This window comes from Streptomyces pluripotens, assembly GCF_000802245.2.
In the GTDB taxonomy this organism is placed as follows: Bacteria; Actinomycetota; Actinomycetes; order Streptomycetales; family Streptomycetaceae; genus Streptomyces; species Streptomyces pluripotens.
This window is the reverse complement of sequence record NZ_CP021080.1, coordinates 7,003,773-7,061,443: the sequence shown is the minus strand read 5'-3', so window position 1 is coordinate 7,061,443 and position 57,671 is coordinate 7,003,773. Positions and strand designations below refer to the sequence as shown.

Sequence of the window (57,671 nt, the reverse complement as noted above, 5' to 3'; positions counted from 1 at the left end):
CGGATGGCCCGCGGATCGGCACCGCCCTGTTCCTCCCAGAGTCGGTTGTAGCGGTTGCCCGGGGTGATCAGGGCGGCCCGGCGGTAGCTCTCCTCGGCAAGCAGCCGGAAGAAGCCGAGCACAAGGGCCTTGACCGGCCAGCGGTAGGGGGCGGTGCGGTAACCGAGGTAGCGCTCGCGCAGGTAGACACCGTGCTCCGTGAGCAGCAGCGGGACCTCGTAGCGTTCCACACCTGCGAGGCCGGGCAGCACGGCGACGCCGCCGCTGACGGCGTGTGCCACGCCGTACCGGGGTGGCGGTGCGGCCAACGGGCGTAGGGCGTGTTCGAGCAGGGCGGTGGCGGTGACCGCGTCGTGCAGGGTGGGCCGGGCCTCGCGGACCGCGAGACCGGGACGGTTCCACACCGCCGCCAGGATGGCGATGGCACGGTCACCGCGCAGGAACGCGCTCAGCGTGCCCTCCACGGCCGCCCGGGCCATGGTGTAGAGCGCGGGTGCGAAGTGCTCCTCGGCGTGCGGGTCGAGCAGCGAGGTCAGGAACCGTTCGTAGGCGGCGGAGAGCCGGTTGCGGGCGCGGCCCCGGGGGAGGCGTCCGGCAGGCGGGGCGCCCCACATGGGGACGCAGAGCACGTCGTGGACATGGGAGGGCAGCTCCCATACGACGGGTTCGCGCCCGGTGCCGGTGACGGCGATGACGTCGAAGTCGAGGTCGGGCATGCCCTGGACGAGTTGGTCGCACCAGACGCTGACACCTCCGTGGCTGTGCGGGTAGGTGCCTTCGGTGAGCAGGGTGACGTGCGCCGCGCCCGGGCGGCGCACAGGGTGAACGTGCATCGATTGTGCTCCACGGCCGAGATGTGGGGTGGTCGTGCGGGCTCCGGCCGCCGATGGGCGGCCGGGAGCTCTGGTCGGTGCGCCGTTCAGTTGTCCGGGGAGTACGGGACCTGCCTGGTCACGCCCGTCGGGACCTTGGTGCGCGGTGCCGGGTGGGTGGCCCTCGTCGTGCTGCCCGCGGTGGAGGCGGGGACGGAGGTGGGCGCCGGCAGGGTGAAGACGAGCGGGCTACCGGAGGAGGGGGTCCAACCGGACACCTCGCCTGCGTAGGCGCCGCCGAAGGCGCCGCCCCCCAGGGTGGTGCCGGTCGGCAGGGTTGCGGTGACGGCGGTCGCATCAGGCGCCTGGACGGTCACCGTGTTGCCGATGCGGTACCCGGTGATCTGCCCGGCGTTCAGCGCGTTCTTCCAGGCTGCGCGACGCTGCAGTTCGATACCGATGTCCTTCATCCGCAGGTTCACCACCGGGGTGTTGTCCGCGAAGAGGGCGTCGTAGCCGTCGAGGACGCCATCGAGGACCGGGTAGGCGATGCGGTCCTCGGTGAGGTTGGACTGGTGGATGAAGTGCGGTTTGGGGTCGTTGGACAGCACATGGCCGAGGTCGATGCGGGTCTCCAGCGGCACGATGTAGTCGGTGTAGCCGGTACTCGTGTCCAGCGGGGTCGACATACAGGTGGTGGTGTCCGGGTGGTCCTCGCAGATGCCACTGCCGCCCTGGGCACGGCTGGTGTAGAGCCAGTTGTACTCGTCGACTTCCTCGACGGTCCGGCCCGCGTTGTAGAAGACGTTCATCGGGTAACGGGCGACCGTGGTGGCGGTGCCGACCTGGCGCTGCTCGGGGTCGCGCGAGTTGTCCGAGGCGAGCCACTTGATGTTTTCTGCGGCGAGGGCGGGCGCCAGGTTGGGGTTGTCCTCGGGCTGCTGCGGGAGGATCCGTAGGCCAGAGTGCTCACCGGTGACCAACTCGCTGCTTTCCAGGGGGAGTCCGACGTTCTCGCCCCAGACGCGGTTGGTAGCGATCTCGTAGTTGATCGTGTTCTCGTCCACCCACTTGGTGCTGCCGTCGGCATTCGTCTGGCACGTCCACGGCACCACGCTGGTGTTCTGCTCGCAGCCGAGGAAGGCGTGCGTGAAGGTGTGGTTGATCCAACGGAACTGGTCGCGGTCGGCGATGAGTTTGTCGGCGAGATGGTCGACGCCGTTGTTGTCCTCACGCTGGTCCACGCTGCCGGAGCCGTTGTAGACCAGGTCGAAGGTGAAGCGGTGGCTGTTCTGCCAGGCGGTGGCGTAGTCGACGTCCGCAGCCGTCATGCGGATCGGGCTCGGCGTGCCCGCGTCGTTGGTGCAGTCGACATCGCCGGGAGTGCAGTTGAGCTCGGTGTCCCACCGGTCGTCGGCGGCGAGCACGTCGTCGACGTGCACGGCGAAGTAGTTGTGGGAAGCGCCGAGGTGCACACCGTCGGTCATCCACTCCACGATGCCGCGGGCCAGCAGTCGAAACTGCTCCTGGTATTGGTTGTAGACGAAGGTGACGACGAGTTCGCGGCGCCCGTCGTGCCGGTATTCGCCGACCAGGGAGCCCTCCTCGGACGTACCCGGGATGGGTGCCTGCACATACGGGGTGAAGTCGGCTCCTGCGACCGGCGCCGAGAGGTAGCCGTAACTCTCGTCCACCGAGCTGGAGTTGTTTTCGAACGGCACCGGGCCGGCCAGATAGCCGAAGGGGCCGGCCAGTCCGGCGGCCGTCACCTGGGCCTTCGCCCCGTCGAGGCTGCCCGAGTAGCCGCTGGAGGCCGCGTACTGCAGGCCGACCTCAGGGCGGGCGTAGGTGTAGGCGTCGACCTGCGGGATCGCGTACGTCTGCTCGTAGTCGTCGAGGGCGGCCATCTCGCTGCTCCCGGCCGCGAACGGGTTGTCGTCGGGCAGGACGACGGCCTGAAACCTGGCCCGGGGCCGGCCGTCGACGGTGTCCGCGAGGAAGGCGGCGTCGATGGTGGGCCGGCCGGGGGCCGTGAGGTCAACCTTGGTGTACGGCGTGCCCGCGGTGTCGAGTTCCGCGGCTATGGCGTCGGTCGCCGGACCACCATCGCTCACCACCAGGACTCTGAGGTCGATGCGTGGTGTGGTGCTGTCGGCGTGCGCCGGACCGGCCTGGAGGCCGAACGCGGCAATGAGCGCACCCACCGTAAGCACGGTGGTGCGAAAAGTCCGCTTCATGCGGTGCAGTCCCCTCCCCGGGCAGGAGTGAGCACGGCTCGCATGGACCGGACGCACCCCCTTGCGCAACGCGGGCATCCCCCTCAGAAGCCGGTCGTCACGCATCCGTCGCGTCACATGGTGATGGCTCTGTGTAGCTTTTGTGGCCGGATTACGGAATCTGATGGAAAGTGCAGGTTTCCATCAGAGTTCTGAACCAACCCGACAGGCCGTTGGTCCGTTGATGCGGCGAGAGGCGTCCCGAGATAGAAGGCGGCCCCGTTCACTGGTCGGGCCGCCGCACAGTGCACCGCGCCAAAGGTCAACGGCTGAACCTGATACTGCGTCTGGTGGCCGGCGGGAACCGTGCCGAGTTCGTCGACGCCTGCGGGCCCACCATCGGCCACGACATGTGCGGAGCGCACCCGCGGGCCGCTGGATGGAACCCCTGCGGCCGGCCTCGCCCGCTGCTCCGGCCCATCTCGACGCAGGGGAGAACAGACCATGGCGCGGGCCGTGCTGCACCGGCTGGAGCGGGGCGCGGACGGCGTTGGGTCCAGGGGGCCCTGGTGACGTGCGGCGGCCTCCACGACCGTGTCGGAGGCCGCCGCACGGTCGGGTCAGCCGCCGAGCGCCCCCAGCACCACCGCCTGGGCCTCCTCCTGCACCTGGGCGAGGTGGTCGGTGCCGAGGAAGGACTCGGCGTACACCTTGTAGACCTCCTCGGTCCCCGAAGGCCGGGCCGCGAACCAGGCGTTGTCAGTCGTGACCTTGATGCCGCCGATGGCGGCACCGTTGCCCGGTGCCTCCGTCAGCACGGCCGTGACCGGTTCCCCGGCCAGCGTGTCGGCGGTGACCTGCGCCGGGGACAACTTGGCCAGCAGTGCCTTCTGTTCGCGGGTCGCGGGCGCGTCGACACGGGCGTAGGCGGGCTCGCCGAAGCGCGCGGTCAGTACGGCGTACTGCTCCGACGGCGTCCGATCCGTGACCGCGGTGATCTCCGAAGCGAGCAGGGCCGAAATGATGCCGTCCTTGTCGGTGGTCCACACCGAACCGTCCTGGCGCAGGAAGGACGCGCCGGTCGACTCCTCGCCGGCGAAACCGACGGTGCCGTCGGCCAGTCCGTCCACGAACCACTTGAACCCGACCGGCACCTCGACGAGCCGGCGGCCGAGGCTGGCGGCGACCCGGTCGATCATCGTGGAGGAGACCAGGGTCTTGCCGACGCCCACGTCGGCCGGCCACTGCTCGCGGTGCCGGAAGAGGTACGAGACAGCGACCGCAAGGTAGTGGTTGGGGTTCATCAAGCCGGTGTCCGGTGTGACGATCCCGTGCCGGTCGGCGTCGGCGTCGTTGCCGGTGGCGATCTGGAAACGGTCGCGTTGCTCGATGAGGGAGGCCATCGCGTACGGCGAAGAGCAGTCCATACGGATCTGGCCGTCCCAATCAAGGGTCATGAACCGCCAGGTGGGATCGGTGTCCGGATGGACCACCGTGAGATCCAGGCGGTGCTGTTCGGCGATCCGGCCCCAGTAGGCGACGGACGCTCCGCCGAGCGGGTCGGCACCGATGCGCACCCCGGCCGCCCGGACGGCATCCAGGTCCAGCACGCTCGGCAGGTCGTCGACGTAGGTGCCGAGGAAGTCGTACCGCCGGGTCGTGTCAACCGCGAGGGCCCGGGTGTACGGCAGCCGACGTACGTCCTTCAGGCCGCTTGCGATGATCTGGTTGGCGCGGTCCTGGATCCAAGAGGTCGCCGCGGAAGGGGCCGGACCCCCGCTGGGCGGGTTGTACTTGAAGCCGCCGTCCGCGGGCGGGTTGTGCGAGGGAGTGACCACCACACCGTCCCCCAGGCCGGAGGTACGGCCCCGGTTGTGGGTGAGGATCGCGTGGGACACCGCAGGGGTGGGGGTGTAGCCGTCCGCGCCGTCGATGAGCACGGTCACACCGTTGGCGGCGAACACCTCCAGCGCGGTGATCCTCGCCGGCTCCGACAAGGCATGGGTGTCGGCTCCCAGGAACAGCGGACCGTCCGTGCCACGCGCCGCGCGGTATTCACAGATCGCCTGGCTGGTGGCTGCGATGTGGTCCTCGTTGAAGGCGTTCGCCAGGGACGAACCCCGGTGCCCCGAGGTGCCGAACGCCACCCGCTGTGCCGGGTCGGCCGGGTCGGGGTGCAGCGCGTAGTACGCCGTGACCAGCCGGGCCACGTCGACAAGGTCCTGCGGACCGGCCGGCCGGCCCGCTCGCTCGTGCGGCATGAGTCCGTTCCTCCGCATCGGTGGGATCGTTCGCTCACCGCTCATCTTTACCTCGTCAGGAGCGCGGCGTGCGAGTGCGCCCCTCCGGCCGGAACACACGGGACCGACCGCCTGATGAGCCGTTCCTGCGGTGATCACCGCAGCACCGCGTACGCTTGTGTCGCCTGATGACAGGTGGGCCTGCGGCCATGCCCGGATCCATCACCAAAGCGGCCCAGTTCCTCTCCCGTTCCGCTCAGTGCACCGGGACCGCGGCCCCGGTCGCGGCCCCGCGGTTCGGCGGGCGGTGCCCGTGCCTGGTGGACTACCGCAGCCCTACTGGCGCCCGCGAGGTCAGCCGATGTGGTAACTGTCCCCGTACACCTGCCAGTCGAGTGGGGTGTCCAGGTCGAAGTTGCCCCTGCGCAAGAAGACCCGCTGCGCGGTGTCGACGCGGCTGGTGTCGCTGTGCGCCTCCTCCTGTTCCATGGCCCACACGCGGGCGTCGAGGAAAGCGTCGAGGTACGTCGTCTCGTCGCCACCCCGGGCCGGCGGCTCGGCACGGCGCAGGGCCCTCTTGCGGATGTTGCGGAAGCCGGTCGGCTCGTCTCCGTCGCCATGCATGACCAGGGCGTCGTAGTAGACGAACTGGCCGAGCGCACGCAGACCGTCGTCCTTGCCCCGGGCGATGGCGGGGTTGAAGTAGACCCGGTCGCGTTCGACGTTCTGGGCCTGCTGGAACGCTGGGTCCCGGGCGGCTTGGCGCCAGTCTCGCGGGAAGTCCGGATCGAGGCCCCGATGGGAGTCGGTGCCTTCGACCCGGTGCAGAGCGGGCAGATAGCGGGCGAGGACGTTGCCGGGCCTGAGATCGGTGTAGAGCCGGACGACGTCGAGCATGTCGCCGGTGCCGGAGCAGAACCCGATGAGACCGCCGGTGTAGCCACGGCCGTCGTCGATGTCCTCGATGTACTTGTACTGGGCCTTCCAGTCGAGCGAGGAGTTCTCCGCGCTCGACACCAGCTTCATCGCCGTCTCCTTCTTCGCTGGGTCGTCCAGGCCCGGTGCAGCCGCCGGCACCGTTCCGTCCCGCCGGATCGCCAGCAGGGAGCCGGAAGCGATGACGCCCAGCGCGACGACGGTCCGCCGGGAGACCCGTGCGCGGGCACGTGTTTCAGGGACTGGGTGCACGAGGGACTCCAACGAAAGGAAGGCGAGGCTGAAGATAGTAAAGTTTCCTATCGAAAGTCACCCCACATAGCGTGAGTCTGCACGATCACACAACCGCCCGTCATCCCCTCCACCACACAGCACACCGGCGCTCCGGGCAGCGAAGCCGATTGAGAAACGGGGCCGCTCAATCCCATCCGGGCCGACGGTTGGACTTCCACCGCACCGGGGCGCGAGGGTGGTCGGGCCCGCACACACGGGTACCCCTACAGCACCACCCGGAGAAGACCCGATGACGTACGCCGCGGACCCCGCTCGCTACGCCGGCACCATGCGCTACCGGCGCACCGGCCGCTCGGGACTGGACCTGCCGGTCCTGTCCCTGGGCTACTGGCACAACTTCGGCGACGACCGCCCCTTCGAGACCCAGCGCGAGATCGCCCTGCGCGCCTTCGACCTCGGGATCACCCACCACGACCTGGCCAACAACTACGGCCCGCCCTACGGCGCGGCCGAGCTCAACTTCGGCCGGCTCCTCAAGCAGGACCTGGCTCCCTACCGGGATGAGCTGGTCGTCTCGACCAAGGCTGGCTGGGACATGTGGCCCGGGCCCTACGGGCAGGGCGGCGGCTCCCGCAAGTACGTACTGGCCTCGCTCGACCAGTCGCTCCGCCGCACGGGCCTGGACTACGTGGACATCTTCTACTCCCACCGGCTGGACGCGAGCACACCGCTGGAGGAGACGATGGGCGCGCTCGACACGGCCGTCCGCCAGGGGAAGGCCCTGTACGTCGGCATCTCCTCGTACGACACCGAGCGCACCCGGCAAGCGGCGGCGATCCTGCGGGAGCTGGGCACTCCCCTGCTGATCCACCAGCCGTCGTACAGCATGCTCAACCGCTGGATCGAGACCGACGGCCTACTGGACGCGGCCCAGCACGAGGGCTTCGGGGTGATCGGTTTCACGGCGCTCGCCCAGGGACTGCTGACCGGCCGCTACCTGGACGGCGTACCGCAGGACTCACGGGCCGCACAGGGGAAGTCCTTCGATCCGTCCTGGCTCACCGACGACATGCGGCACCGGCTGCGCGCCCTGAACGACATCGCAGCCCGGCGCGGACAGTCCCTCGCCCAGCTGGCGCTGGCCTGGGCACTGCGCGACGAGCGGGTGACCTCGCTCGTCATCGGCGCCTCGCGCGTCGAGCAGCTGGAGCAGAACGTAGCGGCACTGGCGAACCCGGACTTCAGCGGCGAGGAACTGGCCGAGATCGACAAGTACGCCACCGAGGGCGGCGTAGACCTGTGGCGCCAGGCCCGGCTCGGCACGCTGGGATAGACCGTGGCACTCAGTGACATTCGCCACTGACACACAAGAAAAGTCGGACATAATGGAGGGGCATCGGACAGCGTTGTCCTCCCCGCCCGCGCTTCCCCGCGTCACCCCACGACCGCAAGGAGCCGCTCACCGTATGGCGTACGGAGCCCACCGCAGCCCCTTCCTCCCTCCTCACCCCGATCTGACCCTGGCCCGTGACTGCGAACAGTGCCTCGGCTGGGGAACCGTCGTCACCCGCGACGGGGACCACGAGCTGTGCCGCATGTGCCAGCCCTCCCCCGACGACGAGAACACCGCCGGCTCCACCTCCTGACGCCGGCCCCCGCCCACCGGGACCGGCGCCGTCTGGTCGTCTGACCGTCTGACCGTTCGGCGCCACCCGGTCGGGACAGCAGCGGAGGGTGACCTCACTGGGTTCCGGTCGGCCAGGAATTCTCGTCGGTGTTGTCGGTGCCCAGGTACGACCTGGGCGAAGGGGCGTCCCCCTCGGTGAGGTACTCCAGGACCTCGGCCAGTTCCTGGCACGCCTTCTCCACCGAGTTCCGGGTGTTGCGCTGCTCGGTGATCAGGGCGGACAACAACAGCGCGGTCAGGGCCATCGTGCCGTTGAACGCCTGGAGCTTCACCATGACCTCGATCCGGCTCAGGCCTGCGAACGCCCCGGCACCGTCAGTCGCGGCCACGGTCGCCACCACCGAGGTCAACAGCGCACAGAGCGCACTGCCCACAAGCTGGAAGCGCAGCGCGGCCCAGACGATGAGCGGGTAGACGGGGAAGAGCAGGCTGATCGAGCTGTAGACGGCCAACGGAACGGTGCAGCAGGCCACCACGGCCAGCGCGGTCGCCTCCTTCCAGCGGGCCAGCGGCGGAGGCCAGCGTGCCCTGTGAAGCAACAGCAGCAGTGGGGTGACGATCAGTACACCCATCGCGTCCCCCACCCACCAGGCCAGCCAGACGGGCCAGAAACTCTGTGCGGCCAGATCACCCGTGACGACCTGGAGGCCGACACCGATGGTGGAGCTGATCAGCATGGCGGTGAGCGCGCCCAGGAACACCAGGGAAACGCCGTCCCGCAACCGACCGAGGTCCATGTGGAAGCGGGCCCGGCGCAGCAGAAGAGCCGCGCACACCGGTGCGAGGGTGTTTCCGGCGAGGACGCCGAGTACGTAGATGTCAGGGGTGGTGAGGGACAGGATGACGAAGAAGGCGCCCAGTGTGATGCCGGGCCAGCAGCCGAGACCGAAGATCAGCAGTGCGGCGACGGCCACACCGGTCGGCGGCCAGATGGGGGTGACGACGGTACCCTCCACGGTCAGCTCGCGCAGCAGACCCAGCCGACCCGCCGCGTAATAGCAGGCGGCGACGGCCAGCACCTGGACGAGGTAGCCACCCGTCCGGCGCAGATTCTCTTTACCCACCACAGCAGCCATCTCACACCGACGGCCCCGGGTCGGCGAGGCGAGAGCCGGTACCGTCCGGCCCTATGGCTGAATGCCGGGCCGTCGAGGGCCGCGAACACATACCGCGGGCACCGGCTGGCTATGACCGCGCACTAGGCCCGTCGAGGCCGACCACGAGGACCGCGGCATCGTCCTCGTGTCCCACGCTCTCAGCGCCCTTGATCACGGCGGAAGCCAGTGCATGAGCCTCAAGACCGGCTACGGCGGCGATGCCGGCGAGACGCACCACTTGGTCCAGCCCGTCCTCGATGTTCAGCGACGGCCCCTCAACCACGCCGTCGGTGAGCAGGACGAACACTCCTCCTGTGGTCAGCCGGTGCCGGGTCACCGGGTACTCCATGCCGTGATCGATGCCGAGCGGCGGTCCGCCCTCGTCGTCGACGACCCCGGACTTGCCGTCCGCCGTGGCCCACACGAAAGGGATGTGGCCGGCTCGCGCACTCTCCAGCAGACCGGTGGCCGGGTCGAGCCGCATGAACGTGCAGGTGGCGAAGAGGTCACTGCCCAGGGAGAACAGCAGGTCATTGGTGCGGGAGAGGAGTTCGCCGGGCTCGCCCGTGACAGAGGCGAGAGCCCGCAGTCCGGCCCGGACCTGGCCCATGAAGGCGGCCGCCTCGATGTTGTGTCCCTGCACGTCACCGATGGACAACCCGATTCTGCCGTCGGGCATGGTGAAGGCGTCGTACCAGTCGCCGCCGACGTTGAGACCGAAGTTGGCGGGGGCGTAGCGCACGGCCAGGTGTAGCCCGGGAGCGACGGGCAGGTCCCGGGGCAGCATGCCGCGCTGCAGGGCGATGGCCAGCTCGACCTGGCTGCGTTGCAGCTCCGCGCGCCGGCGCGCCTGGGCGGTGAGCGAGCCGAGCCTGGCCAGCAGCTCGTCGCCTTCGTCCGTGGTGCGCTTGCGGGACATCGATCACTTCCGGCGGGGCGGTGGCCGTCGAAGAGGACACAGCCTGGATTCTCGGCAAACGTCTAGATTTTACCCATATAGGATATTTTTGCCTCGTGGTGACCGGAAGCCCGACCAGGAGCCGGCACCGGACAAGCTCTGCGTCCAGTGAGACCGGGCGCCTGCCGTTCGGCGCCGCCCGCGCGCGCCCTGCGGTCGGCGGGCCCGACAAGCCGGACAAGCGCCTCTGTGGTTCCCTTGGGCCCCTCCACCACCGAGCCGCCCACGACGGCTCCGAAGCCGTGGCAGCGGACCCGACCAGGAGGCGCGGCTCCAAGGACAAGGACCCCGAGCCACCCATCACCAATGACAGGGCCAGGCGACGGAGGAGGTGGGACAGGGCGGGCGGCTCGGGTCGGGAAACAGAGAAGCTGCTCACGCCCCGGCCCTCGGCGCGTTCGTGCGGACGTGCAAGCCACGACCCGGCTTCCTCACGCACTTCCACCCTGGTTCAGGAACCGCACCCGGAATTGGGGCAAATCCTTACCCGGGCCACCCCCGGAGCAGACCCGCCAGATGATCGTCGTAGGGTGTGGTTAGCATATGAGCGCTGCCTAGCTCGAAAGATAGATCTGTGACTGTCAACGACGACTCGTTCACCAACTGGATGATCCGCGAAGAAATCGCGGAGTCGATGATCCCGCTCATCGGGAAGCTGCACCGCGAACGGGACGTGACCGTCCTGCTGCACAGCCGCTCCCTGGTGAACAAGTCGGTGGTCAGCATCCTGAAGACGCACCGCTTCGCCCGGCAGATCGCCGGTGCCGAGCTGTCGGTCACCGAGACCATGCCGTTCCTCCAGGCTCTGACCACCCTCGATCTCGGCCCCTCCCAGATCGATCTCGGCATGCTGGTCAACCGGTACCAGGCCGACGAACGCGGGCTGAGCGTCGAGGAGTTCACCGCGGAGGCCGTCGCCGGCGCCACGGGCGCCAACAAGATCGAGCGTCGTGAAGCGCGTGACGTCGTCCTGTACGGCTTCGGCCGCATCGGCCGGCTCGTCGCCCGGCTACTGATCGAGAAGGCCGGCTCCGGCAACGGCCTGCGTCTGCGCGCCATCGTCGTCCGCGGCGGCGGGCGGGCTGCCGAGGATCTCGTCAAGCGCGCTTCGCTGCTGCGCCGCGACTCCATCCACGGCCAGTTCCAGGGCACGATCACCGTCGACGAGGCCAGCAGCACCATCGTGGCCAACGGCAACGCGATCAAGGTGATCTACGCCGACGATCCGGCCGCGGTGGACTACACCGAGTACGGCATCCGGGACGCCATCCTCATCGACAACACCGGCAAGTGGCGCGACCGCGAGGGCCTGTCCAAGCACCTGCGTCCCGGCATCGAGAAGGTCGTTCTGACCGCTCCGGGCAAGGGCGACGTCCCGAACATCGTGCACGGCGTGAACCACGACACCGTCAAGCCGGACGAACAGATCCTGTCCTGTGCCTCGTGCACCACCAATGCGATCGTCCCGCCGCTGAAGGCGATGGAGGACGAGTACGGGGTGCTGCGCGGCCACGTGGAGACCGTCCACTCCTTCACCAACGACCAGAACCTGCTGGACAACTACCACAAGTCAGAGCGGCGTGGCCGGTCCGCACCGCTCAACATGGTGATCACGGAGACGGGTGCCGCCTCCGCCGTCGCCAAGGCGCTGCCCGACCTCAAGGCGAAGATCAGCGGCAGCTCGATCCGCGTTCCCGTGCCGGACGTGTCGATCGCGATCCTCAACCTGCAGCTGGCCCGCGAGACCACTCGCGAGGAGGTGCACGACTACCTGCGCGAGGTCTCGCTGACTTCGCCGCTCAAGCGTCAGATCGACTTCATCACGGCTCCCGACGCGGTCTCCAGCGACTTTATCGGCTCACGCCACGCCTCGATCGTGGACGCCGGCGCCCTCAAGGTGGACGGCGACAACGCCATCCTCTACCTCTGGTACGACAACGAGTTCGGCTACTCCTGCCAGGTCGTCCGGGTCGTTCAGCACGTGTCGGGCGTGGAGTACCCGACGTTCCCGGCGACGGCGGTCTGACGCCTCTCGCCGACGCGGGTACGGCCGCCGACCGGGTTCCGGTCGGCGGCCGTTGTGCTGGGGCGCGTGCGGTCAGGCCGAGGCCGGCTTTGCGCAGGCGCCCGCGGCGCACGCCGCGAGCCAACGGTCGAAGTCGGCGTCGTAGCGGGTGCCGATGCCGTCGTGGTAGACGGCGTATCCGCCGGCGTAGTCACCGGCACGGAAGCGGGCGAGCATGCGCTGGACGTCGTCGGGGTGCTTCTCGGTCATGTAGCGCACGGCGAGGTAGCCCCACGGGTAGGTGCGGATCACGTCGCTGTTGTCGTACGTGTTCTCGAACAGGGTGCTCAGCTTGTACGTGTGCTGGGCTGCCTCCCGCACCGCCTGGTCGTCGGCCAGGCCGCGGTAGCTGTAGGAGACGTACTCGGCCACGCCCTCGATCCACCACACATCCGGCACGGAGATCTGCTGGGCGAAGGTGCCCTTCATGTCGTCACGGCCGTCCAGAAAATGCGTGTACTCGTGGTTGAGGTTCCAGATCCGGGCCACGAAACCGTCGTCGTAGTCCTTCTGGTACATGATCGACGTGACCCGGTTGGCCGGGTCCGACGGATCGCCGTCGAGCGTCATGCCGCCGTTGTCGGTGCTGATTCCGTAGATGGCACCGGCGTACGTCTGGTAGTCGGAGCGGCTGGCGAAGACCACGAGCTGGATGGTCGAGACATGTTGGCCGGGTATCGGGCCGCCGGCCTCCACCAGGCCGCGGAAGTAAGCGTCCTGGCCCAGCACGCTCGCGCAGGCTGCGTCGAGGTCGGCGGTACTCAGCGACTGGGCACGGATGGTGACGTTCGCGTCGCATCGGTGGACCGTGGGCAGGACGGCCCTGGTCAGCTTGTCCGGCAGGTCGCAGACGCCGTAGTAGGCGCAGTCGGCGCTGTCGTAGTAGTTCGCCTGGGTGGCCACGGCCACCCACAGCCCAGCCGTCTGGCCGTCGATCTCGGTGTCGTCCAGCAGCTCCTTCGTCAGCGGCCGGACGGTCTCCCGCAGTTCAGGATGTTCCACGTATCGGGCCAGGTTCATCCCGGCGTTGGAGTCCAGAAAGGCGATGCTGGTGCCGAGCTGGTCGGTGTTGGCCAGCGCGTAGTCGTACAGGGTGTCGATGATGCGCGGGTCGGAGTCGACGGCCTTCACGTACTCCGGGTTCCAGTTGCCGCGCCACAGCGGTGTGTAGACGTCGTTGACGGCCCTGATCATGCTGTCGATGGAGTCGTAGGAGCTGTCGTAGTCGTTCAGCAGCCTTCGGTAGACGTACAGGTAACGCCCCTGCTGATCGGCACTGTCGGTGAGGATGACCGTCTCACCGAGGATGTCGCCGTTGGCCGCACTGATGTCACGGGAGTGATACCGGGCGAAGAAGGTGTCCAGGCCGCGCGTCACGGCAGTGGTGAGCCGAGAGGTGTAGGACCCCACGTCCCCGGAGTGATTGAACTGGACGTAGTAGCCCGCACGCAGGAAGAGGACCAACTGCTCCAGGCTGCCGGAGTTGTCGCCTCGGTAGTGCCTGGCCGTGCGGGTGAACGCGTTCGCCACGGTCACCATCTGGGGTTGGCGGAAGACGTCGTACGCGTCCTTACCGGTGGCCGAGAAGAGGGTGTTGACACAGTTCACGGACGCGGCCTTGACGAAGGAGACGAGGGCGGAACCGGTGCGGCTTCCGAAGTCGGCCAGGGCACAGGAGGCTGCCGAGGCACGGCGAATCTCGGCGCTCCTGGCCGAGTTGACCGACATGGGGGTCTGCGGTGGGAGCTGCGCGGGACTGAGCCGCCGGGACCGGACCGCCGGGCGTTCGGTGGCCGCGGTGGTGGCACCGGTGGGCGACGGAGCGGTTTCGGCCTTGCGGGGTGCGGCGATCGTGCCCGGGCTCGGCCGGGGTGCCGCCAGGGCCGGCGTGGAAAGCAGACCGGCCACAGTGACGCAGACGGCGACAGCGCCGGCGAGGCGTACGGCTGCGCGTCTGGCCGTGCGTCCGGGCGCGCGTCCTGGCAGCGCGAAGCGATAGCGCATCTGGATTCCTCCACGAAGGGATGCGCCTCTGTGGGGTGTTGAGGCGCGTGTGGCACTGTCTCAGTGGTTCACACGCCTCAACAATGGCGTGTGACATAGCACATGGCACACACATCTCATAACATCGCGGTGCGGCTGTGACGTTGCTTCTACGCCCCGGCCACGCTCCAGGTCCGCGAGGCCCATGTCCGCAGGTGCGGCGCCTGGGCCACGAGGTCCCGGTACGCGGCCGTGGCGGACTGCAACACCGACTCCACCACTTCGTCGGTGACGGTGTCGGGCCGCCAGGCCAGCACATAACGGCACCACAAGGGGGAGCCGGCGAGCGGCTTGACGTCCACGTGCGGGATCGGCCGCAGCGTCGGCTGCACCAGGGACACGCCGAGACCGTCGGCGATCATGCTCTGTAGCTGGATCTGGTCACCGAGGAACTCGTGCACGGTGACCGGCGTGAATCCGGCCGCTTTGCAGGCGTCGTAGAACACCCCGGGCCAGCCCGCCCCATCGTCCGGGGTCACGAACCAGCCGTCCTCGGCCAGGTCGGCGAGCTGTACCTGGGCGCACTGCCGGAGCCTGTGGCGGGAGGGCAGGGCGACGAACGTCGGCTCCGTGATGATCCCGCGGTGCCGCACGGCGCACGAATGCCGCAGTTCCATGCCCGGGTAGTCAGCGGCGATGGCGATGTCCGCACCCCCTTCCTCAAGGAGTTCCACGATCCGTGAGGAGGCGTAGACGCTGTTGACCGCGAGGGACAGTTCCGGCAGCCGGGCGCGGACCCGGGAGACCGTGCCGGAGAGCATCGGCGAGTTGGTGGCGGCCACGCGCAGGCTGCGCAGGGCGCGGACGGCGGCCGGGCGGTGACCTATGGCGTCGGCGCGGGCCAGTACGTCACGAGCTTGGGCAACCACCTCCGTACCGTAGCGCGTCGGGCGGGCTCCGCCTGTGCCACGCTCGAACAATGCCTCACCCAAGTGGCTTTCGATGCGCCGCAGTTGGGTGCTGACGGCGGGTTGTGAGTAGCCGAGTTGCGCGGCTGCGCGGCCCACACTGCCCGCGTCGGCGATCGCGCACAGCACCCTCAGGTGGCGGAGCTCCAGCTCCATCGGTCACCCTTCCCTTCCGCCACCGTGGCCGGCATCTGGTGGACCTTGTGTTCACCCGGGGTCGCGGACGGCGAAGGAAGCGTTCCATTGCGCCGCCACGTGCACAAGTCGCAGGTCCGCCACGCTCCGGCCGGTCAACGGCCAGTGCCGCCGGGCACCCGCTCGACCACGGGCCGTGCCCGGGCTCGATGCGAGCCGCGGCGAACGGCGCGATGGCGGTGCCCCTTGCCGGCGCACCCCCGGGTGGTCCGGGCCGACGGGGGCCGAAGGCAGTCGCACGCACGTTCCTTGCCTAAACCATTTAGGTTCTTGCATAATCCCTTATGGAATGCGGAGGGAACATCATGGCGCGTGCAGGCCTGACCACCGAGCGCCTGGTCCGCGCCGGTGCCGAGCTGGCGGACGAGGCCGGCTTCGAGCAGGTGACGTTGTCGGCGTTGGCCCGCCGGTTCGACGTCCGGGTCGCGAGCCTGTACTCGCACCTGAGGAACTCCCAGGATCTCAAGACGAAGATCGCGCTACTCGCCCTGGAGGAACTGGCCGACCGCGCCGCCGACGCGCTGGCCGGCCGGGCCGGCAAGGACGCGCTGAACGCTTTCGCGAACGTGTACCGCGATTACGCGCGCGAGCACCCCGGCCGCTATGCGGCAGCCCGGCACCCGCTGGACGCCGGGGCGGCCTCCGCCAGTGCGGGCGGCCGGCATGCGCAGATGACCCGCGCGATCCTGCGCGGCTACGACCTGTCCGGACCGGACCAGACCCACGCGGTCCGACTCCTCGGCAGCGTCTTCCACGGCTACGTCAGCCTGGAGATGGCCGGCGGGTTCAGTCACAGCACCCCCGACTCGCAGGAGTCGTGGACGCGGATCCTGGAAGCCCTCGACGCCGTGCTGCGCGAGTGGCCCAGCACCTGACGCCCCGCCACACCACCCGTTCGAGCCGGGCCGACCGGCCCGCCACCCCCACCCCCTTCGGAGCACAGGCCGCCACCATGCACACGATTCCCCTCGCCCCCGAGTTGATCCGCGGCGCTCTGGAGCTGGAACCCACCGCCCTGGGGTTCTTGCCGCACCGGCTGCCCGCCTGGGCCCGGACCCAGTGCGCCGACCCGCAGTTGGCCCTGGCGGAGTCCCAGCCCTCTGGCGTTCGACTGGCCTTTCGGACCCGCGCGACCCTCGTCGAACTGGACGCCCTGGCGACCAAACGGGTCTACCCAGGACTACCGCCCCGCCCGGACGGCGTGTACGACCTGCTCGTGGACGGCCAGCCAGCCGGCAGCGCCACGGTCGCCGGCGGCCACACCCTCTCGATCGACCTGCGCACCGGCACCGTGGAGCGCCGGCCCGGACCGGTCGGCACGGTGCGCTTCGCCGGACTTCCCGGCACCGAGAAGGACCTGGAGATCTGGCTGCCGCACAACGAGACGACCGAACTCGTCGCACTGCGCACCGACGCACCCGTGACGCCCCTACCGAACCGGAGCCGCAGGGTGTGGCTGCATCACGGCAGCTCGATCAGCCACGGCTCCGACGCCGCCCGCCCCACCACCACGTGGCCGGCGCTCGCCGCGTCCCTCGGCGGAGTGGAACTGATCAATCTGGGGCTGGGCGGCGGTGCCCTGCTCGACCCCTTCACAGCCCGCACGCTGCGCGACACCCACGCCGACCTGATCAGCGTGAAGGTCGGCATCAACCTGGTGAACACCGACCTGATGCGATTGCGTGCCTTCGGGCCCGCGGTCCACGGTTTCCTCGACACCGTCCGCGAGGGACATCCCAGCACTCCGCTGCTGGTCGTCTCACCGATCCTGTGCCCGGCCCACGAAGACACACCGGGCCCCAGCGCCCTGGACCACACCGCACTGGGAGAGGGACGGCTGCAGTTCCGGGCCGTCGGTGACCCGGCGGACACGGCGGCCGGGAAGCTCACCCTGCGGATCGTACGCGAGGAGTTGGAGCGGATCGTACGCGAGCGGACGGCCGGAGATCCGCATTTGCACCTCCTCGACGGCCGCGACTTGTACGGCGAGTCCGACTCCGGCGAACTCCCGCTGCCCGACGGCCTCCACCCGGATGGCGCCGCGCACCGCCGGATCGGCGAACGGTTCGTGGCTCTGGCGTTCGCCGCGGACGGCCCCTTCGCGCTCCGCGGTTGCTGACCCGGTCCGGCCGCCCTGAGCCCTCCCAACCGGCTCACACCAGGTGGGCGAAGACGACCAAGTTCTCGGTGTAGTCCTTCGCCGTGTGGTCGTAGTCCCCTGCACAGGTGATGAGGCGCGCTTCAGGGCGAGAGGCGTCGGCGTACACGCGTTTACTCGGGAAGTCGTCCTTCGCGAAGGTCTCGGCGCTGTCCACCACGAAGTCCGCATTGCGGCCGTCGGCGCGCTCCACGGTGAACTTGTCACCGCGTTTCAGCTCGTCGAGGCGGGCGAAAACGGCGGCCGAGGTCGTGGTGTCGACGTGCCCGGCGATGATCGCGGTGCCCTTCTCACCGGGCGAGGCGCCCTCCGCGTACCAGCCGACGAGGTTGGTGTTGCCGGCCGGCGGGGGCTGGAGCTGACCCGAGGTGCCGATCACCAGCGCGGTGAACGGCGCGTTCACGGAAATCCCGGGGATGAGTAGGCGGGTCGGGCTGGACCGGGGCATCGCCTTGCCGACTCGGTGTGGGTCGGCCTGTGTGGAAGCGTTCGCGCCCGCGGCGCGGGACGCCTCGCCGGAGCGATGGTGGCCACCGAACACGCTCACGGCGAGCACGGCGATCGCCACGCCCCACAGCGTCAGCCGCCCTCCTTGCCCGGCGCCGTCCTCGTCCGGCTCCTGTTCTGCGGGGGTGATCGAGGGTGGATCTGCTGTCATCGGACATCACCTCACTCGGGCACGGCGGCACGGGGATCAGGACGGGGAGACGTCAGCCCAGCCGGCGCGGACCGGATCGCGAGGGCGCGGGACGCCAGCCGGCCGTACGGACTGACGGCGTCCGCGCCTCGGAACGCGCCACTCCGTCAGGACATCGGCTGGACGGCCTTCTTCCGGCGCAGTACGTACAGGCCGGTGACGCCCACAGCGAGCACAGCCAGGCCGCCCGCGGTGACACCGGGTGCGGCGAGCGCTCCGCCGCCGGTGTGCATTCCGCCGTACGGCTCGTCGCGTCCGCTGTCCTGGTAGCTCTGCGGGTCGAATCGGCTGTCGTCGCCTCCCGAGCCCCCGTTGTCGCGCCCCGAGCTCCCGCTGTCGCGCCCCGAACCGCCGCTGTCGCTGCGCAGCACCGCGGCGAGTGCTCCGCCACCCGTGTGCATTCCGCCGCGCGGCTGGTCGTGTCCGCTGTCGTTGCCGTGCTCGTCGGCGTAGTCGTTGGTGTCATCCCCACCGGAGCCCCGGTCGTGATCACCGCCGGAATCGTGATCACTCTCGCGGCTGTGCGAGGAGTCGCGGTGGCTTCCGTCGTCGCCCGCGGGAACGGCGAACGCGGCACCGGGCGCGGCGAGGGCAAGGGCGGCCGTGGCGACCGCCGTGGCCAGAAGCGTGCGGGCAGAACGCATGGTCGAGTCCTTCCGCCGTGACCGGGCAGCGGATACCACATCGGCTGGATGGACCCGGCCCCGACATGAACCACCGTCAGTGAGCGAGCCGGCGTCCACCATCCGAGCCGCCCAGCCGGGTCACCGCGCCACCCGTCCGGCCCCGGCCGCCCCGCCCTGGGCACCTCGTCCGGGCCAGTCAAGCGCGCCAGTCGGTCAGCACGCGGTTGAGTGCCGTGCGCCCGGCCTGACCCCATAGCGGCTGCCCTCCCGGCAGGCCCCGTTCGAAGGCCCGGCCAAGGCGCATCAGCGACAGTCCGCGCAGCACGGCCCAACCGCGTGCCCGCCGCATCGTTGCCGCGTCCACCGGACCATACGAGCGGAAGAAGCACGGGGCGGCTGCTGACGGAAGGAGCAGCCACACAGCCGCCAGGTCGGTCGCGGGGTCGCCGGCGCAGACGTCGCCGAAGTCGAGCACACCAGCCAGGGATCCGTCGGCGACTACCACGTTCGCCGGGTGGAGGTCGCCGTGCACCCACACCCGTGCTCCGCTCCACCTGTCAGCGGCGGCGGCCTCGCCCCAGACGGTGCGCAGGTCCGCTGCGTCCTCCCCGGTCAGGGTGTCCGCGACATCCCGGAGCCGCTCTTGGAAATCTCCGGCGCGTCGGGACAGGATTCCCCCGTGCCCGCAATGCTCCGGCGCTTCGGCGGGCGCGTTCCGGTGCAGCGCGCGGAGGAAGCCTGCCAACCGGGCGGCGGCGTCCTCGCCTCGGGTGAAGGCAGCACGGTCAGCGGACCGGCCCGGCACCCAGGTCACGACGGCCCATGGACGGGGAAAGCAGGCCGAGGGCTCCCCGGCGCGCACCGGAACCGGCACCGGCAGGGGAAGCCGGGGCGCCAGGACCGGCAGCCACCGCCCCTCCTCGCGCAGCAGGGACGAAGCACCCGGTGCCCGGGGCAGCCGGACCGCCAGTTCCTCGCCCAGACGCCACAGTTGGTTGACCCATCCCCCCGGCACCGGGCGCAACTCCAGTCCGGCGAGATCCGGGTGCTGGGCCCGCAGCAACGAGCGCACGAGCACGGTGCTGAACTCCACGGCGAAGCCCCCTCCGGCGCTGGTCGCGGTTGTCCGGTGCCGCCGAAAGCCTACGAGAAGGGCGCCTGCGGAGAGGTGGGCCGGACCGGACGGCGGGCGACACAGCCGCGCGGGGCGACAGCCGTGCCCGTGGTGGCGGGCGGGACGCAGCCGCACGGGGACTACAAACGGTGCGGGCTACCAGGTCACCGGCAACCGCTCGGGTATCCGTTTCATGAATCCGGTGCGCCAGACCACCACGGCTGGACTTCGAAGACGTCGGCCATCAGCACGAATACCGTGGTCACGGGGGAAGATCCTCCGCCGTGCGCGAGTCCCGGCGGGGCTCTGTGCCCAGGTGTGGCGACGCGACGCCCTCACGCTAGTCGCACAGGATCAGCACGGGTAGCGACCGCCTGACTGTGACTGAAAACAGTAGTCGTATCAACGGTCGAAGTGCATGCCCCTTGCCCCGCGGCGGGGCTCTCTTGCGGACCCTACCCTGGAACGGTGGTCACGTCAGACGAGGATCCGGCCCGGGTCGCATCCCGACTCACCGGGCGGGCGGCCACCGGTGTGCCAGTGACATCAGGGACGCCCACCCACGTCGTGCTGGACGACGGAACACCGGTGGTGGTCAAGCGCGGGGACGGCCGCGGGGCTGTGCGCGCCGAGGTGGCCGGCCTGCGTTGGCTGGCCGCGGCGGGTGCGGTCCGGGTCCCTGAGGTACTCGGTCACGACGAACACTGGATGGTGACCGAGCGGGTGCCGACCGGGCACCCCGGCCCCGAAGCGGCGCTTCATTTCGGTCATGCCCTGGCCGCCCTGCACTCGGCGGGCGCACCCCACTTCGGGGCCCCGCCGCCCGGCGGCCCCGGTGATGCGTACATCGGCCTCGCCCGCATGCGCAATGCTCCGGGGGTCGACTGGCCCGACTGGTACGCGGAGCACCGCGTGCTGCCGTATGTGCGTGCCGCGGTCGACCGTGGCACACTCCGCCCGGACGAGGCAGCCCTGTTCGAGCGGGTATGCGAGCGGTTGCCAGAACTGGCCGGCCCCGCCGAGCCCCCTGCCCGGCTGCACGGCGATCTGTGGCACGGAAACGTGCTCTGGGGTGCCGACGGCGAAGTGCGGCTCATCGACCCGGCCGCACACGGCGGGCACCGGGAAACCGATCTGGCGATGCTCCGGCTCTTCGGCTGCCCCCAACTGGACCGGGTGCTCGCCGGATACGGGGAGGCCGCCGCACCGGCCGACGGCTGGCAGGATCGAGTGGGCCTGCACCAGCTCTTCCCTCTGTTGGTCCACGCGGTGCTGTTCGGACGGGCATACGCGCAGCGCGCCCTGGCCGTGGCGCACGCGACGGTGGGGTGAACGGGCCGGCCCGCTCTCCTGCGCCCGGGCCGCCGAGGGGCATGGTCTCGACATCTGGTCTCGATGCTCACACTCGACGCCGGACCGGCCGACCGCCCTTGAGATGCCCCGACACGATGCCGTCGGGTGTGACATGCAACACTCCACCATCTGCCGGCCGGCAAAGGTCGGTCGGCACGGGCAGGCGCAGGAATGCCGCGTCGCCGATGCCATGCACCGTGCGGCCAGGCCGTCCCGCCGCCGAAAGTAGAACGGCCTTCGCTTCTCTCCTGGTTCACGGCACTCTCGCGAGACCGTTCTCCATACCCACCTCGGGCAGCGATTACACAGTGTAAGGAAACCATTCACCCGTTCGATTCGTATAAGGACGTGAAAGTCGAACCAGGGAGAGACCATGCAACCGTTCACGCTCAACTACGCGCGCCCCGCAGTGCAGTTGGACGTCACCACTCCGTACGCGTACGACTCCGGACTGCAGTTGAACGTCCTCCCGGACGGGCGGATCGCCGCCACCGATCAAGCGACCTTGAGAGCCCTCGGAACGACGACGTCGACCGCGGGTTCCAAGACGCACTTCGACGACTGAACCGCGGGTTTTCGAAGATGACCGTGCTCATCCTGACCAGTGAAGAGGACGTGACGGCGGACATGGTGGTCCTCCGGCTGGGCGAAGCGGGCGTGCCCGTGGTCCGGCTCGATCCCGCCGATCTGACCAACGGGGTGGCGCTGTCGGGCGAGTACGTGCGGGGTGCCTGCCGTGGACATCTGTCCGTCGGCGGACGCCTGGTGAGCATGAACGGCCTGCGCTCCATCTGGGTACGCAGACCCGGGAACGCGGCCGTCAAGGCCGCCCAGCCGTCCGCCTGGCTGACCGAGGAGTCATCACAGGCTCTGTACGGGATGCTGCGCGCCACCGACGCACGCTGGATGAACCATCCGGACGCCGCTCGCCGCGCCCGCCACAAGCCCTGGCAGCTCCACCTGGCCCAGCGCACCGGCCTCGCCGTGCCGGCGACGCTGATCACGACGTTCCCGCAGGCGGCGCGGGAGTTCGCGGAGCGTTTCCCGGATCTGGTGGTCAAACCCGTCTCCGGTGCGCATCCGCAGGAGCCGCCGCGGGCGGTGCCGACCAGCCGAGTGGCACCTGACGCGGACTTCGCCGCGGTCGCCTTCGGGCCGACGCTGCTGCAGCGACGGGTCGTCAAGCAGGCCGACATCCGGCTCACCGTCATCGGCGACACTCTGCTGGCCGCGCGCAAACCCGCTGACCCGGCTGCCCATCCCGACGACGTGGACGTCCGCTTCGCGCCCTCGGTCTCCCCCTGGCTGCCGGCGGACGTACCCCCGCGCATCGCGGAAGCCGTGCTGCGCTACCTGAGAGAGGCCGAACTGGCCTACGGCGCTTTCGATTTCGCGGAGGACGCCGACGGGATCTGGTGGTTCCTGGAGTGCAACCAGTCCGGCCAGTTCGGGTTCGTTGAGATGGACACCGGTCAGCCGATCGCCGCCGCCATCGCCACGTGGCTCGCCATGGACGGACATTCGGGGCACGCACGTGCGGAGGGCGGCCGGAGCGCCACATGTTGAACGGGCCAGGAACGGCTCGGGGAAGGAAACGCATCATGCGCATCAGACTGCTGGGAACCGGCCCGTGGGCCCGGGCGACCTGCGCACCGACCCTAGCCGGGCATCCCGGGGTGGAGTTCGCGGGGCTCTGGGGACGCCGGCCGTAGGCGGCCACGACCCTTGCGGAGCGGTACGGCGTCGCCGCGTGGAACGACCTGGATGCGCTGTGCTGTTGACTGATGTGGACGCTGTGGCGGTGGCCCTCCCACCCTCCGTCCAGGCCGAGTTGGCGGTCCGCGCCGCCCGGGCGACCGCCCGCCGCCGGGTCGATGCGGAACTGCGGGACGAATCGGGTGCGGCTGCTCTGCCACGCGGCTCCAAAGGACCGGTCGGCGCTCTCCCAGGCCGTCGATGCCCTGAGGACGGCAGCCCACTGGTCGCCCGGACTCCTGCGACGCTGCCTCCGCCCACGCGTCATCGAGATCCGGGCGACCGCGGAGGCTCGTCCGGCGGATGGCGTGGCTAGTGCCACTACTGCGCACCCCCTCACAGCTGGTGGACGCCAGGGCGCCCCCCATCAGGGGGTGGCGGGGGACGAGGAGGACATGGGTACGGGGGCAAGTGGATCTCCGCGCCGGTCAGCCCCACGGGCCGGTTCCCGGGCCCGGCGGGACGATGCCGGCCGACGGCGCGGCCGAGCAACGTGGCGACGGGACCGACCGGGAGGTCCATTGGGCGGGCCCGGTGACCTCCACGAGATCGCCCGTGCCACTCCGGTCGCCACCGTGCGGTCACCGAGTTGGTGACCGCACGGGAAGCACCTGCCACCCCGTCCCTCAGGAAGGGCCGGGCACGCAGGCCCTCAGGAAGGGACGGGCACGCAGGACGGTCAACCGTGCTCAGGTCCTCCGGGGATCTGTTGCTGCGGGCGTTGGCCCCGGTCACCGGCCGAGCCGCCCCGCGCCGACCGCCTGGCCCGAGCGAGGCCCGATGGTCCTCGTCGGCGTAGCGTGGGCATGTGAGATCGGTGCGCGGCTGGTGGCCCCATGGGTCCCGGGATGATCGCGGCTGGTTGCGGGGAGCCCCGCCGCCGTGGTGGGTGCGGGTGCTTCCCGTACTGCTGCTCGTGGCCGTCGGCACGGCGACGCTGGCGACCCCGGACGCGCGCGACCTCGGCTTCCTGCTGGGGGCGATCCCCCCGCTCGCGGTGCTGTCGTACGGCCCTCTCGGAACCGCGGTCCTCGGTGTAGGGGTGGTCCTGGTACTGAACGTCCCGGCCACGCACCTGGACCGCCCCGGTCAGACCGATCTGCTCACCATCGTGTTCGTCTCCGTCCTGAGCGTGTTCGTGTCCTACGTACGCCGTCACCGCGACGTCCAACTGGACACGGAGCGGGCGATCGGAGAGGCGGTGCAGCGGGCCGTGATGCCGCCGTTGCCGGAGCGGGTCGGGCGGATCGGATGCACGGGCTTCTACCAGGCGGCACAGGGCGGAACGCTCGTGGGCGGGGACTTCTTCGACGTGCGGGACGGGCCGAGCGGGGTACGGGCCGTGATGGGTGACGTGCAGGGGCACGGACTGTCGGCGGTCACGACGGTGGTGTCGCTGCTGGGGGCGTTCCGGGAGGCCGCGCTGGACCAACCGGATCTGGAATCGGTGGCGGCACGGATGGACCGCAGGCTGACGGTGGACTCGGCGGGTGTCCGGCACCCGGAGCTGTTCGCCACGGCGATGCTGCTGGAGTTCTCGCCCGACGCGCGTACGGTGCGGGTGGTGGCCTGCGGTCATCCAGCGCCGGTCCTGCTGCACGAGGGCCACGCCATCGAGGTGGCCGTGGCCCCCGGGCCGCCGCTGGGCATCGGGCTGGTCGGCGTCGATCCGCCGAAGGAGGTTTCGGTGTCGCTCGGACCGACCGACCGGCTGTTCCTGGCGTCCGACGGTGTGTGGGAGGCCAGGGACGCCGCCGACGCCTTCTACCCACTGCCCGAACGGCTGGCCGCGCTGACCGGCGCGGCGCCCTCCGAGCTGCCGGATGCGGTGTGGGCGGACCTGGTACGGCTGCGCTACGACGTCCGGGACGACGCCACCATGCTGGTACTGGCCCCCGAGCCGCCGGTCACCTGACCAGGCTCTCCCCCTCGGTGTCGACGTGCGGCAGGATCCGGTCGAGCCATCGCGGGGTCCACCAGGCGCGCCGCCCGAGCAGTGTCATCACGGCGGGTACGAGCAGCAGACGCACGACGGTGGCGTCGATCAGGACGCTGACGGCGAGACCGAGACCGAGCATCTTCACCACGATGTTGCTGGAGATGATGAAAGCGGCGAACACGCTCACCATGATCAGTGCGGCGCAGGTGATGACCCGCGCGGTGATCTCCAGGGCATGGGCGACCGCGTCTTGTGCGTTGCCGGTGCGCAGCCAGGCCTCGTGGACACGCGACAGCAGGAAGATCTCGTAGTCCATGCTGAGGCCGAAGACAATCGCGAACATCATCATCGGCACATAGCTCTCGATGGGCACCTTGCCGTGCACGCCGAGAGCCGGTCCACCCCAGCCCCACTGGAAGACGGCCACGACGACGCCGTAGGAAGCGGTGATGGACAAGACGTTGAGGACGGCCGCCTTGACGGCGACGAGCAGACCGCGGAAGACGGCGAGGATGACCAGGAAGGCCAGGCCGACGACCACGGCAATGATCACCGGAAGGCGGGCGGCGACGATATCGCGGAAGTCCACCTGTGCGGCCGTGGTGCCAGTGACGTACCCCTTGGCGTCCGTGCCACGCACGGCCTCGGGCAGGGTGTGGTGAACCAGCCCGTTGGCCAGGTCGGTGGTGGTGGCGCTCTGCGGGGACTGCTGGGAGTACACGGTGGCGACCAGCACATCGCCGTCCTTGGTGGGGGTCAACGGGGTGACGGCGGCGGCACCGGACACGCCGTCGAGGGTCTTCTGGGCCTGGGTGGCCAGAGCCGTGCGCTGGCCGGCGGGGACCTCGCTCTGGTCCACGACGACGGTGAGGGGACCGTTGGAGCCGGGCCCGAAGGCGTCCGTCATCAGGTCGAAGGCTCTGCGGTCGGTGTAGGAGGTGGGGTCGGCACCGTCGCCGATGTGACCGAGTTGGATGGAGAAGACCGGGATCGCGAGGACGGCGATCGTCGCGATGCCGGCGGCGAGGAACCAGGACGGATGGCGTTCCACCCGGCGGGCGTAGTTGTGCCACGTGCCCTGGGCCGGTGCCCCCGGCTCTGCGTCCGTCTCCGCGACGGGATGGCGCACCCGCAGCCGGTCGATGCGGCGGCCGATGAGCCCCAGCATGGCGGGTACGAGGGTCAGCGCTCCGACGACGGCCGTGATGACGGTGACCGCCGCGGCGAGACCGAGCCTGCCGATGAAGGTCAGGCCGGATGCGTACAGACCGGCCAGGGCGATGATGACCGTGCAGCCCGAGACCAGCACGGCACGGCCACTGGTGGTGTTCGCGTGCCCGGCTGCGCGGACCGGATCGAGGCCGTCGATGAGGTTCTGCCGGTGTCGGGTGATCAGGAACAAGGCGTAGTCGATGCCCACCCCGAGCCCGATCATGGTGGCCAGGGTCGGTGAGACGACCGCGAAGGTGAAGGCGGTGGCGAGCAGACCGAGGCAGGCCAGGCCGCCGAGCACACTGATCAGTGCGGTGACCAGGGGCAGGGCAGCGGCGATGACGCTCCCGAACCCTACGAGCAGCACGATGATCGCGACCCCGAAGCCAATCGCCTCGCTGATCCGGTCACTGGTGTGCGGTCGGGCCAGTTCGCCGAGCGGTCCGCCGTACTCGACCTGGGCGCCGGCGGCGCGTAGCGGCTGCACGGCGTGGTCCACGCCGTGCAGGTAGCCCGCGCCGAGGGTGGCCGGCGGTACTCCGAAGCGGACGGTGATGTAAGCGGTCTTCCTGTCGGACGACAGCGGGCCCAGGTCGGGTGCGGCAGAAGGTTTACCGGCAGCGGCCAGTGGGTTCTGAACGGCCAGCACGTGCGGTAGCCCCTGCAGCTCACTGACGGTCTGGGACATCTGGCCGCCGAACTGGGTGAGGGGCCGGGCGCTGTCGTGCAGCACGATCTGGCTGCTGTAGCCGCCCACTGCGGGTTCGTGTTGCTTGAGCACTTGAAGTCCCTTGTGGGACTGGGCTCCGGGCAGGGCGAAGTTGTCCGAGTAGGTGCCTCCGAAGGCGCTGTTGAACGCCTGGAGCGCCCCGAGCGCAATCAGCCAGGTGACGATGACGACCACGAAGTGGCGGGCACACCACTGACCGAGACGGCGCAGCACTCCGCCCCGGGCCCTCCCTGGGGCCGCGGTCTCCCCGGGGGCGTTTTCACCCTTCCCGGTGGCACGGTCGGCTGGCATGGTCTCGGCCCTTCGCCGGATTAACCAGGACGGTCTCATTAGACGCCCGCCCGGTCGCTCCGTCATCTCCACGGATCCGGGTGCCGAAGCCGCATCGCTCGATACGCGTCCCGCAGGACTGCCCGGCTGGTCAGAACCGCGGTTCTGCGCCTATCGGCACCGGGCGGGGGAACCGCTGGGCGAAACCTCCCAACCGGCGAACCGTTAATCGGATTTCGAACACACTCGTGCAAACGCCACACCCCGCCACCCCTTCCGCCACGTAGAAATATCTACGAGCATGCATATGCCGGGTCGATACGCAGTCACACGACGTCCCGGCCCCAGCCGTTGCCCGTGCGCAGATCGGGCGGGCGAGGACTTCCGGAGCAGGGCATGACGACGAACACGATGTGGATGCGGGGCGTGGAGTGGCTGGCCGCGGCGGCGGCCGACCCACGCACCTGCAAATGGGAGTGGGACCACGGTGAGGGCATCGCGCTGCTGGAGGCGGGCAGATTCTGGGATGTCCTGAGCGTTCCCGACCGGCTGGGGCTGCTGGCTCTGGACCTGTTGTGGCGACCCTCGCTACCCGTACCTGGACCCACCCTGGTCGACACCGCGGCGGGCCGGGTCGGGTTCTTCCTGCCGCCGGAGCCGTCCGGGGGCTGGGTGGGTGCCGGCCTGCGGCACGTGACCAGGGGAGCCTGGGTCACCGTGCCGCCGCCGTACCGGCCCACCCGCGCCCTGGAGTGGCTCGTCCCGCCCGACGGAACGGGCACACTGCACTCGCCCGGTTCCCTGGAGGAAGCGCTGCGGCAGGCCAACGGCACCCTGGCCGTCCTGACACCGCCGTGCGCCCCCTGAACAGGTCGGACGAAGTCCGCCGCGGGCAAAGGCGCGCTGAAAGGGTGCGGGCAACCGCGCGGTCCACCGCGACAGTGCCGGAGTCAACTGTCGTTACGCAGTGCGGCACTTCCAAGTTGAGCGCTGGGCGTGTCAGGGGCGTGCGGAGCCGGACCGGGCGCGCGGCGGGAGGCCGACGAGTACGGTCCACAGCGCGTCGGGTTCGGCGGGGACGGTCCGCCCCTGCGCCCGCCACTCCGCGACGAGCCCGGCGTAGATCGGCTCCCCGGCCCGGTCCACCCGGTGCGACCGGTCCAACCGGTCCGTACTCCTCACACGATCTGTACCCTCCACGTGATCCAGGTGATCGACCCGGTCCGCAGGATCGATCCGGTCCAGGCAGTTCAGCTGGTCCAAGCGGTTCATGCCGGGGCAACGTCCGAGTCCCGGCACCGGTACGCCCCACCGCACCGCCTCACCGGGTCGGGTGAAGCCAACGCTCGAACGGGGCGCTCCGCCCGTCGGACAAGCATCCCACCGACCGTGTGCGTGCACCGCGGGCAAGGCCACGCACAGCCTGCGGCACCCCTCCGGCTCGACGGGCGCGGTCGGGTGAGCACTTCTATGCTGGGAAGGTCCGGGCTCCGCCGTCCCGCGCACCGCGGGTTGCTCTCTCAGGTGCTTGGAGTCAGCCCATGTCGCACACATCCGCACGCCTGTGCCGGGGGGTCGTGATCGTCGTGACGGCGGGGACACTGATGGCGCCGCTCACCGCGGGTGCCGTTCCGGTCTCCACCCCGGCCACGTCCGCGGCCAGCGCACCCAGTCCGTCGCCGTCGCCCTCGGGGCCGGAAGTCCTCCCCCTCACCCCCGCTGTGGCCCGCCAACTCGACGCAGCCGTCCAGCAGGTGATGAGCGAGGCGAACGTACCCGGAGTGATGGTGGGCGTCTGGACTCCGGGGCAGCCCAGTTACGTCCGCTCGTTCGGCGTCGCCGACAAGACGACCGGACGGAGGATGACCCCAGGCCTCTCCATGCGCATCGGCAGTGAGACCAAGACGTTCACCGTGACCGCACTGCTGCAGCTGGCGGACCAGGGAAAGGTCAGCCTGGACGATCCGATCGGCAAGTACATCGACGGTGTGCCGAACGGCAGTGACATCACCTTGCGGCAACTGGCCGACATGCGCAGTGGATTGTTCAATTACACTCAGGACGAAGGCTTCGTCAAGGCACTCACGTCCGACCCGCAACGCCCCTTCACACCGCAACAACTGCTCAGCTACGCCTTCCGGCATCCGGTGCTGTTCCCACCGGGGCAGAAGTTCTCCTACTGCAACACCAATCTCATCCTGCTCGGTCTGGTGGTGGAGAAGGAAAGCGGTCAACCGATCGGGAACTACATCGAGCAGCACATCCTCGCCCCGACCGGCATGGGTCAGACGCTCTTCCCGACGGGCAGCGAGTTTCCCTCTCCACATGCGCAGGGCTACTCCAACCAGACCGCGAACGGGCAGGTGGCCGACACTGCCGACTGGGACCCATCCTGGGCCTGGGCGGCCGGCGCGATGGTCTCCACACTGCACGACCTGCACATCTGGGCGCCCACCGTCGCCACCGGCCAACTACCCGACGGGAGCCGCCTGATCAGCCCCGCCATGCAGGCGCAGCGGCTCACCTTCCCGCCGGGCCCGGTCCCGGGAGCAGGGTACGGGCTGGGAATCTTCAATGTGCACGGGTGGATCGGCCACAACGGTTCCCTGCCGGGCTATGAGTCCCTGACCCTCTACCTGCCGGCTACGCGGACCAGCCTGGTGGTGCTTCTCAACACCGACATCCAGCATGACGGAGAGGCACCCGGCACCCTGTTCGGCCAGGCGATCACGCAGATCATCTCACCGCAGCACGTCTTCAACCTGCCGGCCCAGCCGTCGACCGGGTGAAGAGGTGGCCGCACCGGTGGGAGGAGAACGCCACGGGCACGACGGCACACCCGCGGCGGGGCGCGAGCCGAAGCGGAGTACGGGCGGTGCGCGGCGCGCCGCAGCCCGGGGCGGGCACGACCGGGGGCAGGCCTGCGCGTTCCGTACCCGGCCAGGGCATAAGCTCTGCGGATGGCGAAGTACTTCGACGTGCACCCCGAGAACCCGCAGCAGCGCAGCATCGCCCAGATCGCCGACGCGGTGCGCTCGGGGGCGCTCATCGCATACCCGACCGACTCTTGTTACGCGCTGGGCTGCCGGCTGGGCAGCCGGGACGGCATCGACCGGATCCGCTCGATCCGCCGTCTCGACGACCGGCACCACTTCACGCTGATGTGCCGGGACTTCGCACAGCTCGGCCAGTTCGTACGGGTGGACAACGACGTGTTCCGTGCGGTGAAGGCGTCGACGCCGGGCAGCTACACCTTCATCCTCCCGGCCACCCGCGAGGTGCCGCGCAAACTGCTGCACCCGAAGAAAAAGACGGTGGGGGTACGCATCCCCGCCCACGTGGTCACCCAGGCGCTGCTGAGGGAGCTCGGTGAGCCGCTGCTGTCCAGCACACTGCTGATGCCGGACGAGGAGGAGCCGATGACGCAGGGCTGGGAGATCAAGGACCGGCTCGACCACGCAGTGGACGCGGTGATCGACTCCGGCGACTGCGGGACCGAGCCGACGACCGTGGTGGACTTCTCCAGCGGCGAGGCGGAGATCGTGCGGCGCGGCGCGGGAGACACCAGCCGCTTCGAGTGAGCGTGTGGGATCCGCGGACCGCGTCCGTGCCCCGGGGCACCACGGTCGCCGGGTACGGGCGCGGCTCCAAGGGGTGGGCCGGCAACCAGTTGTTCCCGCACGCGGAGCGGTGCTCCGCGTGCGGGAACCGGGATGCCGTACGGCTCAGCTGGTCGTCAGGGCGGTGTCGTCCACGACGAAGCTGGTCTGGAGGGAGTAGTCCTCCACACCGTTGAACTTCAGCGTGACCGTCTGGCCCGCCAGCGAGGACAGGTCGAAGGTCTTCTTGCTGAAGCCGGAGGCCTCGTCGAGGTTCGAGTAGGTCGCCAGGGTCTTCGAACCGGCGGTCACCGTCATCTTGTCGTACGGGGTACTGGAGGTGTACTCCGAGCTGTCGATGTGCAGGTAGAAGGTCAGGGTCGCCGTGCACCCCGCGGGGATCGTCACCGACTGGGACAACGTGTCGGTGTGCGAGGAGCCGTAGCCGTCCAGCCAGGCCTTGTAGGAGCCGCTGTGGGCCGCCTCACCACTGGAGGTGGTGATGACGCCGCTGGTCGCGGTCCAGCCAGTGTTGCCCGACTCGAAGCCCGGGTTGTTCAGCAGCTGCGCGGAGCCGCAACCGCCACCTCCGCTGGAGCTGACCGTCCAGGTGAAGGTCGCGGTGCCGGTCGCGCCGGTGGAGTCGCTCACCGTGACGGTGGTGGTGTAGGTGCCCGCCGTGGTGGGCGTGCCGGAGATCAGGCCGCTGGAGCTGCTGATCGAGAGACCCGACGGCAGGCCCGAGGCGCTGTATGTCAGTGCGCCGCTGTTGCTGCTGCTCGCCTGGATCTGCAGGGCGACGGCGGTACCGACCGTGGAGGACTGGCTGCCCGGGTTGGTCACCGTGACCCCGCTGCTCGGCGGGGTGATGTGGCTGCCGACGTTGATGCCGGCGAAGGCATTGCCCACTCCGGCGTACTGAGTGGAGTTGGTGCCGTAGAGGTCGGCGGCAGCACTCAGAGCGGCGGCCCGGGCGTCGGCGTAGTTGGTGCTGGACGTCATGTACGTCGTCAGGGCCTTGTACCAGATCTGCAGGGCGGCGGCCCGCCCGATGCCGGTGACGGCCACCCCGTCGGAGGTGGGGCTGTTGTAGGTCACGCCGTTGATGACCTTGGTGCCGCTGCCCTCCGACAGCAGGTAGAACATGTGGTTCGCCGGACCCGAGGAGTAGTGCACGTCCAGGTTGCCGACCCCGGAGTACCAGGAGTCCGCGGAACCGCCGTCCTTGCTCGGCTTGTCCATGTAGCGCAGCGGCGAACCGTCACCGTTGATGTCGATCTTCTCGCCGATGAGGTAGTCACCGGGGTCGGAGCTGTTGTTGGCGTAGAACTCCACGCCCGTGCCGAAGATGTCGGAAGTGGCCTCGTTCAGACCACCTGACTCACCGCTGTACTCCAGGCCCGCGGTGTTGGAGGTGACACCGTGGGTCATCTCGTGGCCGGCCACGTCGAGCGAGGTCAGGGCGTGGGTGCCGCCGGAACCGTCACCATACGTCATACAGAAACAACTGTCGTCCCAGAACGCGTTGACGTAGTTGCTGCTGTAGTGCACGCGCGAGTAGGCGGCGACCCCGTCGTCGCGGATGCCGCTGCGGCCGAACGTGTTCTTGTAGAAGTCCCAGGTCTCCTGCGCGCCGTAGGCGGCGTCGGCGCCGGCCGTCTGGGCGTTGGAACCGGTCCCGTCGCCCCAGACGTCATCGGAGTCGGTCATCAGGGTGCCGGTGCCGGAGGTCCCGTGGTTGAGGTTGTAGGTCTTGTGACCGCCGCGCGTGGTGTCGTAGAGCTGGTACGTCGACCCCGACTGTGTGGTGTTCAAGCTCACGGTTCCGCTGTACTGGGTGTTGCCGGTACCGGTCTTGATGGCCTGGTACCGGTACAGCTCCTTGCCGGTTCTGGCGTCGGTGATGACGTGCAGCTGGCTGGGCGTGCCGTCGTCCTGGAAGCCGCCGATCACCGTCTCCCAGGCGAGCTTCGGGGTACCCGTGCCGGCCCAGATCACCTTCCGGGCGCTGTCGGTGGTGGTCTTCTTGGCGTCGAGGGTCTTCGCGGCCTTGAGGGCCTTGCTCTCGGCGGCCGACTTGGCGAAGGTCGCGGTGGTGGAAGCGACCTTGATCCGGTGCTTGTTGTTGTACGTCGTGCGCACGGTTCCCGCGGCCAGGGAGACGGGCGGGGTGTGCACGACGAGGTCACCGCCCAGGACGGGCAGACCTGCGTACGTGCGCTCGTACCGCGTGTGCACGGTGCCGTCGTTGTCCTTGACGACGTCCTTGACGACCAGCTTTTCCTTCGCCCCGAGCCCGAGGGTGCGGGCGGTCGCGGCGGTCTCCTGCCTCGCGGACTTCATCAGCGCCTTGTGCTGGGCCGGGCTCAGCCTGGCCTCCATGCCGCCGGTGCGCAGCGGGCTGGGATGGGGCGAGGCCGGTTTGGCGGTCGCCGGTACCGCCTGGATGCCGACGGCGAGGAAGGCCGCGGTGGAGACCAAGGCGGCTCCGACCGTGGCCCGTTTGCCGTTCAGACCCCTGCGAGAACGGGGTCTGCCTGTAGGCGGGTTGTGGGGAAGGGCGGTGTGGGGAAGGCGTCTCACTCGTACTCCTCCTGCTGCGGCCGCCGGGTCGCGGCCGGTGACAGAGACCGGGCGGACGGGTCTGCCGCCCGGGCGAGCTGAGCTGTGCGGAACCGTGATGTGAACGCACACCGTGGGGATTCGGTGTGTTCGGCAGAGTCTCAGTATTGACTCGAACATGACAGTCACACAGGAGGTATTCGAGGGTTTTCCCTATGCTCCTCGTTCCCGGCGTGGCGGTGCAGCACCTTTCGCGCCGACATCGCTCACCCGCGGTCCCGGCGGCAGAGCGACGTCGTGAAAGCGGTGCTGCCCAGCCCAACACCCACATTGATCACACCCACGCCGTACGGGACCCGGGCGGCCAGCCCACGAACGCCTGTGGCTTCCTGGTCCGACACGGCGACGAAGCACAACGCCGCCCGTGCTCTCCATTCGGTCACCCCTCCGGCGAAGGCGAGTGGCCCGGGACTCTTCCGGTTCCCAGCGCAGGGCCACGCTCACGCTGAGCCTGCCCGACGGGAACACACCCGTCAGGCAAGGCTGTTGGACCACGACCCCGGCATCCCAGCCACGGCCGGCACGTTGTTACGGTGCACCGCGTGTCTGACTCCTCACGCGATACCGCGCAAGGCGCCGGCTGGGGCTCGACCGAACGCGGCGCCTACCAGCAGTTGATGCCGGACCATGTCGAGAAGCTGTCCTGGCTGAACCCGAAGACCCTGTGGGCCGCCCGCAACGGCGTGCTGGCCTCGTGGTTCGGCGATCCCACCGGCCGCACCCGCAGCCGCTGGGTGGCCCAGCGGCAGGCAGCGGGAGCGCCCGCCGACAAGGTGCTCCGGCACGAGGTGCCGGGTAGCTTCTCCTTCCTGGTCGTCGGGGACACCGGCGAGGGCGACGACTCCCAGTACGCCGTCGTACCCGGACTGCTGAGGGCGGGTCAGGACACGGAGTTCGCGGTGATCGCGAGCGACGTCATTTATCCGGTGGGGAGCACCGACGACTACGGGAACAAGTTCTTCCGGCCGTACCGGGACTATCCGGCACCGATCTATGCGATACCCGGTAACCACGACTGGTACGAGGACCTCGGCGCCTTCATGCGTGTCTTCTGCGCCGATGCCCCGCCGCTCCCTCCTGAGCCCCGCCCCCGCCCGCTCACCCGCGCCTGGTGGCGCACGACGCTGTGGCACCGGCCGCGCCCGGCCGACGAGCAACAGTTCGCCGCGGACCGGGCGTTGCGGTGCGCTCCTGCTCAACAGGCAGTGCAGCCCGGCCCGTACTGGGCGATCGACGCCGGGCCGATACGCATCGTCGGCATTGACACCGGGTTGCTCGGCACGATCGACGCGGAGCAGGGCGCCTGGCTGCGCCAGGTGTCCACGGGACCGAAGCCGAAGATCTTGATCACCGGGTCACCCTTGTACGTTGACGGCGAGCACCACCCGTGCGCCATTGAAGGTGGGGGCACCGTGGACGACATCGTCCGGACCCCGGAACACCACTACGTAGCGGCGATCGGCGGCGACATCCACAACTACCAACGGTACCCAATCGACGTGGACGGCCGCGTCATCCAGTATGTGGTCGCGGGCGGGGGCGGGGCGTTCATGCACGCCACGCACACCATCCCGCGGGTGTCGGTCGGGGGCGTCACCGAACGCGAGTTCCGCTGCTATCCGCTGCGCGGCGACTCACTGGCCTTCTACAGCCGCCTCTACGGCCGTCGACTGAGGCTGCGCCGTTTCTTCGCCCTGACCGAAGCCGAGGCATCCTCCATCGTCGCCGCACGCCTCGGTATCGAGCCGGGCCGGGCGCCGGGCCCCGACGCCCGCATCACCCGGCGCACCCGGCTGGTCGCGAGCCTCCTCGGCACCGGCAGCCGCCCCGAGCGCCCCTCCCGGTTCCGGCTGCCGGTGCGGAGGCTCTACACGCACTTGTTCTCACCGTCCTCCGCCACCTATAGCCCGCCCTTCTTCAAGTGCTTCCTGCGCCTGGACGTCGCAGCAGAGGAGGTCCGGCTACGCTGCTTCGCCGCGACCGGTCACCGTGCGCAGGAACTCGACCCTCCAGTCGAGGACGAGGTCGTCATCCCGCTGTACCGATCGCACCCGGCCGACCGCACCGGCTAGTGCCGCAGCACGGCACGTTCGCATCTCGAGGCGCAGCGTCCGGCGCATGCTCCGGGGGCCCGCTGGCCGGAAGCCGTAGGGTGCCGGCCGGAAGCCCTCGTACGGGACGTGCTTGGGTTTCGGGCGGGCGGCGAGAGTGCGTGCCGCCCGGTCGTGACGGGCGATTGCCGCCGGTTGCGGCACCGCCCCTCCGCCGGGTGCGGGCGTCGCCGTCCGTCTACGGGGCGGAGACCTGGCTCCGCCCCGGTCCCCCGTCAGACGCGTTCACCAGCGGCCAGCTTCCGTACCGGTGACCGGTACGGAAGGCCTGGGAGCCGTAGAGAATCAACCTGTTGGCGTGTCGCTGCTGACGGATGCGAGCAATTCGGCGCCGCTGGTGAAGCGGGTCGGGGCGGGCGGCAGGGCGATTCCGGCTTCGTGGAGGACGGGGTGGGCGTCGGCGAGGGCGTTGTTGAGGGTGCCGAGACTGACGCCGAAAGCATCCGCCAGGACCTGCCGAGTGCCGAGCTTGCGCTGATAAAGGACGGCGGCCAGGAGGCGTTCGGCATCGGTGATCTTCTGACGGAAGACGCCTCCGCGGGTGCCTGGCTGACGCGGTCCGCCGCGCTGATGGTGGCGGCGCCGCTCGATCAAGGCGGCCTGCTGCAGCGACAACTGGTCGATGAGGTCGGCGAGTTCAGCGCGGTCCATCCCGGTCAGGGACGGGTCGGCCAGGCGGTGCGTGAGCTGGAGCCGGGCGGTGACCGGTGCCCCGGTGCGTACGAAGTCCTCGATCTCCTGACCGCTTGAGAAACACAGCGTGGTGGGTGTGATGGAGATGCTGCTTTCCTGAAGGAGCCGTCGGACCTCCTTGATGGACGGGCCGATGGTGCGCTGGCACAGGCCCAGCATCTCGGCCAGCAGGTTCTGTGAGCACACGTGCCGGAGGTAGATCACGCTCAGCAGGACCCGGTCCGCGGGGGCGAGGACCGGGTGCTTGTTGTCTCCGGCCCCGTGGCGGCGAGGTCCGCCACGCTTGCGGTGCAGGCGTTCCTCACGCAGGGAGCCCAGCTCGGGCGTGATCTTCCCGCACAGGGCCGCCAGTTCCTCGCGGCTCATCCCGGTCAGGGCCGGCTCGGACAGCAGGTCGAGCACCCGCCGGCGGGCTGTGTCCTGATCCGCGACCTGGGCGAGTTCGCCATCGACATGGTCGGCAATGGGGCGGACGGTGTAGTTCCAGGCGCCGTGCGTGTCGTGGTACTCGATGGGCAGGCCCTTCAGCTGGGCCTTGCTGATGGCGATGCCCAAGGGGATAGCGGCTGGTGTCGAGTTCCGCTTCGACCCGCAGCCCACTACGGGTGCGGGTCGCGGCGATGGACTGGACAACGACTTCATAGCTGGTCAACGGGCGGCCCCGCCAGTTCATCGTGATGTGGGAGAACAACCGGTGCTCGATCTTGTTCCATTTCGACGTACCGGGAGGGAAGTGACAGACGGTGATCGCCAGGCCCGTCTCGGAGGCGAGTCTGGCCAGCTCCGCCTTCCAGACGCGGAAGCGGTAGCCGTTGGAGCCACCCGCGTCCGCGGTGATCAGCAGCCGGGTGGCCTGCGGATAGTCGTGGCGACCCCGAACCTCCCACCAGCGACGGATCGAAGTGACCGCGAAGACCGAGGTGTCGTGGTCGGTGCCGACATTGACCCAGCCGGTGTCCGCCGAAAGATCGTAGATGCCATACGGGATCGCCGCTTCACCCGTCGGCCCGGAGAAGAAGCTGTGGTCGTCGACCCGGACCGGGTCGCCCTTCGGACGCCACTGCCGTCCGGGGTTGGGCAGTCGGCCGATCATCTCCTTCTTCTTCGTGTCCACGCTGATGACCGGCTCGTCGTCGGCCTGGTGCTGCTTGACCTGCTCGTTGAGGTAGCGGAACTGGGCGTCCCGCTCCGGGTGCTGCTTTCCCTCCAGAGTCTTGGCCTGGGCCTGGAGGCTGAACCCGCTGTCCTTCAGCAGCCGACCCACCGTCATCGCGGACACCGGATGCCCCTGACGCGTCAGCTCCTCGGCGAGGTTCCGCAGCGACTTCGTCGTCCACCGCAGCGGCGACATCGGATCGCCCCGCTCATCCGGCTCGACCAGCGCCATCAACGCAGGCAGCAGAGCCGGATCGACCTCCTCGGCCCGCTTGCGGCCCCCGCCCGACCTGCGAGTCCGGCCTGCAGGTGGTGGGGCCTCGCCTGCCTCCAGCTCGAAGACACCCCTGCGGACCGTGGTCTCGCTCACCCCCGCGACCCGCGCGACGGCCCGGACACCGCCATGCCCCAGCAACCTCGCCTCGGCCGCCAGCAGCAAACGCCGCTGCCGCTCGTCCAGATGCGGCAGCAATACCTCGAACCGCACGGCGAGTTGACCGTGCTCCCCCTCCGAAAACGCCATACCAGGTCAACGAGGCACACTGCCGGAAGCGACATCTTGTTTCCGTACGGCTCCCTGCCGTCCGTCCCCATGGGCACGTCCCCGGCCAACATCACCCGGTGCATGATCCGCGGGTAGCCCAGGTGGGCGTTGTCCCCGGGGGCGAGGTGGACGGTGGCCCGGTTGTCCCAGAAGGCGACGCTGCCGGGCTCCCAACGGAAGCGGACCGTGTATTCGGGACGGACCGCCTGCTCCAGCAGCATCTGGAGCAAGGCCGCGCTCTCCGCGCGGGAGACGTCCACGATCTGCTCCAGGTAGTAGCCGTTGACGAACAACACCCGTTCCCCCGTCTCCGGGTGCACCCGGACCAGCGGGTGGACGGAGGCGACCTGATGGTCCAACAGGTGACGGACGTAGGCGTCGTCGCCGGGTCGTGGTTGGTAGCCGACGCCGAGCCGGTGCTCGGCGCGCAACCCGTCCACAAAGGCGCGGACCGGTGCTGACAGCCCGGCGTACGCGGTAACCAGGTTGGCCCAGGTGGTGTCGCCGCCGTAAGGCGGCACGGTCTCGGCGCGCAGGATGGTCGCGGCCGGTGGATCGATGCGGGCGCCGTGGTCGCAGTGCCAGCCCCGCAGCAGGGTGTGCCGGCGCCGCCGTAGCCACTCCTCGTGCTCCATGCCGAACCGGCCGCCCAGTTCCAGCCGGTCCGCGGTGGTCTCCACCTCGGGGAAGTCGGCCGGTGAGGCGCTGCCCCTGTGACCGAGGACGACCGGATCGCCGAAGCGGCGGGCGAAGGCGACGTGCCCGGCGTGGTCCAGCTTCTGCCCACGGAAGAACACCACCTTCCAGCGCAGCACCGCCTGCCTGATCAAGGCCACCACGGCGGCGTCCAGCGGGCGGGCGAGGTCGACGCCGGTGATCTCGGCTCCGGTGTGCCCGGAGACCGGCTTCACCTCCACGCCCCCGGCCTGCTCCGTCGCTGTCCGGCCCACGGTGGCCCTGTGCGTCGTCATACGCGCTCCCCTGCTCGTCCGTACCGGTTCCAGGCAGCGATCGTGGCATCGCGGCCCCGGGCTTCGAGTCCCCTACGGCCGCATCCGGTCACCAGGTAGTGCTCAGGCTGTGGTCACGCGCCAGGGAGCGGCTGTTCGGCCCAGATGGTCTTGCCGATGCCGGTCTGCCGACTGCCCCAGCGCTGGGTGAGTTGGGCGACCAGAAGCAGTCCGCGACCGCCCTCGTCGTACGCGTGTGCCCGACGTAGGTGCGGCGAGGTGGAACTGGCGTCGGAGACCTCGCAGATGAGGGCACGGTCGCGGATCAGCCGGAGCTGGATGGGCGGTACGCCGTAGCGGATGGCATTGGTGACGAGTTCACTGACGACGAGTTCCGTGACGAATGCGGTCTCCTCCAGCCCCCAGGCGGCCAGTCGCTCACCGGCCGCCTGTCTGAGAACGGCGACCTGGGCGGGGTCGGGCGAGACGTCCCAGGTGGCAACCCGGTCGGTGCCGAGAGCACGGGTGCAGGCCAGCAGCAGCGCGACGTCGTCACCTGGCTGGTCGGGCAGGACGGCCTTGAGGATGTTGTCGCACAGGGCGTCCAGGGTGTCCGCGGGTGTCCCCAGCGCGCGCCTCAGTTCTTCGGACGCGCCGTCCGGGTCCCGGTCGCGATCCTCGATCAGGCCGTCGGTGTAGAGGGCGACGACGGAGCCCTCGGGCAGGTCCAGTTCCGTCGCCTCGAAAGGCAGCCCCCCGACGCCGAGCGGCGGCCCTGCGATCAGGGGGACGAACTCGGCGGTACTGCCGGGCAGGACAACGACCGGCGCCGGATGGCCTGCGGCGGCAAGCGTCAGCCTGCGGGAGACGGGGTCGTACACGGCGTAGAGACAGGTGGCACCGAGTTCGGCGACCTCCTCACTGCTGTCCTCCGAAGCCAGGTGTGTGACCAGGTCGTCGAGGTGGGTGAGGAGTTCGTCCGGCGGCAGGTCCACGTCGGCGAGGGTGCGTACGGCCGTCCGCAGCCGCCCCATGGTCGCCGAGGACTGGATGCCGTGGCCGACCACGTCGCCCACGACCAGGCCGACCCGGCTGCCGGAGAGCGGGATGACGTCGAACCAGTCACCGCCTATGCCGGCCAGTGATCCGCAGGGCAGATACCGGTGGGCGACGTCCAGCGCGGCCTGTCCGGGCAGCCCCTGCGGGAGCAGGCTGTGCTGGAGCGCGAGGGCCGTGGCGCGTTCACGGGCGAAACGTCGGGCGTTGTCGATGCAGACGGCGGCGCGGCTGGCGAGTTCCTCGGCGAACACGGCGTCGTCGGAAGCGTAGTCGTCCGGGTGGGCCATGCGGACGCAGACCGCGACGCCCAGGGTGATGCCCCGGGCCCGGAGCGGCACCGCGATCAGGGAGTGGACGCCCTTGCGGAACGGGCGCCCCTGGGGTGAACGTGCGTTGCGCTCGGCGAGCCATTGCGCGAAGTCGGGTTCGTCGGCTTGGCTGAGCACGGCACGGCCCTCACGCAGCGCCCGGGCGGGCGGTACGGAGGGCGGGTAGAAGTCTGCCTCGCCGAGGCGGACGGCCGCGCCGGGGTTGCCCGGCCGGGTGGAGCCATGGGCGACGCGGCGGAGCACGACTCCGTCGTCCTGGGTCCTGGGCGGCTCATCGGCTCCGAGGACCCAGTCGAGCAGGTCGACGCTGGCGAAGTCGGCGTACTGCGGGACCAGCAGACCGATGAGTTCCTCAGCCGTGCGCACCACGTCCAGGGTGGTGCCGATCCCGGTCGCCGCCTCGTTCAGCAGGGCGAGGCGGCGCCGGGCCCAGTGCTGTTCGCTGCTGTCCAGAGCGGCGAGCGCGACCGCGGTCGGCTCGCCGGAGTCGTCGCACAGCGGCCACATCTCGATGCTCCAGGCGTGTTCCCGGTTCAGGGCGGGGGCGCTGGTGAAGCTCTCGTAACGGACCGGCAGGCCTGTCTCGGCGACCTGGCGCAGATGCGCGAGGAATCCACGGCTGTGCTCCGCGTCCTCGACGGTATCGGGGTAGAAACGGCCGTGCAGCGCCTCCTCGGAAACGCCCATTAGATGGGAGGCGACGTCGTTGACCCGCAGGTAGCGCTGCTGCAGGTCGAAGACGGACATGGCCATGGACGCCTGTTGGAAGGCACGGGCCGCCAGCGCGGGTCCGGGCGGTTCAGCGGTGACGACGAAGCCCGTGTGCCTGCCGTCGGCGCCGAGGATCGGGCGGGCAGAGAGGTTCAGCTCGATGCGGTGACCGTCGCGGTGTCGCAGGGACACCGTTCCGGAACGCGCACCCAGTATGCCGCGGGGGAGGTTCCCGTCGAGCAGATCGGTCACAGGACGGCCCACGACTTCCTCGGCCGAGTGCCCCGTGAGCAGCCGCGCGGCCGTGCTCCACCCGGTCACCCTGCCCTGGGCATCGACGACCGCCACGGCGGCGACTTGCTCCATATGAACAGGATGATCCGATTGTTCCGGTGCATCAAGCGCGGGACGGCCCTGTTCAGCTGCTTCGGCGGTCACGCAAGGCGGCGAGAGCCCGGTCCGCGTGCGCGTTCATGCGTAGTTCGCTGCGCACGACCTCCAACACGGTTCGGTTCTCGTCAACGACGAAGGTGACCCGCCTGGTCGGGGCGAGCGAAAACCCTCGCTTGACGCCGAACCGCTCAGACACGGTTCCGTCACCGTCCGAGAGCAGCGGCATGCCGAGGGTGTGCCGACCGGAGAACTCCTGCTGCTTGTGCACGCTGTCACCGCTGATCCCGACGGGCCGGGCTCCCAGCGCGGCAAACTCTGTGGCGAGGTCGCGGAAGTGGCAGGCCTCGGCGGTGCAGCCAGGGGTGAGGGCCGCAGGGTAGAAGAAGAGGACGACCGGACCGTCGGCCAGCAGTTCGGTGAGCCTGCGAGTGGTACCGGTCTCGTCGGGCAGGGCGAAATCCTCGATCTCGTCCCCGACCTCGATACGCGCCGTCACCGCCGCCCCTCCCCGTTCCTGGCGACCCCGCGGGCCCACAGCACCAACGGCACCTGCAAGGGCAGCCGCGCCAGGGCGGCCGTCCTCAGCGGCGCGGGCCGATGCCGCCAGTCCACGGCCATCCGTACGTTCGCCGGGAAGACCCCGACGAAGAAGGCCGCCGCCGCCTTCGCGGCCGTCGCGCGCGTCCGCGGCGCGGCGATCCCGGCCGCAAGGGCCAGTTCGGCGATCCCGCTGGCGTACGTCCAGGTTCTGGGTGATCCCGGCAGAGCGCGGGGAACGATCGCGTCGAACTGGCGCGGGGCGGTGAAATGCGCGGCTCCGGCGGCGGCGAGCAGACCGGCGAGCAGTAGGGGTGAGCGTTCGGACCGGGGCACGGTTCCTCCTCTGATGACCTGCTGCCGGATATTACTGGACGGTAGGAACCAGGGCCGGCTGTCCTCGGGGAAGGGGCGATCAGGCAGCCACGCGCGAGCCGCCCCGGCCAAGACCGCCACCGATGCTCCTGAGCAGAAGAGTCCCGGTTCACAGCGTCTCGGCCAAGGTGACGGTCGGCTCGGTCAGCAGCGGGAATCGGTTCCCCTGATCAGCTCGGCGACATGACCGGTCTCCCGCTGCGCCTCGAAACCGGCGCGGTCGGTGCACCGCTCGCAGGACAGGAACGATCCCGGCCGGTCGACCTCTTCGTGCGGCTCGTAGGCGCGGTTCGCGAGTTCGGCCGGGCTCGGTTCGCGCATCCTGCGCAGCGGGGCGCGCACCGCGTCCACGCCATGTCGTCGTCGAGGCGGACCGCCGTCGCCCCTTCCCGGTCGGGCCGTCTCCGACCACGACCACACTTCCCGGCGCGACGGATCCGTTCAGGGGAACCGGTACCGAAATCCGCGTGAGGCCGTTGGATCCGGTCGAGACCTCCCTCCGTGACCGCCGCGCCCCTGCCTCCCATCGCGCCGATGCTCGCCACCCCCGGTACGCTGCCACCCGCCGCCCAGGACGAGCTATGGGCCTACGAGACCAAGCAGGACGGCCAGCGGGTAATGGCTTATCTACCCGGTGACGGCAGTGTGCGGCTGCGCTCCCGTTCGGGCGAGGACATCACCGCGGCCTATCCCGAACTCCGGCCGCTCGGTGGCGCCCTGGGCGCCACTCCCGCCATCCTGGACGGCGAGGTGCTGGCCCTGGATGCGCAGGGCAGGGCCGACTTCCAACTGCTGCAGAGCCGGATGGGCCTCGCGCATGCCCCCGCACGGGCTGCGCTCCGGGCGGCCCTGGTGCCGGTGCACCTGGTGCTGTTCGACGTGCCGTACCTGGAGGAGTCCTTGGTGCGGTTGCCGTATGTGCAGCGGCGGACACGGCTGGAGGAGTTGAACCTGGCCGGGCCGTACTGGTCGACGCCGGCCGCCGCCACCGGCCACGGCGCCCAGGCACTGCGGGCCACCCGGGAGCACGGCCTGGAAGGTCTGGTGTGCAAACGGCTGGACTCGGTATACGAGCCCGGGGTGCGCTCCCGCGCCTGGATCAAGATCCGGAACATGCGCGCAGCAGACGTGATCGTCGGCGGTTGGCTACCCGGCAAGGGACGGATGACCGGGCTGCCCGGCGCCGTGCTGGCCGGTCAGCGAGCGGGTGGCCGGCTGCGGTACGTGGGCAGGGTGGGCACCGGCTGGAGCGAGGCGGAGCGGACGGAACTGGCAGCGTTGTTGGGCAAGATGGCGAGCAGTCGCTGCCCCTTCGATCCGGTGCCGCGCATCCCGGACGCCCACTGGGTGCTGCCCCGAGTGGTGGGCGAGGTGAGCTACAGCACCCGGACCCGGGCCGGGCTGCTGCGCCAGCCGTCATGGCTGCGGCTGCGCCCGGACCTGACACCGCAGGAGTCAGCTGCGGACCTTCCTGAGGGCTGCGTGTAAAAGCCCGACAACCGGGGCGGGCGATGCTCTCGGGGTCTATCGTGTCCGCATGCCGGTTCCCGAACTGATCCGTATCGTCTCCCGTGACTCCCCCATGGCTTTGGCCCAAGTCGAGCGTGTGCGCACCGAGTTGACCACGCTGCACCCCGGTGTGCGCACTGCGGTGGTCCCGGTGCGGACCACCGGCGACACATGGCTCGGCGATCTGTCCGAAGTCGAGGGCAAAGGGGCCTTCACCAAGGAGGTGGATGCCGCACTCCTGGCCGGCGAGGCAGATCTGGCGGTGCACTGCGTCAAGGACGTACCCGCCGATCGGCCGCTGCCCGCCGGGACCGCGTTCGCCGCGTTCCTGAAGCGGGACGACATCCGGGACGCGCTGGTGCACCCGGGCGGGCTCACCCTGGACGAGTTGCCGACCGGCACCCGGATCGGCACCTCCTCGGTGCGCCGGGTCGCCCAGCTGGCCGCCACACACCCGCATCTGGAGTGCGTACCGTTCCGGGGCAACGCCAACCGCCGATTGGAGAAGCTGGCGGCCGGGGAGGCGGACGCGCTGCTGCTGGCCGTCTCGGGTGTGGAGCGGATCGGCCGGACAGACGTGATCAGTGAGGTCCTGTCCCCCGAGACGATGATGCCGCCGATCGGAGCCGGCATCCTCGCCCTGCAGTGCAGGGAGGACGACACCGAGCTGATCGACGCCGTCAGCGGGCTCGGAGACCCGGCGACGCACCGGGAAGCCACGACCGAACGGACGTTCCTGCACGTGCTGCAAGGACACTGCAACAGCCCGATCGCCGGCTACGCGCGGACGGACCGCAGTGGTGAGCTGTCCCTGCGGGCCTGCGTGTTCACTCCGGACGGCAAGACCCGGCTGAACGCCCACGAGTGGGCGGGCCGACTCGACCCGGCCACTCTCGGCACATCGGTCGCGGTGGCACTCCTCCGACAGGGGGCGCGGGAGATCATCGACGGCATCCCGCACTGATCGGCGCGCGCCCGCGGCCGACCATGGCACCGAGGGACGCAGGAAGCGGCGGGCGGGAGCCCGGAGCCGGTCCGGTCAGGCGGTGCCGGGCTCCGTCTGGTCCCTCAGGAAGGCGCTGACCTGGTGGACCAGACCGCCCTGTCCACTGCCCGCGGGGGCGGCCGCCGCGGTCACCCCCGAGACACCGATGCCCCCCGCCCACAGCCGGCGGTCGGTCCACTCGTCGTCCACCCGGAGCTGCACCTGTACGTCCACGTGGGTGAGGGCCGTCTCGGGCGCGGCGGCGTAGAGCACGGCGGTGGCCCTGCGCAGCGGGTACACGTCGAAGCCCTCGATGAACTGTGAGTTGCGCCAGTCGATGAAGGCACCCTCGCCGTCCGGGCCGACCCGGATGTCGATCTGGCCGTCCTCCAGGTGGATCCCGTAGTGCCGTGCACCTCGGTTCTCGACGGTCACCCGGAGACTGAAGTACGTCAGCCCCACGGCGGCGTCGTCGCGCCCGCGTGGCGGCTCGGCCACCTCCAGGCGGTGCACACGGCCCCGCAGACCGGCATGACCGTCGTACTCCTGCCAGTCCCCGACCACGTTCGGCTCGTACACAGTGCCCCTCTCGACCTTCGAGAGCTGCTGTCTATCTGTGTGCTGAGCGCACTGTCAAATGAGCAGAATGCGCTATGGCCAGGGGGTTCGACGGCTTTGATCATTGATCAAGCGCTGCCCAGGAACAATCCGTTCACAGCGCTACACGGCGAGGCGTGCGCGCGTGCCGCACATCACGTTCGCGGCAAGATCGGCGGGCAAGGCGACCAGATGCCCGCTGCAGATCGCCTCCACGACACGGGCAGGCACTCCCGGCGAAACCATCCAACCGACCGGGATGCGACCGGGATGCGACCCGAGCACAGTCGGCAGGCGGACAGAAAACGGGACACTTCTGACCGATTGCTCCGCTGTCTCACTGTTTGTCGTTGTATGCACTGAAGTGGGAAGATGAATGCAAGTGCTTCGGACGGGAGGCACGGCCGTGGGACCCGGTAGCGCCGGACGTCCCGATGTCCTCTTCATGGTCCGAGCGCACCTCCCACGGTGTCTGTCCGGCCAGCACCTGCTGAGAGAGGTGCGAACGATGCGTGTCAGCGGCAGCACGAAGGTTCATGCGCACGACGACGCCCCCGACACGGCCGAGTCCTTCGAACGGCTCGCGCGGCTGCCCGAGGGTCCCTCGCGCCAGGCGCTCCGGGACGAACTGGTCCGGTTGTGGCTGCCCATGGCCGAGCGGATCGCCGTGCGGTTCCGCGGTCGCGGGGAGGCACTGGAGGATCTGTACCAGGTTGCCGCGCTCGGTCTGGTGAAGGCCGTCGACCACTTCGATCCAGCCCGGGGCCGTGCCTTCGAAGCGTATGCCGTTCCCACCATCACCGGTGAGATCAAGCGCCATTTCCGTGACCACATGTGGACCCTCCACGTCCCCCGCCGAGTGCAGGATCTGCGCAACCGGGTGCGCGCCGCCACCAAGGAACTGGCGCAGTCCGGATCGGGTCGGGCACCCACCGTTGCCGAGATCGCCGTGTACACGCGGCTCAGCGAGGACGAGGTGCGCACCGGTATGGAGGCGCTGGAGTGCTTCTCCGCGCTGTCCCTGGACGCAGAGGTGGCCGGTACGGACGGTTACGCCCTGCGGGACTCTCTGGGTGGCCCCGACCCGGGGTACGACCTCGTGGTCGACCGCGCCGCGGTCAGACCGTGTCTGGAAGCACTACCCGAGCGCGAGCGCGTCATCCTCTACCTGCGGTTCTTCCGTGGCATGACCCAAAGCCGGATCGCCCAGCAGCTCGGCATCTCGCAGATGCACGTCTCGCGGCTGCTCAGCGGCTGCTGTGACCGGCTGCGCGAGCAACTGCTGGCCGAGGCCCGCTGAGCCCCCACGCACCACACCCCTTCGTGCCTCACTCCTGCGCGGCTCCGGGCACCTCGGTGGGACCGTACCGATCCAGGGCGGCCTCCAGCTCGGCGCAGACCTCGCCCGGAATGTCACCCCGGCACCCCCACACAAGGATCAGCTCCGCCACGTTCCGCAGCTTGATGTTGGTGTGCTGGGAGACCTCCTTCAGTACCTCCCACCCCTGCTCGGGGGACACCCGGCCAAGTGCCACCACCATTCCGATCGCCTGGTCAACGACCGCATGGGAGGCCACGGCCTCCTTCAACTGGTCGACTTCGTTCTGTAACTCGGCGATCCGGTCCGGTTCGCTCTCTCCCATGCCTTCATCCTCGGCAGTGATCCGCGCTCCTGCCACCGGGGTACTCGACAGGCACTCGACCCCCTTCCGGTTGGACACTGGTGTCAGACCGGTGGACGCCGGGCCCCGAAAGCAGGACGCGAGGCCATGAACCAAGACACCCCCGCCAGTGGTCGGCCGAGTACCGACAAGGCGCGCAAGAGAAATGTCCTCTCCACGCACTCCGTCTTCGGCGCTCCGTGCTGGGTGAGCCTGACCAGCCGGGATCTGAAGACCACCGAGGACTTCTACACGGCCGTGCTCGGCTGGCGCTGGCGCGGTGCCAAACTTGGCGAGCACTTCCGCATCGCGCTGGTGGATGGGGTGCCCGTGGCCGGAATCGCCGCAGTCGCGGCGATGTGGCAGATGGCGGTGGCCTGGACGCCGTACTTCGCCGTCCCGGACGCCGACGTGGCCGTGGCCCGGGCCCGGGAGCGCGGCGGTACCGCAGCCGTCGGGCCCCTGTCGTTCCCGCCGGGCCGGGCCGCACTGCTGGCCGACCGGGACGGGGCCACCTTCGGCATCTGGCAGGGCGAGCTGGTCTCCAACTGGGAGGCCTGGCGGCGGGTGGCACCGACCTTCATCCGTCTGCACACCCGTAACGCCTTCGATGCCGCGATCTTCTACGGCGAGATCCTCGACTGGGCCTCCGGGACACCGGGCTGCTGCTCGGTCGAGTACGAAGGCGGAGAAGTGGTGCTGCGCAGCCGGGGCGACGTGGTGGCACGGATCGACTCAGGCGCGGAGGAAGCGGCCCCGGACCCCTCGGTACGCCCGCACTGGCAGGTCCACTTCGCCGTGTCGGACGTGGCGGACTGCGCTCGCGCGGCGGAGAAGCACGGCGGCAGCGTACTCCAGGAAGACGAAACCGAGTTGATCTTGCGGGACCCCGACGGGGCACAGTTCACCGTGACGTCACGCAGGATCCACTGACCGCCGGGGAACGGGTGCGCAGGACGTCGCCGGGGCGACCGTCAGCCGGCACGCGGCTCATCGCCGCCGTGCGACGGCCTTGACAACAGGATCAGGCTGCGCGCCTCCATACGGAGCCGTGTGCCGGCCTTGCGTTCGCGTTCATCGGGGATGCCGTCGGGTTCGGCGGTGTCGATCAGGGTCGCCCAGCGTTCACCGAAGGAGCCGTCCGGCAAGCGGAAACCGACCGGCTCCCAGTAGCCGTTGACGAGCAGCAGGAAGGAGTCGTCAGTCATCCGGCGTCCGTGGAAGTCGCGTTCGGCGATGGCGTCACCGTTGAGGAACACGGCTACCGAGTGCGCGTCACGGCGGTGCCAGTCCCGTTCGGTCATCTCGCGGGCGTCGGGTCGCAGCCACATCAGATCAGGCAGCGGCTGTGCGGCGTTGGTCGCAGTCTCCCCGTGGAAGAAGCGGCTGCGGCGGAGGACCGGATGCGCCGCGCGCAGGGCGATCAGGCGCCGGGTGAAGTCGACGAGGGCACGCTGGTCGTCGGTCCGTTCCCAATCAGTCCAGGAGATCTGGTTGTCCTGGCAATAGGCGTTGTTGTTGCCGCGCTGGGTACGGCCGAGTTCGTCGCCGTGACAGAGCATCGGGATGCCCTGCGAGAGCAGCAGCGTGGCCAGAAAGTTGCGCTGCTGACGGGCGCGCAGTTCGAGGACGGCGGGGTCATCGGTGTCGCCCTCCACGCCGCAGTTCCAGGAACGGTTGTGGCTCTCGCCGTCCCGGTTGGCCTCGCCGTTGGCCTCGTTGTGCTTGTCGTTGTACGACACGAGGTCGCGCAGCGTGAAGCCGTCATGCGCGGTGACGAAGTTGACGCTGGCACGGGGGCGGCGCCGGCTGTGCTGATAGAGGTCGGACGAGCCGGTGAGCCGGGAGGCGAACTCACCGAGGGAACCGGGCTCGGCCCGCCAGAAGTCCCGTACGGCGTCCCGGTACCTGCCGTTCCACTCCGACCACAGGGGCGGGAAGTTGCCCACCTGGTAGCCCCCCTCCCCCACGTCCCAGGGTTCGGCGATCAGCTTCACCTGGGACACCACGGGGTCCTGCTGGATCAGGTCGAAGAACGACGACAGCCGGTCGACCTCGTGGAACTGCCGGGCCAGCGTCGCCGCGAGGTCGAAGCGGAAGCCGTCGACATGCATCTCGGTGACCCAGTACCGCAGCGAGTCCATGATCAGCTGGAGCACGTAGGGGTGCCGCATCAGCAGACTGTTCCCGGTACCGGTGGTGTCGTAGTAGTGCGCCCAGTCCCCGTCGACCAGTCGGTAGTACGAGGCGTTGTCGATGCCCCGGAAGGACAGGGAGGGGCCCAGTTCGTTGCCCTCGGCCGTGTGGTTGTAGACCACGTCGAGGATCACTTCGAGTCCGGCCGCGTGCAGCGCCTTCACCATCGCCTTGAACTCATTGACCTGCTGCCCCCGGGCGCCGAAGGCGGCGTAGGCGTTGTGCGGGGCGAAGAAGCCGATGGTGTTGTAGCCCCAGTAGTTGGATAGGCCGCGGTCCTGCAGCACGCCGTCCTGTACGAACTGGTGCACCGGCATCAGCTCGACCGCAGTCACCCCGAGCGAGGTCAGATGCTCGATCACGGAGGGGTGGGCGAGGCCGGCGTAGGTGCCGCGCAATCGTTCGGGGACGTCCGGGTGGGTGCGGGTGAGGCCGCGCACATGGGCCTCGTAGATCACCGAGTTCGCGTACGACGTGCGCGGCGGCCGGTCGTCGCCCCAGTCGAAGTACGGATCCGTGACCACACCCAACATGGTGTGCCCGGCGCTGTCGGCCGAGGACGGGCCGTCCGGGGAGCGCTCGTACAGGGAGGCGTGGTTGTCGATCTGACCGTCGACGGCGCGCGCGTACGGGTCGAGCAGCAGCTTCGCCGGATTGCAGCGGTGGCCGAGCGCGGGTTGCCAGGGGCCGTGCACCCGGTAGCCGTAGCGCTGACCGGGGCCGATGCCCGGCAGATAGCCGTGCCAGACGAATCCGTCGACCTCGTGCAGCCGGACCGGAGTCTCGGTGCCGGCATCGTCGAGCAGGATCAGTTCGACACGCTCGGCGACTTCGCTGAACAGGGCGAAGTTGGTGCCCTGGCCATCGAACGCGGCCCCCAGTGGATAGGGGTGCCCGCTCCACACGGGCAGTGCCTTGCGGGTCTTGCGGGTCTTGCGGGCGGTCACCGGCTGCCCTCCAGGGCGTCGTCCGCGGCGCCCGCCGGGGCGGCCAGCACCGCTACCGGCTCCTCGCGCGGCACCTGTAGGTCCTGGCGCAGCATGGGCGCAGGGGCCGTGGGCACCAGCAGGACGCGCTGGCCGGTGCGGGCACGCTGCGAAAACCAGATGATCTTACTGCCGGTGTCCGAGGCACAGCAGCCCCAACCGTCGCTCATGGCGGCGATGTCGGCCAGACAGCCCCGCAGGTCCTGATCCGGACGGAGATCGGGGTCGTCGTCACCGAACGCGGTGATGAGGTGCTGGCCGTTCCACCACATCTCGATCGAGGTGTGCTTGTCGTTGGCGTGCTCTTCGATGGCCCGCAGCAGCATTTCGGTGCCGCGGCAGACGGGGTCCGCGAGGTTGTCGAGGCCCCAATAGCGGAGATGGGCGGCCAGGATGCGGCTGACCTGCCCCACACGTTCCGGGCTGACTTCCACGTCGAGGTGGTAGTAGCAGGGCACTGCGGTCTTCATCGTCGCTTGCTCCTCACCGGCGAAGCTCTCGCTCCCCTCGCCCCGTCCGGGAGGGATCCCGGACACACAGCGTGAGCGCTTATCGCTTCTGAGTCATCTCCACGGTGCGGTCGCTACGCCATTCGTGCAACACGAGCACGCGACACCACGCATGGTTGAAGATCCAACAAGACGCTGCGTCGTCGTGCGTGCACCATAAGTGAAAGCCTCGATCGCCGTGACGGTGCCGCGCCTTCCCGTGCGCGGACACCACCCGACCGTCGGGAACGCGCCCAGTCGAGAGCGTGGAAGGTGAAGAGGGCCATGCTGCTACCCGCCAAGGCGGAAGTAGCCCGGCAGTTGCGGCGTTACCGGGTGTGGGAGCGTGCAATGCTCGCCTCGCCCCATGACCGCACGGTCCGGGCCGCCTTCGAGGACTCGGGGTACACGCTGTGTGTGCTGATGGGCAAGCGCTGCGCCCGCGAGGCCGCGGACGCAGCCGAGCGCTATCTGCGCACCAACCTGGTGGCCTACCTGCGCGAGCAGGACGGCCGGCCGCAGCGGCGCCGGGCGTCCAGAAGTACGTCGCCACCGGAGCGGCGTTCCACGGCGTCAAGCCCCTGACCTGGCACCGTACAAGACGTTCCCGACGGGACCGATCAGGAGTCGGCCCGTTTCTCGGATCGCGAAGCCGGGCCGGGTGCCCGGCTTCGCGCACGGCGGAGGTGAGATACATGCGCAGGACCCCGGCCATCGGCCGCGTACCGGTACGTGACGTCCGGCCGGCCGTGGAGTGCGGCAGGCGCCCGGCGAAAGCGGTGGCCGGGGAGACCTTCGAGGTGTCAGCCACCGTGTTCCGCGAAGGGCATGAAGCCGTGGGCGCCAACGTCGTCCTGCGCGATCCGAAGGGTCGCCGTGGCCCCTGGACGCCCATGCGGGAACTGTCCCCCGGCAGCGACCGCTGGGGCGCGGAGGTCACCCCGGATGTGACGGGCCGCTGGACTTTCCGGGTGGAAGCCTGGAGTCATCCGCTGGCGACCTGGCGGCACACCGCCTCCGTGAAGGTGCCGGCCGGGATCGACACCGGCCTGGTCCTGGAGGAGGGCGCCGAGTTGTACGAGCGTGCGGCCGCCGGGGTTCCCAAGGGGCCGGACCGGAACCTGGTACTGACCGCCGCCCACACCCTCGGCGACGACTCCCTGTCGGTCAACGACCGTCTGAAGGCGGTGTTGGCGCCGGAGGTGGAGGCGTTGCTGGCCCGGTATCCGCTGCGGGAGCTGGTCACCGCGTCCGACCCGATGCCGCTGCTGGTGGAGCGGGAACGCGCCCTGTACGGCTCCTGGTACGAGTTCTTCCCGCGTTCGGAGGGCACTGTCGAGCAGCCGCACGGCACCTTGCGCACGGCTGCCCGCCGGCTGGGGCCGATCGCGGACATGGGCTTCGACGTGGTGTACCTGCCGCCCGTGCACCCGATCGGCACCACGTTCCGCAAGGGACCCAACAACAGCCTTGCCGCGGGCCCGCAGGACGTGGGCGTGCCGTGGGCGATCGGTTCCCCGGAGGGCGGGCACGATGCGGTCCACCCGGACCTGGGCACGGTGGAGGACTTCGGCTTCTTCGTCGGCGAGGCGAATCGGCTGGGTTTGGAGGTTGCCCTGGACTTCGCGTTGCAGTGCTCGCCGGACCATCCTTGGGTGCACAAGCATCCGGAGTGGTTCCCTCACCGGCCGGACGGCTCGATCGCGTACGCGGAGAACCCGCCGAAGAAGTACCAGGACATCTATCCCGTCGCCTTCGACGCTGACCTGGACGGTCTGGTCGCGGAGTCGGTGCGGATCCTGCGGCACTGGATGGGGCACGGGGTCCGGATCTTCCGCGTCGACAACCCGCACACCAAGCCGGTGGTGTTCTGGGAGCGGGTCATCTCGGAGGTCAACCGCAGGGACCCGGACGTGATCTTCCTGGCGGAGGCCTTCACCCGCCCGGCGATGATGCACGCCCTGGCGCAGATCGGTTTCCAGCAGTCGTACACGTACTTCACCTGGCGCAACGGCAAGCAGGAGCTGACGGAGTACCTGACGGAGCTGTCCGGTGAGGCGGCGGCCTACATGCGGCCGAACCTGTTCCCCAACACCCCCGACATCCTGCACGCCTACCTCCAGCACGGTGGACGGCCGGCCTTCGAGGTCCGGGCGGTGCTCGCCGCCACCCTCTCCCCGGCGTGGGGCATCTACAGCGGCTACGAACTGTGCGAGAACACCCCGCTCCACGAGGGCAGCGAGGAGTACCGGGACTCGGAGAAGTACCAGCTCAAGCCACGCGACTGGGAGGCCGCCGCGCGCACCGGGCGGACCATCGCCCCGCTCATCACCAAGCTGAACACCATCCGGCGGCAGCACCCCGCGCTGCAACGCCTGCGGAACCTACGCTTCCACCAGACCGACAACGACGCGGTGATCGCCTACAGCAAGAGCACCGCAGCGGACACGGTCATCGTGGTCGTCAATCTCGATCCCCACCACACCCAGGAGGCCACGGTCTCGTTGGACATGCCGCAACTCGGCCTGGACTGGCACACCGCCCTGTCCGTGCACGACGAACTGACGGGCGAGACGTATCACTGGGGCAGGACCAACTACGTGCGTCTCACGCCCGGCCGGACGCCGGCGCACGTGCTCCACGTCGGGCGAGCGACGCCCCAGAACGGAGGGCCCTCAGCGTCATGACCGTCAACGAACCCGTACTGGACACCTTCGAGGACACTCCGGCGGGAGACCGGGACCCGGACTGGTTCAAACGCGCCGTCTTCTACGAGGTCCTGGTCCGTTCCTTCCAGGACAGCAACGGCGACGGCATCGGCGACCTGAAGGGCCTGACCGCCAAACTCGACTATCTGCAGTGGCTGGGCGTGGACTGCCTGTGGCTTCCGCCGTTCTTCAAGTCGCCGCTGCGGGACGGTGGTTACGACGTCTCCGACTACACCGCAGTGCTGCCCGAATTCGGTGACCTCGCCGACTTCGTGGAGTTCGTGGACGCCGCGCACCAGCGCGGTATCCGCGTGATCATCGACTTCGTCATGAACCACACCAGCGACCAGCACCCGTGGTTCCAGGAGTCCCGCAAGAACCCCGACGGCCCGTACGGGGACTACTACGTCTGGGCCGACGACGACAAGGGGTACGAGGACGCCCGGATCATCTTCGTCGACACCGAGGCCTCCAACTGGACGTACGACCCGGTACGCGGGCAGTACTACTTCCACCGCTTCTTCTCCCACCAGCCGGACCTCAACTACGAGAACCCGGCCGTGCAGGAGGAGATCCTGGCCGCGCTGAAGTTCTGGCTGGATCTCGGCATCGACGGCTACCGCCTCGACGCGGTCCCCTACCTCTACGCGGAAGAGGGCACCAACTGCGAGAATCTGCCGGCGACCCACGAGTTCCTCAGGCGGGTGCGCAAGGAGATCGACGCCCAGTACCCCGACACCGTGCTGCTGGCGGAGGCCAACCAGTGGCCGGAGGACGTGGTCGACTACTTCGGCGACTACGCCGCCGGCGGCGACGAGTGCCACATGGCGTTCCACTTCCCCGTGATGCCACGCATCTTCATGGCCGTACGACGCGAGTCCCGCTACCCCGTCTCCGAGATCCTCGCCAAGACACCGGCCATCCCCTCCGGTTGCCAGTGGGGCATCTTCCTGCGCAATCACGACGAGCTGACCCTCGAAATGGTCACCGACGAGGAACGCGACTACATGTGGGCCGAGTACGCCAAGGACCCACGGATGCGCGCCAACATCGGCATCCGCCGCCGGCTCGCGCCCCTGCTCGACAACGACCGCAACCAGATCGAGCTGTTCACCGCGCTGCTGCTCTCCCTGCCCGGCTCGCCCATCCTCTACTACGGTGACGAGATCGGCATGGGGGACAACATCTGGCTCGGCGACCGCGACGCCGTACGCACCCCCATGCAGTGGACCCCCGACCGCAACGCCGGCTTCTCGTCCTGCGATCCAGGACGCCTCTACCTCCCCACGATCATGGACCCGGTCTACGGCTACCAGGTCACCAACGTCGAAGCCTCCATGTCCTCCCCGTCCAGCCTGCTGCACTGGACGCGCCGCATGATCGAGATCCGCAAGCAGAATCCCGCCTTCGGACTGGGGACCTACACCGAACTACCCTCGTCCAACCCGGCAGTGCTCGCCTTCCTGCGCGAGTACGAGGACGACCTCGTCCTGTGCGTCCACAACTTCTCCCGCTTCGCCCAGCCCACCGAGCTGGACCTGCGGGCCTACGACGGACGGCACCCGGTCGAACTGATCGGCGGGGTGCGATTCCCTGCCATCGGCGAACTGCCGTACCTGCTCACCCTGCAAAGCCACGGTTTCTACTGGTTCCGGCTCACCCGAGTCGCATCCCGCATCGGCCGCCGCCGCTGAACGCCCGGCTCCGAGGAAAGGACGCGTCACCATGCCGAAGACCATCATCGACCGACCGCGGACCGCGGCCGGCCCCGACGGGCCCCTGGCCTCGCTGGGCGGGCTGCTGCGTGCATGGTTGCCGAGGCAGCGCTGGTTCGCGGGCAAGGATCGGCCCGTCACCGACCTGTCGGTGCTGTCCGTGACGGAGCTGTTCCCGGGGTGCCTGCACCTGCTGGTGCACGCCTCGCACGCGCCGGTGCCCACCCCCGGTGGCACTCCCCCGCCCGGTGACTGCTACCAGCTGCTACTGGGCCTGCGCGAGCACCTCGCCCCCCGACTGGAGCGGGCGTTCATCGGGCGCGCCGAGGAGGGCCCGATGGCGGGTCTCGCGGTCTACGACGCACTGCACGACCCGCGCTCGGCTCATCTGCTGTTGCAACGGCTGCGACACCCCGGCGCGGCAGGCCCGCTGCGTTTCGAGGCGGACCCGGCCGCCCATGTGCCGGGTGGACTCCCGCCGCGCCTGCTGGACGCCGAACAGTCCAACACCTCGATCGTGTACGGCGATGCGTACATCCTGAAGGTCTTCCGCCGCATCCAGCCGGGTGTCAATCCCGACCTGGAAGTGTCGACCGCGCTGGCCGCACAGGGGTGTACGCGGGTGCCGCCGCCGGTGGCCTGGTTCGGGACGACCACGCCGCGCCCGGCCACCCTCGGGGTGCTTCAGCCGTTCCTGCCTGATGCCACCGACGGCTGGACGCTGGCGCTGCGGGCGCTCGGCACGAACGGTGACTTCACGACCGAGGCGCGTGACCTGGGCCGGGCGATGGCCGAGGTGCACCTGGCGCTGGCCGGTGCTTTCCCACCAGCCGGGCCGGGCGAGAACGGCCGCACGGCCGATGCGATGTGCGCCCGGCTGGACGCCGCCGCGCATGCCGTACCCGGGCTGCGGCCCTTCGTACCCGGACTGCGGGCCGCCTTCGGGGCGCTCGCCACGTGCGACAGCGGTCCGCCCGCCCAACGCATCCACGGCGATCTACACCTCGGGCAGGTGCTGCGGGCCGGCCGCGACTGGTTCGTCATTGACTTCGAAGGCGAACCGTCCCGCCCGCTCGCCGAGCGGCGGGCCCCGCAGTCCCCGGTACGGGACGTGGCTGGAATGCTGCGCTCCTTCGACTACGCGGCCCGGCAGCGCCGCCCGTGGCGACCCGAGTGGGCGCGCCGCTGCCGGGAGGCATTCTGCGCGGGCTACGCGGCCCGCGCCGGCTGGGATCCACGCAAGAAGCACGCGCTGCTGCGCGCGCACGAGACGGACAGGGCGGTCTACGAGGTGCTGTACGAAGCGAGACACCGGCCGGACTGGCTACCGGTTCCGATGGCGGCGATCAAGCGGCTCGCCGTGTGGGGAGGCTGACGTCATGGCACTGCGCGACACCTCGCGTCCCGAGGCCGCGGGCCCGGTGCCCTCCGTGGCCGCGCCGCTGGAACCCGCCGACCGCGACCGCCTGCTCGGCGGCGCGCACCACGATCCGCACGCCGTGCTGGGCGCTCACCCGGTGCCCGACGGCACCCTGTTCCGGGCGCTGCGTCCGAACGCCCGGGCCGTGAGTGTGGTGGTCGACGGCATCCGCACCGCCCTCTCGTCGGAGGGGGGCGGTCTGTTCTCCGCGGTCCTGCCTGTTGCGGAGATTCCGTCGTACACCCTGCTGGTGGTGTACGACGACGGGGAGCAGGAGGTGGAGGATCCCTACCGTTTCCTGCCCGCCCTCGGTGAGCTGGACCTGCACCTGATCCGGGAGGGCCGGCACGAGCAGCTGTGGAAGGCGCTCGGTGCCGAGCCGATGACCCACCAGGGCGTGACCGGCACCCGGTTCACCGTATGGGCGCCGAACGCCCAGGGCGTCCGGGTGGCCGGGGAGTTCACGTACTGGGACGGCACGCAGTATCCGATGCGGTCGCTCGGCGCGTCCGGGGTGTGGGAGCTGTTCCTGCCCGGCATCGGTGAGGGGGAGCCGTACAAGTTCGAGATCACGTCCCGGGACGGCCGCCGGTTCCTCAAGGCGGACCCGATGGCACGGCGTGCCGAGGTGCCGCCGGACACGGCTTCGATCGTGCACGCCTCGCACCACGAGTGGGGTGACGGAGGGTGGATGGCCCGCCGTGGTGATACTCCGGTGCACGAAGCGCCGTTCTCCGTGTACGAGGTTCACCTGCCCTCCTGGCGCCCTGGGCTGGACTACCGCCGGCTGGCCAAGGAGCTTCCCGCCTACGTCAGCACGATGGGTTTCACGCACGTGGAGCTGATGCCGGTCGCCGAGCATCCCTTCGGCGGCTCCTGGGGCTACCAGGTCACCTCCTACTACGCCCCCACCTCCCGGCTGGGTACACCGGACGACTTCAAGTACCTGGTCGACGCGCTGCACCAGGCCGGCATCGGCGTGATCATGGACTGGGTACCGGCGCACTTCCCCAAGGACGACTGGGCCCTGGCCCGCTTCGACGGCGACCCGCTCTACGAACCCGGGGACTCCCGACGCGCCGA

General features: G+C 69.6%; 44 protein-coding genes and 4 pseudogenes (2 of these 48 cut by a window edge). 23 read left to right on the top strand and 25 right to left on the bottom strand.

The features are described from left to right. From pelF to LK06_RS31175, 4 genes are all read right to left on the bottom strand, one after another. A protein-coding gene (gene pelF, locus LK06_RS31195; RefSeq protein WP_039655525.1) for a GT4 family glycosyltransferase PelF crosses the window boundary here: on the bottom strand, positions 1 to 833 show its 5' portion. 676 nt of this gene lie to the left of the window's left edge; the window shows 833 of its 1,509 coding nt (coding positions 1-833); its start codon is at positions 831 to 833; its stop codon lies beyond the left edge, outside the window. A gap of 86 nt (positions 834 to 919) precedes the next feature. Then, entirely contained in the window at positions 920 to 3,049 is a 2,130-nt protein-coding gene (locus LK06_RS31190) for a hypothetical protein (RefSeq protein ID WP_039655526.1), read from the bottom strand. Between the two features lie 599 nt (positions 3,050 to 3,648). After that, positions 3,649 to 5,289 carry a phosphoglucomutase (alpha-D-glucose-1,6-bisphosphate-dependent) gene (gene pgm, locus LK06_RS31180; protein ID WP_043435416.1) on the bottom strand — a complete coding sequence of 547 codons (1,641 nt, stop codon included), beginning with the start codon at positions 5,287 to 5,289 and terminating at the stop codon, positions 3,649 to 3,651. Between the two features lie 333 nt (positions 5,290 to 5,622). After that, positions 5,623 to 6,456: a chitosanase gene (locus LK06_RS31175; protein ID WP_039655563.1), complete on the bottom strand. Its 834-nt coding sequence runs from the start codon at positions 6,454 to 6,456 to the stop codon at positions 5,623 to 5,625. Positions 6,457 to 6,727: 271 nt separating this feature from the next. Between LK06_RS31175 and mgrA the strand changes: the two genes are divergently transcribed. After that, positions 6,728 to 7,771, top strand: coding sequence for an L-glyceraldehyde 3-phosphate reductase (mgrA, locus tag LK06_RS31170; RefSeq protein ID WP_039655528.1), 1,044 nt, complete (start codon positions 6,728 to 6,730; stop codon positions 7,769 to 7,771). A 133-nt stretch (positions 7,772 to 7,904) separates the two neighbouring features. Further along, the gene (locus tag LK06_RS31165) at positions 7,905 to 8,084 is read left to right on the top strand and encodes a hypothetical protein (RefSeq protein ID WP_039655529.1); all 180 of its coding nucleotides are present in this window, start codon (positions 7,905 to 7,907) and stop codon (positions 8,082 to 8,084) included. Positions 8,085 to 8,178: 94 nt separating this feature from the next. Here LK06_RS31165 and LK06_RS31160 read toward each other — a convergent pair whose 3' ends face one another. Beyond that, a complete protein-coding gene (locus LK06_RS31160; protein WP_174673960.1) occupies positions 8,179 to 9,201 on the bottom strand; it encodes an MASE1 domain-containing protein in 1,023 nt (340 codons plus the stop codon). Positions 9,202 to 9,310: 109 nt separating this feature from the next. Beyond that, positions 9,311 to 10,141, bottom strand: coding sequence for a PP2C family protein-serine/threonine phosphatase (locus LK06_RS31155; protein ID WP_039655531.1), 831 nt, complete (start codon positions 10,139 to 10,141; stop codon positions 9,311 to 9,313). A 613-nt stretch (positions 10,142 to 10,754) separates the two neighbouring features. Between LK06_RS31155 and LK06_RS31150 the strand changes: the two genes are divergently transcribed. Then, positions 10,755 to 12,206, top strand: coding sequence for a glyceraldehyde-3-phosphate dehydrogenase (locus tag LK06_RS31150; RefSeq protein WP_039655532.1), 1,452 nt, complete (start codon positions 10,755 to 10,757; stop codon positions 12,204 to 12,206). A 72-nt stretch (positions 12,207 to 12,278) separates the two neighbouring features. Here LK06_RS31150 and LK06_RS31145 read toward each other — a convergent pair whose 3' ends face one another. Together LK06_RS31145 and LK06_RS31140 are read right to left on the bottom strand one after the other, a co-directional pair. Then, positions 12,279 to 14,249: a collagenase gene (locus tag LK06_RS31145; protein ID WP_052319061.1), complete on the bottom strand. Its 1,971-nt coding sequence runs from the start codon at positions 14,247 to 14,249 to the stop codon at positions 12,279 to 12,281. A 149-nt stretch (positions 14,250 to 14,398) separates the two neighbouring features. Further along, the gene (locus LK06_RS31140) at positions 14,399 to 15,352 is read right to left on the bottom strand and encodes a LysR family transcriptional regulator (RefSeq protein WP_039655533.1); all 954 of its coding nucleotides are present in this window, start codon (positions 15,350 to 15,352) and stop codon (positions 14,399 to 14,401) included. A 344-nt stretch (positions 15,353 to 15,696) separates the two neighbouring features. Here LK06_RS31140 and LK06_RS31135 point away from each other — a divergent pair, with 344 nt between their 5' ends. Beyond that, the gene (locus LK06_RS31135) at positions 15,697 to 16,266 is read left to right on the top strand and encodes a TetR/AcrR family transcriptional regulator (RefSeq protein ID WP_039655534.1); all 570 of its coding nucleotides are present in this window, start codon (positions 15,697 to 15,699) and stop codon (positions 16,264 to 16,266) included. Positions 16,267 to 16,343: 77 nt separating this feature from the next. Then, the gene (locus LK06_RS31130; protein ID WP_039655565.1) at positions 16,344 to 17,510 is read left to right on the top strand and encodes an SGNH/GDSL hydrolase family protein; all 1,167 of its coding nucleotides are present in this window, start codon (positions 16,344 to 16,346) and stop codon (positions 17,508 to 17,510) included. Between the two features lie 34 nt (positions 17,511 to 17,544). Here the strand turns inward: LK06_RS31130 and LK06_RS31125 are convergent, their stop codons facing one another. From LK06_RS31125 to LK06_RS31115, 3 genes are all read right to left on the bottom strand, one after another. After that, positions 17,545 to 18,207: a class F sortase gene (locus tag LK06_RS31125; protein ID WP_039655535.1), complete on the bottom strand. Its 663-nt coding sequence runs from the start codon at positions 18,205 to 18,207 to the stop codon at positions 17,545 to 17,547. A gap of 146 nt (positions 18,208 to 18,353) precedes the next feature. Further along, the gene (locus LK06_RS31120; RefSeq protein WP_039655536.1) at positions 18,354 to 18,890 is read right to left on the bottom strand and encodes a hypothetical protein; all 537 of its coding nucleotides are present in this window, start codon (positions 18,888 to 18,890) and stop codon (positions 18,354 to 18,356) included. Positions 18,891 to 19,068: 178 nt separating this feature from the next. After that, positions 19,069 to 19,965 (bottom strand): aminoglycoside phosphotransferase family protein, encoded by an 897-nt coding sequence (locus LK06_RS31115; protein WP_039655537.1) that lies wholly within the window; start codon positions 19,963 to 19,965, stop codon positions 19,069 to 19,071. A 489-nt stretch (positions 19,966 to 20,454) separates the two neighbouring features. Here LK06_RS31115 and LK06_RS31110 point away from each other — a divergent pair, with 489 nt between their 5' ends. The 5 genes and pseudogenes from LK06_RS31110 (at position 20,455) to LK06_RS31090 (ending at position 25,009) form a co-directional block, all read left to right on the top strand. Then, positions 20,455 to 21,318 (top strand): fructosamine kinase family protein, encoded by an 864-nt coding sequence (locus tag LK06_RS31110; protein WP_039655538.1) that lies wholly within the window; start codon positions 20,455 to 20,457, stop codon positions 21,316 to 21,318. Between the two features lie 394 nt (positions 21,319 to 21,712). After that, a complete protein-coding gene (gene tgmA / locus LK06_RS31105) occupies positions 21,713 to 21,904 on the top strand; it encodes a putative ATP-grasp-modified RiPP (RefSeq protein WP_039655539.1) in 192 nt (63 codons plus the stop codon). A 17-nt stretch (positions 21,905 to 21,921) separates the two neighbouring features. Beyond that, complete coding sequence (tgmB, locus tag LK06_RS31100) at positions 21,922 to 22,905, top strand: ATP-grasp ribosomal peptide maturase (protein ID WP_039655540.1); 984 nt, start codon at positions 21,922 to 21,924, stop codon at positions 22,903 to 22,905. A gap of 35 nt (positions 22,906 to 22,940) precedes the next feature. Further along, positions 22,941 to 23,224, top strand: a pseudogene (locus LK06_RS34750) (Gfo/Idh/MocA family oxidoreductase); the annotation flags it as partial. Between the two features lie 678 nt (positions 23,225 to 23,902). After that, entirely contained in the window at positions 23,903 to 25,009 is a 1,107-nt protein-coding gene (locus LK06_RS31090; RefSeq protein ID WP_039655541.1) for a PP2C family protein-serine/threonine phosphatase, read from the top strand. Here LK06_RS31090 and LK06_RS35410 read toward each other — a convergent pair. Together LK06_RS35410 and LK06_RS35405 are read right to left on the bottom strand one after the other, a co-directional pair. Then, positions 25,002 to 25,940 (bottom strand): MMPL family transporter, encoded by a 939-nt coding sequence (locus LK06_RS35410; RefSeq protein WP_374208127.1) that lies wholly within the window; start codon positions 25,938 to 25,940, stop codon positions 25,002 to 25,004. The two genes, LK06_RS31090 and LK06_RS35410, sit on opposite strands and share 8 nt — an antisense overlap. A gap of 186 nt (positions 25,941 to 26,126) precedes the next feature. Then, positions 26,127 to 27,266, bottom strand: a pseudogene (locus tag LK06_RS35405) (MMPL family transporter); the annotation flags it as partial. A gap of 375 nt (positions 27,267 to 27,641) precedes the next feature. On the opposite strand from LK06_RS35405, the gene LK06_RS31080 reads away from it, so the two are divergent. Continuing rightward, the gene (locus LK06_RS31080; RefSeq protein ID WP_039655543.1) at positions 27,642 to 28,112 is read left to right on the top strand and encodes a hypothetical protein; all 471 of its coding nucleotides are present in this window, start codon (positions 27,642 to 27,644) and stop codon (positions 28,110 to 28,112) included. 132 nt (positions 28,113 to 28,244) lie between these two features. Here LK06_RS31080 and LK06_RS31075 read toward each other — a convergent pair whose 3' ends face one another. Then, positions 28,245 to 28,517: a hypothetical protein gene (locus LK06_RS31075; protein WP_234367552.1), complete on the bottom strand. Its 273-nt coding sequence runs from the start codon at positions 28,515 to 28,517 to the stop codon at positions 28,245 to 28,247. Positions 28,518 to 28,786: 269 nt separating this feature from the next. Between LK06_RS31075 and LK06_RS31070 the strand changes: the two genes are divergently transcribed. Both LK06_RS31070 and LK06_RS31065 read left to right on the top strand, forming a co-directional pair. After that, the gene (locus tag LK06_RS31070) at positions 28,787 to 30,034 is read left to right on the top strand and encodes a serine hydrolase domain-containing protein (protein ID WP_043407353.1); all 1,248 of its coding nucleotides are present in this window, start codon (positions 28,787 to 28,789) and stop codon (positions 30,032 to 30,034) included. A 171-nt stretch (positions 30,035 to 30,205) separates the two neighbouring features. Beyond that, complete coding sequence (locus LK06_RS31065) at positions 30,206 to 30,826, top strand: L-threonylcarbamoyladenylate synthase (RefSeq protein WP_039655546.1); 621 nt, start codon at positions 30,206 to 30,208, stop codon at positions 30,824 to 30,826. Positions 30,827 to 30,970: 144 nt separating this feature from the next. On the opposite strand, the gene LK06_RS31060 is transcribed toward LK06_RS31065, so the two are convergent. Beyond that, positions 30,971 to 33,358, bottom strand: a complete 2,388-nt coding sequence (locus LK06_RS31060; protein WP_043432160.1) for a M4 family metallopeptidase — start codon at positions 33,356 to 33,358, stop codon at positions 30,971 to 30,973. Between the two features lie 650 nt (positions 33,359 to 34,008). Here LK06_RS31060 and LK06_RS31055 point away from each other — a divergent pair. Further along, positions 34,009 to 35,538, top strand: coding sequence for a metallophosphoesterase family protein (locus tag LK06_RS31055; RefSeq protein ID WP_086083603.1), 1,530 nt, complete (start codon positions 34,009 to 34,011; stop codon positions 35,536 to 35,538). Positions 35,539 to 35,862: 324 nt separating this feature from the next. Here LK06_RS31055 and LK06_RS31050 read toward each other — a convergent pair. The 6 genes and pseudogenes from LK06_RS31050 to LK06_RS31025 all read right to left on the bottom strand — a co-directional run bounded on the left by LK06_RS31050 (position 35,863) and on the right by LK06_RS31025 (position 42,674). Beyond that, positions 35,863 to 37,948, bottom strand: a pseudogene (locus LK06_RS31050) (ISAzo13 family transposase). Positions 37,949 to 38,001: 53 nt separating this feature from the next. Further along, positions 38,002 to 38,940, bottom strand: a pseudogene (locus LK06_RS31045) (TauD/TfdA dioxygenase family protein); the annotation flags it as partial. A 113-nt stretch (positions 38,941 to 39,053) separates the two neighbouring features. Then, positions 39,054 to 41,384: a SpoIIE family protein phosphatase gene (locus LK06_RS31040; protein ID WP_039654888.1), complete on the bottom strand. Its 2,331-nt coding sequence runs from the start codon at positions 41,382 to 41,384 to the stop codon at positions 39,054 to 39,056. Positions 41,385 to 41,436: 52 nt separating this feature from the next. Next, entirely contained in the window at positions 41,437 to 41,907 is a 471-nt protein-coding gene (locus LK06_RS31035) for a peroxiredoxin (protein WP_039654887.1), read from the bottom strand. Further along, on the bottom strand, positions 41,904 to 42,284 hold the full coding sequence (locus LK06_RS31030) for a DoxX family protein (protein ID WP_039654886.1): 381 nt from the start codon (positions 42,282 to 42,284) through the stop codon (positions 41,904 to 41,906). The genes LK06_RS31035 and LK06_RS31030 overlap by 4 nt, the downstream gene beginning before the upstream one ends. 183 nt (positions 42,285 to 42,467) lie before the next feature. Next, positions 42,468 to 42,674 carry a putative quinol monooxygenase gene (locus LK06_RS31025; RefSeq protein ID WP_234367550.1) on the bottom strand — a complete coding sequence of 69 codons (207 nt, stop codon included), beginning with the start codon at positions 42,672 to 42,674 and terminating at the stop codon, positions 42,468 to 42,470. A 183-nt stretch (positions 42,675 to 42,857) separates the two neighbouring features. On the opposite strand from LK06_RS31025, the gene ligD reads away from it, so the two are divergent. Together ligD and hemC are read left to right on the top strand one after the other, a co-directional pair. Continuing rightward, the gene (ligD, locus tag LK06_RS31020) at positions 42,858 to 43,811 is read left to right on the top strand and encodes a non-homologous end-joining DNA ligase (protein ID WP_078858741.1); all 954 of its coding nucleotides are present in this window, start codon (positions 42,858 to 42,860) and stop codon (positions 43,809 to 43,811) included. 49 nt (positions 43,812 to 43,860) lie between these two features. Next, positions 43,861 to 44,796 (top strand): hydroxymethylbilane synthase, encoded by a 936-nt coding sequence (gene hemC, locus LK06_RS31015; protein WP_039654884.1) that lies wholly within the window; start codon positions 43,861 to 43,863, stop codon positions 44,794 to 44,796. Positions 44,797 to 44,871: 75 nt separating this feature from the next. Here the strand turns inward: hemC and LK06_RS31010 are convergent, their stop codons facing one another. Further along, positions 44,872 to 45,396 (bottom strand): hypothetical protein, encoded by a 525-nt coding sequence (locus tag LK06_RS31010; protein ID WP_039654883.1) that lies wholly within the window; start codon positions 45,394 to 45,396, stop codon positions 44,872 to 44,874. 526 nt (positions 45,397 to 45,922) lie between these two features. Here LK06_RS31010 and LK06_RS31005 point away from each other — a divergent pair. After that, positions 45,923 to 46,714 (top strand): RNA polymerase sigma factor SigF, encoded by a 792-nt coding sequence (locus tag LK06_RS31005; RefSeq protein WP_039654882.1) that lies wholly within the window; start codon positions 45,923 to 45,925, stop codon positions 46,712 to 46,714. A 28-nt stretch (positions 46,715 to 46,742) separates the two neighbouring features. Here LK06_RS31005 and LK06_RS31000 read toward each other — a convergent pair whose 3' ends face one another. Further along, complete coding sequence (locus LK06_RS31000; RefSeq protein WP_039654881.1) at positions 46,743 to 47,057, bottom strand: ANTAR domain-containing protein; 315 nt, start codon at positions 47,055 to 47,057, stop codon at positions 46,743 to 46,745. A gap of 126 nt (positions 47,058 to 47,183) precedes the next feature. On the opposite strand from LK06_RS31000, the gene LK06_RS30995 reads away from it, so the two are divergent. After that, positions 47,184 to 48,008, top strand: a complete 825-nt coding sequence (locus LK06_RS30995; protein ID WP_039654880.1) for a VOC family protein — start codon at positions 47,184 to 47,186, stop codon at positions 48,006 to 48,008. Positions 48,009 to 48,049: 41 nt separating this feature from the next. On the opposite strand, the gene glgX is transcribed toward LK06_RS30995, so the two are convergent. Further along, positions 48,050 to 50,182, bottom strand: a complete 2,133-nt coding sequence (gene glgX / locus LK06_RS30990; protein ID WP_043432668.1) for a glycogen debranching protein GlgX — start codon at positions 50,180 to 50,182, stop codon at positions 48,050 to 48,052. 32 nt (positions 50,183 to 50,214) lie between these two features. Further along, positions 50,215 to 50,727, bottom strand: coding sequence for a hypothetical protein (locus LK06_RS30985; protein ID WP_039654879.1), 513 nt, complete (start codon positions 50,725 to 50,727; stop codon positions 50,215 to 50,217). A gap of 303 nt (positions 50,728 to 51,030) precedes the next feature. Here LK06_RS30985 and LK06_RS30980 point away from each other — a divergent pair, with 303 nt between their 5' ends. The 5 genes from LK06_RS30980 to glgB form a co-directional block, all read left to right on the top strand. Beyond that, complete coding sequence (locus LK06_RS30980; protein WP_039654878.1) at positions 51,031 to 51,330, top strand: DUF5133 domain-containing protein; 300 nt, start codon at positions 51,031 to 51,033, stop codon at positions 51,328 to 51,330. Positions 51,331 to 51,440: 110 nt separating this feature from the next. Further along, a complete protein-coding gene (locus LK06_RS30975) occupies positions 51,441 to 53,432 on the top strand; it encodes an alpha-1,4-glucan--maltose-1-phosphate maltosyltransferase (protein WP_086083601.1) in 1,992 nt (663 codons plus the stop codon). Continuing rightward, positions 53,429 to 55,147, top strand: coding sequence for a maltose alpha-D-glucosyltransferase (gene treS / locus LK06_RS30970; RefSeq protein ID WP_086083599.1), 1,719 nt, complete (start codon positions 53,429 to 53,431; stop codon positions 55,145 to 55,147). Before LK06_RS30975 ends, treS begins: the two co-directional genes overlap by 4 nt. 31 nt (positions 55,148 to 55,178) lie before the next feature. Continuing rightward, on the top strand, positions 55,179 to 56,543 hold the full coding sequence (locus tag LK06_RS30965) for a maltokinase N-terminal cap-like domain-containing protein (RefSeq protein WP_039658380.1): 1,365 nt from the start codon (positions 55,179 to 55,181) through the stop codon (positions 56,541 to 56,543). A gap of 4 nt (positions 56,544 to 56,547) precedes the next feature. Then, a protein-coding gene (glgB, locus tag LK06_RS30960) for a 1,4-alpha-glucan branching enzyme (protein WP_086083597.1) crosses the window boundary here: on the top strand, positions 56,548 to 57,671 show its 5' portion. It continues 1,078 nt past the right edge of the window; the window shows 1,124 of its 2,202 coding nt (coding positions 1-1,124); its start codon is at positions 56,548 to 56,550; its stop codon lies off the right edge, out of view.

What these genes read in the sequence shown, in the direction of transcription:
- LK06_RS31190 (WP_039655526.1), bottom strand. Translation starts at nt 3,049, where the DNA reads ATGAAGCGGACTTTTCGCACCACCGTGCTTACGGTGGGTGCGCTCATT.
- pgm (WP_043435416.1), bottom strand. Translation starts at nt 5,289, where the DNA reads ATGCCGCACGAGCGAGCGGGCCGGCCGGCCGGTCCGCAGGACCTTGTC.
- mgrA (WP_039655528.1), top strand. Translation starts at nt 6,728, where the DNA reads ATGACGTACGCCGCGGACCCCGCTCGCTACGCCGGCACCATGCGCTAC.
- LK06_RS31165 (WP_039655529.1), top strand. Translation starts at nt 7,905, where the DNA reads ATGGCGTACGGAGCCCACCGCAGCCCCTTCCTCCCTCCTCACCCCGAT.
- LK06_RS31160 (WP_174673960.1), bottom strand. Translation starts at nt 9,201, where the DNA reads ATGGCTGCTGTGGTGGGTAAAGAGAATCTGCGCCGGACGGGTGGCTAC.
- LK06_RS31155 (WP_039655531.1), bottom strand. Translation starts at nt 10,141, where the DNA reads ATGTCCCGCAAGCGCACCACGGACGAAGGCGACGAGCTGCTGGCCAGG.
- LK06_RS31145 (WP_052319061.1), bottom strand. Translation starts at nt 14,249, where the DNA reads ATGCGCTATCGCTTCGCGCTGCCAGGACGCGCGCCCGGACGCACGGCC.
- LK06_RS31140 (WP_039655533.1), bottom strand. Translation starts at nt 15,352, where the DNA reads ATGGAGCTGGAGCTCCGCCACCTGAGGGTGCTGTGCGCGATCGCCGAC.
- LK06_RS31135 (WP_039655534.1), top strand. Translation starts at nt 15,697, where the DNA reads ATGGCGCGTGCAGGCCTGACCACCGAGCGCCTGGTCCGCGCCGGTGCC.
- LK06_RS31130 (WP_039655565.1), top strand. Translation starts at nt 16,344, where the DNA reads ATGCACACGATTCCCCTCGCCCCCGAGTTGATCCGCGGCGCTCTGGAG.
- LK06_RS31125 (WP_039655535.1), bottom strand. Translation starts at nt 18,207, where the DNA reads ATGACAGCAGATCCACCCTCGATCACCCCCGCAGAACAGGAGCCGGAC.
- LK06_RS31120 (WP_039655536.1), bottom strand. Translation starts at nt 18,890, where the DNA reads ATGCGTTCTGCCCGCACGCTTCTGGCCACGGCGGTCGCCACGGCCGCC.
- tgmA (WP_039655539.1), top strand. Translation starts at nt 21,713, where the DNA reads ATGCAACCGTTCACGCTCAACTACGCGCGCCCCGCAGTGCAGTTGGAC.
- tgmB (WP_039655540.1), top strand. Translation starts at nt 21,922, where the DNA reads ATGACCGTGCTCATCCTGACCAGTGAAGAGGACGTGACGGCGGACATG.
- LK06_RS35410 (WP_374208127.1), bottom strand. Translation starts at nt 25,940, where the DNA reads ATGACGGACGCCTTCGGGCCCGGCTCCAACGGTCCCCTCACCGTCGTC.
- LK06_RS31080 (WP_039655543.1), top strand. Translation starts at nt 27,642, where the DNA reads ATGACGACGAACACGATGTGGATGCGGGGCGTGGAGTGGCTGGCCGCG.
- LK06_RS31075 (WP_234367552.1), bottom strand. Translation starts at nt 28,517, where the DNA reads ATGAACCGCTTGGACCAGCTGAACTGCCTGGACCGGATCGATCCTGCG.
- LK06_RS31070 (WP_043407353.1), top strand. Translation starts at nt 28,787, where the DNA reads ATGTCGCACACATCCGCACGCCTGTGCCGGGGGGTCGTGATCGTCGTG.
- LK06_RS31065 (WP_039655546.1), top strand. Translation starts at nt 30,206, where the DNA reads ATGGCGAAGTACTTCGACGTGCACCCCGAGAACCCGCAGCAGCGCAGC.
- LK06_RS31040 (WP_039654888.1), bottom strand. Translation starts at nt 41,384, where the DNA reads ATGGAGCAAGTCGCCGCCGTGGCGGTCGTCGATGCCCAGGGCAGGGTG.
- ligD (WP_078858741.1), top strand. Translation starts at nt 42,858, where the DNA reads ATGCTCGCCACCCCCGGTACGCTGCCACCCGCCGCCCAGGACGAGCTA.
- hemC (WP_039654884.1), top strand. Translation starts at nt 43,861, where the DNA reads ATGCCGGTTCCCGAACTGATCCGTATCGTCTCCCGTGACTCCCCCATG.
- LK06_RS31005 (WP_039654882.1), top strand. Translation starts at nt 45,923, where the DNA reads ATGCGTGTCAGCGGCAGCACGAAGGTTCATGCGCACGACGACGCCCCC.
- LK06_RS31000 (WP_039654881.1), bottom strand. Translation starts at nt 47,057, where the DNA reads ATGGGAGAGAGCGAACCGGACCGGATCGCCGAGTTACAGAACGAAGTC.
- LK06_RS30995 (WP_039654880.1), top strand. Translation starts at nt 47,184, where the DNA reads ATGAACCAAGACACCCCCGCCAGTGGTCGGCCGAGTACCGACAAGGCG.
- LK06_RS30985 (WP_039654879.1), bottom strand. Translation starts at nt 50,727, where the DNA reads ATGAAGACCGCAGTGCCCTGCTACTACCACCTCGACGTGGAAGTCAGC.
- LK06_RS30980 (WP_039654878.1), top strand. Translation starts at nt 51,031, where the DNA reads ATGCTGCTACCCGCCAAGGCGGAAGTAGCCCGGCAGTTGCGGCGTTAC.
- LK06_RS30975 (WP_086083601.1), top strand. Translation starts at nt 51,441, where the DNA reads ATGCGCAGGACCCCGGCCATCGGCCGCGTACCGGTACGTGACGTCCGG.
- treS (WP_086083599.1), top strand. Translation starts at nt 53,429, where the DNA reads ATGACCGTCAACGAACCCGTACTGGACACCTTCGAGGACACTCCGGCG.
- LK06_RS30965 (WP_039658380.1), top strand. Translation starts at nt 55,179, where the DNA reads ATGCCGAAGACCATCATCGACCGACCGCGGACCGCGGCCGGCCCCGAC.